At 35.0% G+C, this 57,671-nt stretch carries 52 protein-coding genes and 2 pseudogenes (2 of these 54 running past the window's edge); 14 read left to right on the plus strand and 40 right to left on the minus strand.

The window, feature by feature from the left end; all coding sequences use genetic code 11:
- From NLJ82_RS15195 to NLJ82_RS15225, 7 genes and pseudogenes are all read right to left on the minus strand, one after another.
- Positions 1-90, minus strand: the 5' portion of a protein-coding gene (locus NLJ82_RS15195; protein WP_000442360.1) for a hypothetical protein. 72 nt of this gene lie to the left of the window's left edge; 90 of the gene's 162 nt are visible here — the first part of the coding sequence; its start codon is at positions 88-90; its stop codon lies off the left edge, out of view.
- Positions 91-636: 546 nt separating this feature from the next.
- Positions 637-1,896, minus strand: coding sequence for an ATP-grasp domain-containing protein (locus NLJ82_RS15200; protein ID WP_000549728.1), 1,260 nt, complete (start codon positions 1,894-1,896; stop codon positions 637-639).
- A 14-nt stretch (positions 1,897-1,910) separates the two neighbouring features.
- Positions 1,911-3,155, minus strand: coding sequence for an MFS transporter (locus tag NLJ82_RS15205; RefSeq protein WP_000678759.1), 1,245 nt, complete (start codon positions 3,153-3,155; stop codon positions 1,911-1,913).
- 604 nt (positions 3,156-3,759) lie between these two features.
- Positions 3,760-4,062: pseudogene (locus tag NLJ82_RS15210) on the minus strand (LysE family translocator); the annotation flags it as partial.
- A 109-nt stretch (positions 4,063-4,171) separates the two neighbouring features.
- On the minus strand, positions 4,172-4,387 hold the full coding sequence (locus NLJ82_RS15215) for a hypothetical protein (RefSeq protein WP_001104100.1): 216 nt from the start codon (positions 4,385-4,387) through the stop codon (positions 4,172-4,174).
- Between the two features lie 371 nt (positions 4,388-4,758).
- Positions 4,759-6,204, minus strand: a complete 1,446-nt coding sequence (locus tag NLJ82_RS15220) for a L,D-transpeptidase family protein (RefSeq protein ID WP_001064106.1) — start codon at positions 6,202-6,204, stop codon at positions 4,759-4,761.
- A gap of 938 nt (positions 6,205-7,142) precedes the next feature.
- Positions 7,143-7,565, minus strand: a complete 423-nt coding sequence (locus NLJ82_RS15225) for a hypothetical protein (protein WP_000868334.1) — start codon at positions 7,563-7,565, stop codon at positions 7,143-7,145.
- Between the two features lie 102 nt (positions 7,566-7,667).
- Between NLJ82_RS15225 and NLJ82_RS15230 the strand changes: the two genes are divergently transcribed.
- A complete protein-coding gene (locus NLJ82_RS15230; protein ID WP_001176308.1) occupies positions 7,668-7,958 on the plus strand; it encodes a hypothetical protein in 291 nt (96 codons plus the stop codon).
- A gap of 169 nt (positions 7,959-8,127) precedes the next feature.
- Here the strand turns inward: NLJ82_RS15230 and cuyA are convergent, their stop codons facing one another.
- The 6 genes and pseudogenes from cuyA to NLJ82_RS15260 form a co-directional block, all read right to left on the minus strand.
- Positions 8,128-9,123, minus strand: coding sequence for a D-cysteate sulfo-lyase (gene cuyA, locus NLJ82_RS15235; RefSeq protein WP_001046588.1), 996 nt, complete (start codon positions 9,121-9,123; stop codon positions 8,128-8,130).
- A gap of 351 nt (positions 9,124-9,474) precedes the next feature.
- Positions 9,475-10,707: a DUF4073 domain-containing protein gene (locus NLJ82_RS15240; protein WP_000754320.1), complete on the minus strand. Its 1,233-nt coding sequence runs from the start codon at positions 10,705-10,707 to the stop codon at positions 9,475-9,477.
- A gap of 149 nt (positions 10,708-10,856) precedes the next feature.
- Positions 10,857-11,969 (minus strand): annotated as a pseudogene (locus NLJ82_RS15245) (aminopeptidase).
- 377 nt (positions 11,970-12,346) lie between these two features.
- Positions 12,347-13,171 (minus strand): CPBP family intramembrane glutamic endopeptidase, encoded by an 825-nt coding sequence (locus NLJ82_RS15250; RefSeq protein ID WP_000823426.1) that lies wholly within the window; start codon positions 13,169-13,171, stop codon positions 12,347-12,349.
- 109 nt (positions 13,172-13,280) lie between these two features.
- A complete protein-coding gene (locus NLJ82_RS15255; RefSeq protein WP_000288021.1) occupies positions 13,281-14,075 on the minus strand; it encodes a MerR family transcriptional regulator in 795 nt (264 codons plus the stop codon).
- Between the two features lie 147 nt (positions 14,076-14,222).
- Positions 14,223-15,143 carry a class I SAM-dependent methyltransferase gene (locus NLJ82_RS15260; protein WP_012644480.1) on the minus strand — a complete coding sequence of 307 codons (921 nt, stop codon included), beginning with the start codon at positions 15,141-15,143 and terminating at the stop codon, positions 14,223-14,225.
- Between the two features lie 214 nt (positions 15,144-15,357).
- Between NLJ82_RS15260 and NLJ82_RS15265 the strand changes: the two genes are divergently transcribed.
- Positions 15,358-15,939 carry an ATP-binding protein gene (locus NLJ82_RS15265; RefSeq protein ID WP_000826969.1) on the plus strand — a complete coding sequence of 194 codons (582 nt, stop codon included), beginning with the start codon at positions 15,358-15,360 and terminating at the stop codon, positions 15,937-15,939.
- Between the two features lie 150 nt (positions 15,940-16,089).
- The gene (locus NLJ82_RS15270) at positions 16,090-17,208 is read left to right on the plus strand and encodes an LPXTG cell wall anchor domain-containing protein (RefSeq protein WP_000851022.1); all 1,119 of its coding nucleotides are present in this window, start codon (positions 16,090-16,092) and stop codon (positions 17,206-17,208) included.
- A 65-nt stretch (positions 17,209-17,273) separates the two neighbouring features.
- Here NLJ82_RS15270 and NLJ82_RS15275 read toward each other — a convergent pair whose 3' ends face one another.
- Entirely contained in the window at positions 17,274-17,945 is a 672-nt protein-coding gene (locus NLJ82_RS15275; protein WP_000202587.1) for an ABC transporter ATP-binding protein, read from the minus strand.
- On the minus strand, positions 17,945-19,009 hold the full coding sequence (locus tag NLJ82_RS15280) for an ABC transporter permease (RefSeq protein ID WP_000477759.1): 1,065 nt from the start codon (positions 19,007-19,009) through the stop codon (positions 17,945-17,947). The genes NLJ82_RS15275 and NLJ82_RS15280 overlap by 1 nt, the downstream gene beginning before the upstream one ends.
- Before the next feature lie 185 nt (positions 19,010-19,194).
- Here NLJ82_RS15280 and NLJ82_RS15285 point away from each other — a divergent pair, with 185 nt between their 5' ends.
- Both NLJ82_RS15285 and NLJ82_RS15290 read left to right on the plus strand, forming a co-directional pair.
- Positions 19,195-19,818 (plus strand): ArsR/SmtB family transcription factor, encoded by a 624-nt coding sequence (locus NLJ82_RS15285; protein WP_000803746.1) that lies wholly within the window; start codon positions 19,195-19,197, stop codon positions 19,816-19,818.
- A gap of 220 nt (positions 19,819-20,038) precedes the next feature.
- Positions 20,039-21,298, plus strand: coding sequence for an MFS transporter (locus NLJ82_RS15290; RefSeq protein ID WP_000353352.1), 1,260 nt, complete (start codon positions 20,039-20,041; stop codon positions 21,296-21,298).
- 144 nt (positions 21,299-21,442) lie between these two features.
- On the opposite strand, the gene NLJ82_RS15295 is transcribed toward NLJ82_RS15290, so the two are convergent.
- The 4 genes from NLJ82_RS15295 to NLJ82_RS15310 all read right to left on the minus strand — a co-directional run bounded on the left by NLJ82_RS15295 (position 21,443) and on the right by NLJ82_RS15310 (position 24,915).
- On the minus strand, positions 21,443-21,913 hold the full coding sequence (locus NLJ82_RS15295; protein WP_000821002.1) for a DinB family protein: 471 nt from the start codon (positions 21,911-21,913) through the stop codon (positions 21,443-21,445).
- A 200-nt stretch (positions 21,914-22,113) separates the two neighbouring features.
- Entirely contained in the window at positions 22,114-23,490 is a 1,377-nt protein-coding gene (locus tag NLJ82_RS15300; RefSeq protein ID WP_000839496.1) for a sensor histidine kinase, read from the minus strand.
- A gap of 1 nt (position 23,491) precedes the next feature.
- Complete coding sequence (locus NLJ82_RS15305) at positions 23,492-24,169, minus strand: response regulator transcription factor (RefSeq protein WP_000781974.1); 678 nt, start codon at positions 24,167-24,169, stop codon at positions 23,492-23,494.
- 80 nt (positions 24,170-24,249) lie between these two features.
- Entirely contained in the window at positions 24,250-24,915 is a 666-nt protein-coding gene (locus NLJ82_RS15310; protein ID WP_000873870.1) for a YczE/YyaS/YitT family protein, read from the minus strand.
- Positions 24,916-25,029: 114 nt separating this feature from the next.
- Here NLJ82_RS15310 and NLJ82_RS15315 point away from each other — a divergent pair, with 114 nt between their 5' ends.
- The 3 genes from NLJ82_RS15315 to paiB are packed head-to-tail and all read left to right on the plus strand — an operon-like array spanning position 25,030 to position 26,672.
- Entirely contained in the window at positions 25,030-25,482 is a 453-nt protein-coding gene (locus NLJ82_RS15315) for a MarR family winged helix-turn-helix transcriptional regulator (RefSeq protein WP_000658984.1), read from the plus strand.
- 25 nt (positions 25,483-25,507) lie between these two features.
- Positions 25,508-26,026: a spermidine/spermine N(1)-acetyltransferase gene (gene paiA, locus NLJ82_RS15320; RefSeq protein WP_000207065.1), complete on the plus strand. Its 519-nt coding sequence runs from the start codon at positions 25,508-25,510 to the stop codon at positions 26,024-26,026.
- Between the two features lie 22 nt (positions 26,027-26,048).
- Complete coding sequence (gene paiB, locus NLJ82_RS15325; protein WP_000275830.1) at positions 26,049-26,672, plus strand: protease synthase/sporulation negative transcriptional regulator PaiB; 624 nt, start codon at positions 26,049-26,051, stop codon at positions 26,670-26,672.
- 196 nt (positions 26,673-26,868) lie between these two features.
- Here the strand turns inward: paiB and NLJ82_RS15330 are convergent, their stop codons facing one another.
- From NLJ82_RS15330 to NLJ82_RS15350, 5 genes are all read right to left on the minus strand, one after another.
- Positions 26,869-27,708, minus strand: a complete 840-nt coding sequence (locus tag NLJ82_RS15330) for a YitT family protein (RefSeq protein ID WP_000747496.1) — start codon at positions 27,706-27,708, stop codon at positions 26,869-26,871.
- A 487-nt stretch (positions 27,709-28,195) separates the two neighbouring features.
- Positions 28,196-29,548 (minus strand): MFS transporter, encoded by a 1,353-nt coding sequence (locus tag NLJ82_RS15335; protein ID WP_000790820.1) that lies wholly within the window; start codon positions 29,546-29,548, stop codon positions 28,196-28,198.
- A 40-nt stretch (positions 29,549-29,588) separates the two neighbouring features.
- Complete coding sequence (locus NLJ82_RS15340) at positions 29,589-30,281, minus strand: LutC/YkgG family protein (protein WP_001090797.1); 693 nt, start codon at positions 30,279-30,281, stop codon at positions 29,589-29,591.
- A gap of 1 nt (position 30,282) precedes the next feature.
- Positions 30,283-31,695: a LutB/LldF family L-lactate oxidation iron-sulfur protein gene (locus NLJ82_RS15345; RefSeq protein WP_000109345.1), complete on the minus strand. Its 1,413-nt coding sequence runs from the start codon at positions 31,693-31,695 to the stop codon at positions 30,283-30,285.
- Positions 31,692-32,420 (minus strand): (Fe-S)-binding protein, encoded by a 729-nt coding sequence (locus NLJ82_RS15350; protein ID WP_000868784.1) that lies wholly within the window; start codon positions 32,418-32,420, stop codon positions 31,692-31,694. The genes NLJ82_RS15345 and NLJ82_RS15350 overlap by 4 nt, the downstream gene beginning before the upstream one ends.
- Positions 32,421-32,603: 183 nt before the next feature.
- On the opposite strand from NLJ82_RS15350, the gene NLJ82_RS15355 reads away from it, so the two are divergent.
- On the plus strand, positions 32,604-33,476 hold the full coding sequence (locus tag NLJ82_RS15355; protein WP_001992586.1) for a LysR family transcriptional regulator: 873 nt from the start codon (positions 32,604-32,606) through the stop codon (positions 33,474-33,476).
- A 332-nt stretch (positions 33,477-33,808) separates the two neighbouring features.
- Here NLJ82_RS15355 and NLJ82_RS15360 read toward each other — a convergent pair whose 3' ends face one another.
- Together NLJ82_RS15360 and NLJ82_RS15365 are read right to left on the minus strand one after the other, a co-directional pair.
- Complete coding sequence (locus NLJ82_RS15360) at positions 33,809-34,078, minus strand: 2TM domain-containing protein (RefSeq protein WP_000438991.1); 270 nt, start codon at positions 34,076-34,078, stop codon at positions 33,809-33,811.
- Between the two features lie 178 nt (positions 34,079-34,256).
- On the minus strand, positions 34,257-34,898 hold the full coding sequence (locus tag NLJ82_RS15365) for a F0F1 ATP synthase subunit alpha (protein WP_000525495.1): 642 nt from the start codon (positions 34,896-34,898) through the stop codon (positions 34,257-34,259).
- Positions 34,899-35,184: 286 nt separating this feature from the next.
- Here NLJ82_RS15365 and NLJ82_RS15370 point away from each other — a divergent pair, with 286 nt between their 5' ends.
- Together NLJ82_RS15370 and NLJ82_RS15375 are read left to right on the plus strand one after the other, a co-directional pair.
- Positions 35,185-36,216, plus strand: coding sequence for a S66 family peptidase (locus NLJ82_RS15370; protein WP_000905853.1), 1,032 nt, complete (start codon positions 35,185-35,187; stop codon positions 36,214-36,216).
- A 75-nt stretch (positions 36,217-36,291) separates the two neighbouring features.
- Entirely contained in the window at positions 36,292-36,702 is a 411-nt protein-coding gene (locus tag NLJ82_RS15375; protein ID WP_000454088.1) for a DUF3224 domain-containing protein, read from the plus strand.
- A 110-nt stretch (positions 36,703-36,812) separates the two neighbouring features.
- On the opposite strand, the gene NLJ82_RS15380 is transcribed toward NLJ82_RS15375, so the two are convergent.
- The 12 genes from NLJ82_RS15380 to NLJ82_RS15435 form a co-directional block, all read right to left on the minus strand.
- Complete coding sequence (locus NLJ82_RS15380; protein WP_001063065.1) at positions 36,813-38,060, minus strand: DUF1015 domain-containing protein; 1,248 nt, start codon at positions 38,058-38,060, stop codon at positions 36,813-36,815.
- 13 nt (positions 38,061-38,073) lie between these two features.
- Positions 38,074-39,246 (minus strand): 3-phosphoglycerate dehydrogenase family protein, encoded by a 1,173-nt coding sequence (locus NLJ82_RS15385; protein ID WP_000490255.1) that lies wholly within the window; start codon positions 39,244-39,246, stop codon positions 38,074-38,076.
- A 12-nt stretch (positions 39,247-39,258) separates the two neighbouring features.
- Entirely contained in the window at positions 39,259-40,341 is a 1,083-nt protein-coding gene (gene serC, locus NLJ82_RS15390) for a 3-phosphoserine/phosphohydroxythreonine transaminase (RefSeq protein ID WP_000442933.1), read from the minus strand.
- Between the two features lie 208 nt (positions 40,342-40,549).
- Positions 40,550-40,741, minus strand: a complete 192-nt coding sequence (locus NLJ82_RS15395) for a DUF378 domain-containing protein (protein WP_000670803.1) — start codon at positions 40,739-40,741, stop codon at positions 40,550-40,552.
- An 89-nt stretch (positions 40,742-40,830) separates the two neighbouring features.
- Positions 40,831-41,898: a glycoside hydrolase family 113 gene (locus NLJ82_RS15400; RefSeq protein WP_000739757.1), complete on the minus strand. Its 1,068-nt coding sequence runs from the start codon at positions 41,896-41,898 to the stop codon at positions 40,831-40,833.
- Between the two features lie 201 nt (positions 41,899-42,099).
- Complete coding sequence (locus NLJ82_RS15405) at positions 42,100-42,339, minus strand: cupin domain-containing protein (RefSeq protein ID WP_000997182.1); 240 nt, start codon at positions 42,337-42,339, stop codon at positions 42,100-42,102.
- 293 nt (positions 42,340-42,632) lie between these two features.
- Entirely contained in the window at positions 42,633-43,460 is an 828-nt protein-coding gene (locus NLJ82_RS15410; protein WP_000762809.1) for a helix-turn-helix transcriptional regulator, read from the minus strand.
- Positions 43,461-44,013: 553 nt separating this feature from the next.
- Complete coding sequence (locus tag NLJ82_RS15415; RefSeq protein ID WP_000454343.1) at positions 44,014-46,404, minus strand: penicillin acylase family protein; 2,391 nt, start codon at positions 46,402-46,404, stop codon at positions 44,014-44,016.
- A 99-nt stretch (positions 46,405-46,503) separates the two neighbouring features.
- Entirely contained in the window at positions 46,504-49,923 is a 3,420-nt protein-coding gene (locus NLJ82_RS15420) for a DUF4132 domain-containing protein (RefSeq protein WP_000210767.1), read from the minus strand.
- 109 nt (positions 49,924-50,032) lie between these two features.
- Complete coding sequence (locus tag NLJ82_RS15425) at positions 50,033-50,785, minus strand: DnaD domain-containing protein (protein WP_000312124.1); 753 nt, start codon at positions 50,783-50,785, stop codon at positions 50,033-50,035.
- 313 nt (positions 50,786-51,098) lie between these two features.
- On the minus strand, positions 51,099-52,874 hold the full coding sequence (locus tag NLJ82_RS15430) for an S-layer homology domain-containing protein (RefSeq protein WP_001022197.1): 1,776 nt from the start codon (positions 52,872-52,874) through the stop codon (positions 51,099-51,101).
- Positions 52,875-53,400: 526 nt separating this feature from the next.
- A complete protein-coding gene (locus NLJ82_RS15435; protein WP_000978302.1) occupies positions 53,401-53,859 on the minus strand; it encodes a hypothetical protein in 459 nt (152 codons plus the stop codon).
- 304 nt (positions 53,860-54,163) lie between these two features.
- On the opposite strand from NLJ82_RS15435, the gene NLJ82_RS15440 reads away from it, so the two are divergent.
- Positions 54,164-54,871, plus strand: a complete 708-nt coding sequence (locus tag NLJ82_RS15440; RefSeq protein ID WP_000346345.1) for a DNA alkylation repair protein — start codon at positions 54,164-54,166, stop codon at positions 54,869-54,871.
- A gap of 99 nt (positions 54,872-54,970) precedes the next feature.
- On the opposite strand, the gene NLJ82_RS15445 is transcribed toward NLJ82_RS15440, so the two are convergent.
- Positions 54,971-55,303: a DUF3895 domain-containing protein gene (locus NLJ82_RS15445; RefSeq protein WP_001071913.1), complete on the minus strand. Its 333-nt coding sequence runs from the start codon at positions 55,301-55,303 to the stop codon at positions 54,971-54,973.
- Between the two features lie 380 nt (positions 55,304-55,683).
- On the opposite strand from NLJ82_RS15445, the gene NLJ82_RS15450 reads away from it, so the two are divergent.
- Positions 55,684-56,766, plus strand: a complete 1,083-nt coding sequence (locus NLJ82_RS15450; RefSeq protein ID WP_000516912.1) for an S-layer homology domain-containing protein — start codon at positions 55,684-55,686, stop codon at positions 56,764-56,766.
- A gap of 117 nt (positions 56,767-56,883) precedes the next feature.
- On the opposite strand, the gene NLJ82_RS15455 is transcribed toward NLJ82_RS15450, so the two are convergent.
- Positions 56,884-57,342: a VOC family protein gene (locus NLJ82_RS15455; protein WP_001992609.1), complete on the minus strand. Its 459-nt coding sequence runs from the start codon at positions 57,340-57,342 to the stop codon at positions 56,884-56,886.
- Positions 57,343-57,611: 269 nt separating this feature from the next.
- Here NLJ82_RS15455 and NLJ82_RS15460 point away from each other — a divergent pair, with 269 nt between their 5' ends.
- Positions 57,612-57,671, plus strand: partial view of a DUF4279 domain-containing protein gene (locus NLJ82_RS15460; RefSeq protein WP_000323206.1) — the 5' end (the start) only. It continues 351 nt past the right edge of the window; 60 of the gene's 411 nt are visible here — the first part of the coding sequence; the start codon lies at positions 57,612-57,614; its stop codon lies beyond the right edge, outside the window.

A 57,671-nucleotide genomic window follows, 5' to 3' on the forward strand; every position in this document is an offset into this window, starting at 1 on the left:
AGTATCACCTAATATAGATCCCACTCCTCCGCCAAGAAACATGCATCCAACGAATACTAATCCTCCAATTCCCCAATTCGACCGTTCCATAGTTCATTCACATCCTTTCAGTAAAATATATGCTATTAGCTACCTTAACTTTCTTGCATAGGATGGTTATTTATTTTGCGTAGTTTTAGTACTTTCAGGGAATTCATAAGATGTAGAGAATGGGACATTTAAATAAATGGCAGAAGGATGATTTGATTATTTATATTACAAGCTATGGAACAAATTCTTCAACTAATCAACTAATAGAAGCCTGGAGATTTTCCACAATCAGTAGCTCGTCGCTATCAAACTAAAATTTCATTTGAGGGAAGAATGTATTTCTTTACATAATAGCAATGGGATTCCTCCAGTATTTCGAACAAAAACCACACTAAGCACATTTTCATACAAAAAAGCCGATTTTTGTCCCACTAAGGATAAACCGGCTCACTGTAATTGACCTTGAAGGACTCGTTATATAAATTCGTCATTTTCATCAAAAAACATAGCTCTAGCTAATACACTTTTATCCGGTTTTTGGTTAATAGACACATGTGATTTAAATTATCCTTTATTATATAGACCAGTCATCTGCCACATTTCTTTTTACATATATTTTTTAAAAGAAGGTTTCCATTCTGATAAATCCTTATAAACAAACGTTATGTTGTTACATATTTCCTCTGCAACTTCGTACATATGTTTTATATCATTAGCCGTAAATAATATAGACCCTTTGCGTTGCGTGCTATCTACAATAGTTGGTATGGTGTCGCCCTCTTTTACTACTAGATCAATTAATACTACCTCGGATATGTTAGTTAATCCTTTATACTTGATTTCTTTTAAGCAACCTGGTTTTGGAATCAAGCTTAAAGACATAGCTTGACATTTTGAAGGTAGACATCTAAATTCATCTATAGTCTCAGTAGCTAGCGTATCATAATAGTATCCAAATTGAGATATGCCAGTTGTTAGTTCCACCATCTTCCAGATGTTGCCACCACCTATTCTAACTTGAGACTCTATAATTATTGGTTTATTGTGTTTGTCTATCTTTATTTCTGTATGAGTAATGCCATTTTCCATTTGCATATCGTCCAAAAATAACATTACTTTCTCCATAATGAATTGTTTTTGAGATTCATCTATAGGTGCCGGCATAATCGTATAGTTTATTATAAATGTATCTTCTTTACATACTTCAGCTGATATAGCAAGTATAGAATGTTTTTTGTTATAAGAAACGGTTTCAACCGTATAAACTATATCACCTGCAATATACTCTTCCACTAAAACAGGTAGTTGAATACCATTTTCTTCAATAAATACCCCTACGTCATCTCCCGAGTTTAGCTTACATACTCCTTTACCCCCTGCCCCAATCGGCGGCTTTATTATAACACTATCTTTTTTATTCAAAAATTCATTAATGTCTTTAGTATTATTACAAACTGTCGAATCTATCGAAAAGTCTTTACCTGCTAGAATTTCACGCATCATGTCTTTATTACGAGTTATCATATTAGCATTGTAAGAGGGTCCTTTAACATTAAAAATCTTTGCAATTATACAAGCCGTATCTAATGCTGTTTCGTTGAAAGATACAACCACATCAAAAGGTTTCTCTTTAAATAATTCTTCAGCATAGTATATAGACAAGGGTATGTTTGTTGTGTCTATTTCTTTTTTATAGAAACATTTTTCTAAGATAACTCCATCAAAATATATGTGTCTAGCGTAAGACCCTATATAGGAAACAGTGTACCCACTGTCTAATGCATCTTGTATAGGTTTTGTCCATCCCCCTATAAATAAAATGTGTGGTTTATTTTCTATGTCAGTTCCTTTTAATACCTTATGCATCATAATCATCCCCTCTAAAATGAACTCGTATATTCAATGTCAGTTCCTTTTGATACGCCTCGTCTTAACAACGCCACTAAACACAATGTTGTTCCGAAACCTCCTATAAATAACGTAGTTTGAAGCCCGAATATAGAAATTAAAAATGCACTAGCAAAACTTCCCAATGCCCAAGCTCCCCAATTAAGCGTGCGCTGTACAGCATTTACTCGGCCAAGCATGTGATTTGGTGAGGCAAGTTGTCGTATAGTTGCGGCGTAAGGGCCAAATACACCTTCTCCCATACCATGTATGATACTTGCGGCTACTATACCGTAAACTGTTCCCATATATCCCATTATCGGTATAAAAGCCAAACCGGTAACTGATACAGTAGCGCTATAAATAAGCATTTTTGTATTATTAATTCGTTGACTCTTTTTCATGAGAACCGTATTACCTATTAAAAACCCTACCGCTGCTGAACCTACAACAAATCCTATTTCAATTTCAGATAGCCCCATTACCTTATAAAGGAATATTACTAAAATGCTATTTAGTATGTATTTAAAAAAACCGTAAACAGCACCACATGTCACAATTGGCTCTAATACAGGGTGTTTTTTGAAATATATCAAACCCTCATATATGTTTTCGTATATGGATTTTAAATTTACGTCTTTTAAAGAACCCTCTGTATGCGGTTTAAACTTTGAAATAAATAATACAAACATAAAACAAACAAAATACGTTACTGCGTCAACAGTAAACGATCCTGTTAATCCGACTAGAGTAATGACGATTCCAGCTAGCATAGGACCAATTACTATAGAAAGAGACTCCGAAAGTGCTAGTTGAGCATTTCCTTTTTTTAAGTTGTCTTTATCTGTTACGATTTCCGGTAAGAAAGAAGGAATGGCAATGTTGTAAAACGTGGTGAATATTCCATTTAAAAACATGATAAACACCAATAAAGGGAACGTTATTATATTTGTTACAGTAAGTATGAATACTGATAAAAACAATATGCCTTGACATATACTACAAATTAGCAAAACATTTTTCCTATGAAAAATGTCTATTAAAGCACCGGCTACTAACCCAAAAATTAGGTAAGGGACGAATATAACCCCACGAAGCATAGCAGCATTTGCTTCACTTGTTTGTAACACCTCTAATGCAAAAAGTGGCAAAGCTACTATTGTAAACTGAGTACCTAACAAACTTATAGACTGTCCTAGCCAAAGCTTGTGAAAATTAAAATGTTTGCTACCTTTCATAATATCCCCCCCGTTAAATCCATCTTTATAAATTATCAAGTTTACGATATAAGTCAGAGTAGGCAAAAACTATCTTTCAACTAATGTCTGTACCACATAAAAATTCGAAACCTGCTATACAAGCGAGTTTAGTTTCAAAATGAAAACTTGATGTTTAAAAATTACCTGGCTAATGAAAAGCTCACCTTCCCAAAGATACTTCCGCATTCATTTATAAATCAATTGATATACGGATTGAATTTGCTTGTAAGAATCAGTTTATTAATTAGTTTGTTTCGAATTCATTTTCCGATTGTATGTCACTTTGAATCACCTCCAGCATCAGTATAACCTTGCAGGCACGCTGTTGTACGCATTTTGGAATGTAATAGCAAGATAACGAAGCTACGATGACGAACTGAATGGATTTAACCTTGTTATTGGAGGACACATATATACATGACAATTGATTAAAATACATCAAGCCCTATGGGATAAATTTTTAGATAAACCAAAATAACATGCAAAAAGCCCCTTCAAAATTTGAAGTGGCTTTTTAATATATAGAAATTAGCTTAAAGCAAAGATAACAACTCTTGAAGAGGGCATTTTTTATTATTCATGTTTATTGAGGAGCCTTTGTTTGAAGCAACTTTAACCCCATCCCAATAAAAATCAGTCCTGTTACTTTGTTTAGAATCATTCCTACCTTTTGATTTCCTCTTAATTTTTTGGTGACATAGGAAGAGAAATAAGCAACAAATAAACACCACAATAGTCCAGTTACTGTAAAAGTAATTCCTAAAATGATAAAAGGTATAGAACCTGAAGCCTTTGTGTCTATAAACTGCGGCAGAAACGCAATAAAGAATAAAGAGACTTTTGGATTCGTAAGACTTGTTAAGATTCCTTGTAAATATATCTTTCTTTTGATTTACAACCGATAAAACTGATGGGGTGTACCATTCGTATCACGGAGCCAAAACTCACTATTGAATAAATAAAACCCCAGAAATCCAAAGGTCTCTGGGGCTTCCTTATATATTTAGCTCTTTTTGCTTTTTGTTTTGTTTATGTCTATACAGTAATTTTCGACTTATGAGAGAAATCAGTAATAAGATCAATATTAGTACGAAAAGTTGCATAAATGACAAATCAAAATATTTAGCACCTGTAACGATTAAAAGTGTAGAAATTGTGCCTTTTACAACGAAAAAAATAATAACCCATAATCCGCCTTTTTTCCAGTTCATTTTATATTATCCTTTCCTACGTTTAAGTTCTTAAAAGATTTAGTAATAGTTCTTGAATGTGATACCTTAATAGAAATCTATTATATGAATATAAGAAATAGACTTTTTCATAAAATTCATGTCCAATTACATACGACGATTCCATCATAAATGAAAATGATATTCAGTGTCAATTTTATTGACTATTTGAAAACCTGTTTCTTCATCTTAATCTCTTTCTACTTTGTTTCTTATACGCAATAAACTCTTGTATTCAAACAAAAACACCTCCATTGCATTTGCACACTTTGTATGCGAATGCAAGAGGTGTTTTTTCATGTACCATCAGGTGCTTTATTTATTCGTTTAAGTTCTTAATACGTAGCTATTTTCTAGTACACGATAACTGGATCATACGTATTCAAACTATCATACACAGTTTTTGCAACATTAGGAAGAAGGTTCACACAACCGCCTGATCCTCCTGTTAAATAAGCATTACTTCCCCAGTCTTTTCGCCAGCCGGCATCGTGGAATCCTTGACCGCTATTTGTGAATGGAACCCAGTAATCTACTTTCACTGCATAATCAGCTTTCCCTACTGCGCTGCCTCTTAGCGTATATGGTGTACGTTTGTATAGAACATACCACACACCTGGTGATGTATCTTCACCCGTGCTATGTTTACCCGTTACTACATTTGTTGTAACGACTAGTTTGCCATCTTTATAAATCCAAATTTGTTGGTCTGCAATGGATACTTCTGCATATGTGTCTCCTATGCCATTATTCGATGTTGTTTTATAACCGATCCCTTCTTTCTCCCAACCATTCCCGTGAATGTTAGAAGCAGAAAGTGATTTTTCGCCTTTTTCAAAGGCTTGCCCAACTTGTTTTGTCTCTTTTTCCACATCTAGTGCCCAGCCATATCCTTGTCCTTTTACTGATATAACCGAACCAGAATGTGTTTTAAAAGCGAAGTCTTTATGTAATGTAGATTTAGCCTTATTAATTTCAGCAACCTTATTCTTAATTTCGCTCGCATCGATTGTCACTTTCATATCCTTTGACATAGTGGCATTTTGAATTAAATCTTTCGCTTTTAATGAATACACTTCATCCTGCACTTTATAATCAACAGACTGCGTAAGAAGATTCTGTAATGCTTTCTCTTCTTTTTTAATAATTGGATCGTCTTCTTTAATAGGTTGTATGTATGCAGACTTTAGATGAATTTCGCTTTTATGCTTCTGTTTATCGTAATCTTTTAGTAAACTCGCAACGTCATATTGTTTTCCATCAACGCTCTTCGAAATAACAATTTTTCCTTGTTCAAGCTTTGCCATAGCATCTTGAGGTGCCTTTAATTTTTCATTTATAGACACGAGCTTTTCTTCTACAAGTTTTTTCATCGTTTCACTACGATACTGCTCTGCCTTTTTTGGTAGCAATGAATAATCTTTTTCCTTTGAAGAAGGGAAAAATGTCCACTGGCTTTTTAATAGTTTCTTAACTTGCGGCAAATCTTTTTCCGTCAGTTCCGTTTTTGTCTCTTTTTCATCTAAAATTTGTTGTTGATCAATATAAACTTTGTTTGCTAGTCCAGATGTTTTTAATTTCTGTATTGCCTCATCAGCGCTCATACCACCGACTTTTGTATCATTAATCGTAACATTAGAATTGAAGTGAGTTGCCTGATAATAACTCATTCCCCCAAGGAGAAGTGCAAGTACACCGCCACCTGCTGCGATAAGCTTCCAATTTGTAAAACGTTTTTTGGATCTTACCCGTTTTTTCTCAACTTCTTCAACAGATTCATTTACTGTATTGTTGTTCATCAATCTTTCCCCCGTATACATTAACGTCAATTGATTTTAAACCAAAACCATTGAATAGTGTACCTTATTTTTCCTTAAATTTCATTGTTTTTAACTAGGTTTTATCTCATTTAATCGTTAAAAGTTAGATTTTTTATAGAAAGATATATAAATATGGTAGATAAAGTGAAAAAGGAACCACATCAATCGAGCTATTATGGGCCCTAGCATTCCTTGAATTTTGAAGAGTGGTACTCTCCATGAACTTTAACTTAGTGAAATAAATGTTAGAAGGTTCAAGTTAGAGAACAGCACCTTAGAATGTCTTCTACTTATGAAAAATATCCATAAAAAAGGGACTACATGTAGACTCTTTTTTGTGAACATTTTAATATCGTATTTTTATAAACATAGCATTCCCCTATGCTTTTCGCTTTTCACTAAGGTTCACAACATCTACTATCAGGCTAACTCATTTCACCTTATGGCCTTTTATCATCAATAATTTAAAAATTATTTAAACTATTATATATGTTTGTACCACGCTTTATTGATACGTTCAACCTTTACAGGTGTTGAAGTTTTTGACTCATTCTTTGTTATAACCCTATTATTAGAACATCCTGCAATAGTAAGGCAGCATGTAACCAATAAAACCAATAATATAAATTTATTCAAATAGCCACTCCTATATAAGTAAAATATTATATTGAGAAAATTAAACATACCATCGAATCTTTGTAAAAACAATATATTTACTAGTTTTATTTTCATTAGCGGATTAATGGACGCTTTAAGATGCTTTTTTTGCATTTATAAGGGTAAAACTTCACGTTCATCAAGTCAAGGTTCGATTTCTGTTTAATTCGCTCTCAGAGTTTATTCCCATATAAAAGATGGCTATTTTTCTTGAAAACTAAGTATCTTCCAAAACAAAAACTGGTAGACTCCATATACATTTATTCAACTAACTTCTCCCCTGTAACAATCTGAAACAAAGTGGCTGCATTTTTCCCTTCTAATTGAACGTACTGGCTATTCCCCGCTATGATTTCTATTTTATCCTTATTAGGAATTACCCAAATTTGATACAACACAGCTTTCGCCTCTATTTTCGGATTTTTAAATTGAAAAATAAAATGATAATCAGCTGGACGAGACATTTGCACTTTTTTATTTTCAAAAGTAGTATCCTTTAATATTTTCTTTACTTGCATCACTTCATTATTATCTGTCACTACCTTAAAATCTTCATATTCATTATCACCAATATCTTTTTGCACTTCAATTCTTTGCTCTTCATTTTCTAGTCCAGTTGAACAGCCGGTTATTATGAATATACAGATACTGATCATAACTAGAGGCCAATTTCTAACTTTCATATTAATACCCTCTTTTCAATACAAAATATTTTAATTTGTAAAATAAAGGTAATTAATTTAGACTTAAAAATATAAATAATAAAGAGAAAGGAGTATCGTTCCATGCAGTTAAAAACATACACTTGGAAAAGCTATACGTTTCTCTTTGCAAGTATATTCGTTACTATTAATCTCTTTCTTTTCACACCTATTTTAGACAGGGTTGGAGTAGAATATGTTGTGCCTTTCGCTTACTTCATATTAGCTTCCGCTGTTATAGCAATCCTATTAGCGGTAATATCTTTTTGTAGTCGAAATGAAAGGAAAATTTTAGCGATTATCGGTTTATGTTTTACTCTATTTAATACAGCAATTATTTTATTCTTCCTTTGGTTCGGTTACCATTTCACTTAAGTGAAATATAAATAAACTCCATAAGCTACAAATAAAATTAATAAAATAAAAATACCGAGTATCGTGTATATCATCCATTTTAAGTTTGAACTCATATACTCCCCCTTCTGGCCTCCTAATAATTCCAGTATATAACAAAAAGCATTGGATACCCAATGCTTTTTCATACTTACGCGAATAAAGATGTATTCGCATATAAAGCTGGTGAACCACCTGAATGTACGAATAAAATGTTGTCCTCTTTATTAAATGTACCTTTTCTAATTAAGTCGATTAATCCCGCTACTGCTTTACCTGTGTATACTGGATCCAGTAAAATACCTTCAGTTTTTGCTAACAGCTGCACTGCTTCCACCATTTCTGGCGTTGGTAACGCGTAACCTGGTCCTACATATTCATCAAAGCATGTAACAGCTTCGCGCGGGATAAAGTTTGGAATACCAACGTGAGCTGAAGTTTCATCTACAAGTTTTGCTACTTTCTCTTCTTGCTCTGCTTTTCCTCTACTTACGTTAATTCCGATTACTGGGATGTTACTTTGTGTTCCAGCAAAACCTGTAATTAAACCAGCGTGCATGCCGCCGCTACCGCTTACGCAAATGACTGAACTGAAATCAATTCCTTGGTCAAATGATTGCGCCATAATTTCTTGCGCACAAGCAACGTATCCCATTGCGCCAGTAGGATTTGATCCACCAACTGGAATGACATATGGTGTGTTCCCTTTTTCACTTACTTCTTTCGCAACCTTATGCATCTCTTCCATAAGATCTGCTCCGTTTTGTACAACAATGACATTTTCAGCACCTAGTAAATGATATAAGAAATAGTTTCCATTAAAGTCTGGCTTCTCTTCTGGCTCAAGCCCTTCTTCTAATACAAGTATACATTTCATTTTCTCTTTCACCGCAGCTGCCAGTGTCAGACGGCAATGATTGGACTGAATACCACCAGCTGTAATTAACGTATCTGCACCCTTTGCCTGTGCATCCGCAACTAGAAACTCTAACTTTCTCGTCTTATTACCACCAGCTGTTAAACCAAGTAAATCATCTCGTTTAAAATAAATAGTCGGTCCACCAAGTGCTTCAGAAAAATTGTTTAATTTTTCAATTGGTGTATATGACTCTGTATATTTTTTTCTCGGGAATTTAGCTAAATTCATGAATAACGCTCCTTTGTACTTCTTTCACAATGTATGTAACGATACTATTATTACATGTAAAAATGATGAAGTCATCTTTCTGGGGTAAAAATGTGTTGGAATTCGGTTTTGGCGAATGGAATTGTATTAAAGGTTTTATCTTCAATACGGTACATGAAATTATAACAATGATTTTAACCATATTACGGTGCATGAAATTTATATCGACGATTTTTAAAATATATCGTTCATAACTTGAAATATATCAACGATTTTTTCAATATATCGACGATTCGACATGAGATATCGACTTATCGACAAAAACTGACAACGAAAAAGAACCCACTCGATAAAAAGTAGGCCCTCTTCCAATCATTTATTTGCAGAAAAACGAAGTAGCTGTGTTAATCCTGGTCCTAAATTCATTTCGCCTTTATGGCGTACGTATACGATTTTGTCCCCGTCAAATTTGGGTGGGTTTCCTGGATTATAAGTATGCCACTCGTCCGTTCCTTCTATAGAGTACTCCATGTATTCTGTTGCACCGACGATTACGTTTTTACTATCATCTGCCGTTACATTTGGTGCCATTTGTGCAATTTTCGAATCACTAATTAATAATTTCTTTATTTCCTTATCACGTTTGTAATCGTAAGCTGTCACCATTACATCGCTACCATATGCTTTCACTTGCAACCCTTGTTTAAATGAATAACCATCAGGAGCAGTCTTCTCTCCTCCATTTGGTCCAGCCGACATCCAGCCCGTTTCAATACCACCTGTATTTACAACTGTAAATCCTTTTTTATCTCCGCCTGCAATTTTCTTTTTACCAGCCCAGTCTGGCAAGTTTAAATCCCAGTGCGTGTGACTCGTAAAGAAAACGACCTGCGGATAGTCTTTTAATATATCGTACAATTTATCAACGTTTAAATAGTCTTGTAAATATGGTGATTGTCTTGATCCAGACACCGTATCAGGTAAAACGTGATGAGAAAAAATGAAAATCGGCTTGTTTTTATCTTTTTGGCTGTACTCTTCTAAATTTTGTTTTAACCAACCTAATTGTTCATCACTCATATATACTTCATCCCACATTTTTGAATCGTGGTATTTCATATATTTTTCCGTTCCTAAAAATAGAAGCGGATAACCGTCTAATTCTTTTTTATGATATACCTTTTCTTGTCCGCTAAATTTCAGATAGCGGTTAAATAAAGTTTCCTCAGTTACACCATTTGGCCATGTACTTTGAGATAACTTCCCATCAGCTGTCCATTTACCAGCATAAAACTCATGATTCCCAATAGCCGACCATACATTCTCGGGATGCTTATTTTTGTTTAACACACGCTTCACATCATCATATTGTGACTGTTGTCCAGTTGGCGTTATATCCCCATTCATAATAAGCGCTCTAGAAAGTGGCGTCACTTTGTTCATATCTTTTAACACGTGATCAAAGTCTCCTAAATCCCCTTGAATATCACTAATAACATTAAAAGTTGTAGCTGATTTTCGAACTTGCTCTTTCCCTTCCGCGTGTGCTGAAAATGTCGGTAATAATGCCGTCATAACCACTAACGAAGCAACTGTCTTTTTCATACAAATTCTCCCCCTAATAATAGAATGTACAAACTGACATGTTCTGCTTTCTCTTAGGTGCTTGTCCAATTCACATTATAGGGATGCATTGTAAAGATAGATGGAGTTAAAAGTTAAGTGTTTTTTAAGAGGATTTGTTGGTTTTCAGTTTATCTCTTTAACTTTTCTTCATTTAATCCAAATAACTCTGGCAAAACAAAATCCCCATCTTTCCTAATCAATACATCATCAAACCAAATTTCACCCCCGCCATACTCTGGTCTTTGAATGTTTACTAAGTCCCAATGTATCGCTGAATTATTTCCGTTATCTGCACCTTGCAATGAATCTCCAATCGCTAGATGAAAACTACCATTTATTTTTTCATCAAATAACGTATTATTCATCGGATGTAGTATGTAGGGGTTAAAAGCTAGCGCGAACTCTCCAATATATCTTGCTCCCTCATCCGTATCAAGAATTCGGTTCATTCGCTCTGTATCATTTGCATATGCCTCTATTATTTTCCCCTGTTTAACATGTAACTTTATATTTTGAAACGCATAACCTTGTTGAACGGAAACTGTATTAAATGTTATTACTCCATTTACAGAATCTTTGACAGGTGCTGTATATATTTCGCCATCCGGGATATTATCCGTACCATCCCCCTTTAAAACGCCTATTTCTTCAATGGAAAACTCCAAATCCGTTCCTTCTCCAATAATCCTCACTCGTTTTGTCTTTTCCATTAATTCTTTTAATGGCTCCATTGCTTTCGACATGTTGTTATAATCTAGCGTACATACATCATAGTAGAATTTTTCATAAGCCTCCGTGCTCATATTTGCTTCTTGTGCAGAAGCCGCATTCGGAATACGAGTTGTCACCCATCTCGTTTTATACACTGCTTCACCATGAGCTTTTCCAAATATTGTTTGATATAACTTCATTTTTTCTGCCGGTACATCCGCTAATTCATATGCATTTCTAGGACTACGAAGATTAATATACACTTGCATCTTACTTAATCGGTAACATTCCCAATCTGCTAATAACTTAAATTGTTCTTCAGATCCTGACAAAATTAATTACCTCGTAACAGACACGTCGCGCATTGATACATGCGCATATCCACTTGCTTTTTCCACTGACTTAATAATTTCACGAACGACTGCGGGGGCTATCTCTGTAACACTTTGGATCAACACTTGATCACCAGGTCGCACTTTCGTAGAATGGTTGACTAATACATCTGCTAATTTCAATAACCTTTGCTTCACTACACCCCTCACCCTTTCAAAAAAATAATAAAAAAAGAACTACTCTTTTAAATATTTCTTTCTTTCATCCAAACGATAGATAGAAAATAAATCATTAAAAATAGAATATATCAATTCCATAACTAGGGTATTACAGCAACACTCAAATAAAGAGTTCCTGGTAACATCCATATGAAGCAAACGATCATAAAAGTCTTTTTCCTTGCAACAGCCGCAATTACTGCTAGAAAAGATGGAAGTAGGAATATAAAAAATACAGTGATATATACTTCCTTGTCGAGCATTTGATTGCTGTAAGGATTGAAATAAAAATGCTTATAGCTGCTACTACCCCTATATAACTTTTCATAATTCCCCACCTTCCAATAGCAGTGTACTTAATACTTTTCATTCTTACTATTTATATCTCCCGTTCCATACAGAACTCTCTTTGGATTTATAACAATCATTAAAACTGCTACTACTAAATAAAACATCGCGTTATACATAATTAAATCGATTAAATTTCCGTTTAAGATACCAATAAAGAAATTAAAAAATTGATGGATAATGATTGGAATAATTAAATTCTGATTTAAGTTGTAAAATGCAGTCATGACGATTTTTATACATATGATAGAGATCATAAAAAACAGAATATATTTCATTAGGTCCATGCCAAAAAATCCTGTAGTAAACCAAATAGGTAGATGCCACATCCCCCACCAAAATCCAATGATTATTGAAGCTTTTAATGGTGAATACTTCTTTTGAAGCTCAATTTGTGCAAAACCTCTCCATCCTAGTTCTTCTCCCAATGGCCCCGCAAGAAAGTTTTTAACAAAGAAATAGATTAGCATTCCCCATGAAGAGACAGTAAAGATAGAGTCTACTTCACTATTTTTAGACACGACAAATAAAATCATTAAAAATATGAAAGTTTGAATCGCACTCACAATAAGAAGGACAGAAACTTTAAGTTTGTTCTTGAACTTGTCTTTTACAAATTGTATAAAACTCTGTCCTGGATAGATTTTTTTAAATAGTATGGCAAAAGCAAAAGTTGAAGACCAAGACGATATACAAAACATTACATCAAAAACCCATGCTGGAAATCCTAGCATACTTATAGCTCCTACAAGCAAAAAAAGTGGCAGAAAAATGATATTGGTTAGTACAATAAAACTCGCTACTGGTTTTTTAAGTTTCTTTTTCCTTTTCATGCGTAATCCCCATTTCAAACTAAGTATTTCGTAAACATAATAGTATTTATATTTACAGATACTCTCAGCTTAAACCTGGGGGTTACTCACAGGTCAATACATGTCTGCATTATTTTACAGGTGCATAAATTTCTAAAAATATACGCTCAAGTTCATCTTCATACGTGGTAAGTAATATGTTTATATACACTAGCCCCAAAAGCTCATGCCCTTGTTCTATTGCTGCTTTTCTTAAACTGGATTCCACGATATGATCAATACTATTCCCACCAGTTGACCACCTGCCATCTTCAATAACTGTATACATACATTTTGGATACGATAGAATTTCTCCTTCTAATTCTTTATCAAAGTCCTCTACTTTTCTTACAATTATAAATTTATCTTCTATAATACCTTCTTCATTAAAACTTATAACTCTTCGTAAAGATGTTAAAGTAACTGCTTTTTTTAAGCTATCCGGATTCTTTTTCAAAGATTCATATTCATCATACGCATTAAAATGCTCTATCTCTCCATTTACTTCTAAAGGCTTCATTTCTTTTACTACGCATTTCCCTAAGAATTTCTTTATTTTTTCGCAATCTTCTTTTGCAATTTGAAGTTTTTTTAAAAGAAGTTTTTTATATTCTATCTCCTCTAAAACTTCTTGTTCTTTCTCTTCTAGTAATAATTTTATTCCCTCTATACTCTTACTTTTTCTTAATTCCTGAATTTTTTTTATTTCGATATCCATTTCCCTATAGAAATTGACCGTTGTTATATCATATATATCAAAATGATTATATTTTCTATACTTATTCTCAATATTTTGCTTTGGCTTGACCAAACCTTTTTCCTCATAAAACTTCAAAGTATCCCTAGATACACTTAAAAATTTAGCGACTTGTCCAATTGTGTACATTATGTTCTCCTTTAGCATCACTACTTAATTTGTTACATTCATACTTCATATTCTTTACATTATCGAAATTCCCTTCCTAGTTAATATTTCCCACTTGTTCTCCTACAAAAAAAGACACAGAGATTCCTCCCCATGTCTACTAATTCCTTACTTCTTCACCGCATGCACATAATGCACCGTCTCGAAAGCTTTTAAATAATCGTTTCGTCCTTCAAAATAGAATGCATTTATATCTTCTGGTGATAAATGCTCATAAATGAGTAAGCCCGCCTTCTCTAACAGTGCTTCCATTTCGGCGTAAGAATAACATGATTTCATCGGTTCTCCGCCTACTGCAGCCATTTTTACCATGTTTTCAACTCGATTAGACAGTCCCTTTTCTGTAAATAAGTTTTCATCTGGATAATCAAAAACGATAGAGCTCCCTTCCGAAACCATCTCGAACAAACATTCTATTAAACTAGAAAGCTCCTCTTTTGTTAAATAATACGACACACCTAAAAGGCTAAAGAACGTTTTTTTATGTTCAAATCCTTCATTCCGTAACTGTTCATAGGAAAATCCTTTCGTGAAATCCATCGAAATAAAATGAAGATTATTTGGAACTTCAAGTTCTGCTTCTTTTATTCTCTCCTTCTTAAACCCTTGTGTAGAAGGATGATCCACTTCAAATATTTCTATATTACTCTCTAATTCTCGATGTCTAAAACTAAATGTATCTAATCCCGCACCGAGTATAACGTATTGTTTCGTTCCCAGCGTAATCTCGTGTAGTAATACTCTTTCACAATATGCCGCACGTGCTAAAGGTGTTGGTGATAATTGCACTTGTGTAATCCATTTTAATATTTCTTGTGGATTATCTTGAAACTGCTTTGCAATGTCTGTATTGAAAAAATGTATTTCTTGAACCATGTTCATTTCAATGTCGTTACGTTCTTTTTGAGAAATGAACTCTTTAGCTACATAATCATCAAAGATTTTAGGATTATCAAATTCACTATGATATGCCCTGCTGAAAGCTGATACTAACGATGTTACACTTGATTCACCTTTTTTCACGCACATACACTCCTTCATTTTCACAATAAAAATAGGGTCCCCCTGGCCAGGAGAACCCTATTATACACTTTATTTTTATATTGGTAAATTATAGCATAAATAAGTTTTTTTGTCAAGTTTCCAACCTACTATCACTTCGGCACTTTGTATATTCTCTGGCAGGAAAATATTCAATCTACATTGAATATTCCAGACTATAACAACACACATGGAGGCCAATATGAAACGACTCGTCATTATTACGGTAGGAAAAACACACAGCGGTAAAACTACATTTGCAAAAGCTTTAGAAAAAGAGTTACCCCACTCTTTCGTTATGGATCAAGATAACCAAGCTGAATTTATTAACACACATTACGAAAAATTACAGCCGGCTGAAGGCCCTAATACATTTAAGCACGGTCTTTCGAAATTCATTGTTGATTATGCAAAAGAACATACAAATTTACACCTTATTATTAGTAACTCCAATCGCAGTAAAAACGGAAGGTTATATTTACTAAACGAATTATTTCCACAAAATGAATATGTACGTATACTCGTTCATTTTGATATTCCAGATGATGTACTTTACGAAAGAGTGGCTCGAAGCACGCGAAATACGAATATTTTTAGAGGTGGATATGCTAGTTTCAAAGAAGTACTTGATCGACAACAAACTGAATCACTACATGAAGATGTGGTGGATCCTATAGAAAACGAAGCTGACTATTTGTTTGTAATTCGTAATAGCAAAGATGTAAACTCTACTATAGAAGAAATTGTTCATCTAGCTAAAGTATTGTCCCCTACCCCAAAATAAGATAATTTTAAAATTACATAATCATAGATTATTATGCAAATACTTCCTCTGGGCGCCGCACATGGTATATAATAATAAAATAATCTACTTATATATGCTCAATTTTACACAAAACAGTTCATACATATGAAAGAAAAGAGGTACAAAAATATGAAAACAAAACAAACAATCGCTGCGTCTACACTAGCTTTAGCAATGATTGCTGGCGCAAACTCTGCTCATGCGGAAGTAACTGATGCTACTCCTCAGCAAAGTACGGGAGATCGATTAGCTGAAATTAAGCAACATAAACAAGAGTTAGATGCGAAATTGCAGCAACACAAAGAAAACGTGGATCAAACATTGAATGAACTTAACAAAGTTAAGGAAAATGTTGATACGAAGGTGAATGAACTACACGAGCGTAAACAAGTTGCCGATGAAAAAATTAACGAAATTAAGCAACGTAAAGAAGAGTTCGATGCAAAACTTCAGCAAGATAAACAAATCGCCGAAGATAAAATCGCTGAAATAAAAGAGCATAAAAAACAAGTAGAAGATAAAGTTGCTGAAGTAAAAGAGCATAAGCAAAATATCGATAACAAAGTAAATGAGATTAAAGAACATAAACAAACTGTCGATGAAAAAGTGAATGAAATGAAGCAGCATAAAGAGAACATCGATCAAAAGGTTAATGAACTTAAGGAAGTTAAAAAACAAGTCGATGAAAAGTTAGCTGAGTTAAAGAAAGCGAAACAAACTGCTGAGGACAAACTTGCTGAGCTAAAAGAAAACAAACCGCATACTGGGAACACGTTAGAGGAACTTAAGAAAATTAAAGGCAATTTAGATAGCCTTTCCGCTAACTTAGAACTAGCTAAACAAGATGTGAAAAACAAACTAGCTGCATTACAAGAAGCTAGACAAGATTTAATCAATAAAATTAACGAGATTAAGCAATCGAAACAAACTGTTTCAGACGATTTATCAAAGAAAAAACAAGACTTAGATATTAAAATCAACGACTTTAAACATACTGAGAAAAAAATTGAGGACAAATTAGCTGAGTTACATACAACGAAGCAAAATGTAGATAACAAGATCAATGAAGTATCTCAATCGAAACAAACAGAAACAAAGACTGGTACTACAAATGCAAACAATAATGCTAGAGAACTTCCTAATGCTGGTAGTGAGCAATCAAACAATATGGCTTTAGGTATGTTATCTGTATTAGGCGGCGTTTTATTAATTGCGCGCAATAAAATTAAAACGTTATTCTCAAAATAAAGCCATTATACTTATTAGAAATAATTATACAAAGGCCAACCGCATGTACGGTTGGCCCTTTTTCTTTATATTAATTGTCCATCTCTTAGCGTCAATATACGATCACATACATCAAGCATTCTTTCATCATGTGTAATCATAATTGCTGCTTTTTGGCTTTCCTTCACTTCACGTTTCATCATTTCAACAACTTCACGTGCGCGTTTTGAGTCTAAGCTTGCCGTTGGCTCATCCGCTAATATTAAATCTGGGTTGTTCATGAACGCACGAGCAATTGCGACCCTTTGTTTTTCCCCACCAGATAGTTGATTTGGATAATGATTTTTTCTTTCTCCTAATCCAAATGCCGCTAATAAATGATCCGCACGCTTTTCTGATTCTTGTTTACTTTCTTTTTTCAGCTTAGCAATGTAAAGTAACTGTTCCTTCACATTTAAATATGGAACAAGGTTTGCAAACTGGAAGATGAAACCGATTTTTTTCAAACGAATGTCTGTCATTTCTTTTTCTGATAGCTTTGTTATATTTTGTTCACGAATGTAAATATCCCCTTTTGATGGTGATAATAATGCACCCGCGATTGATAATAACGTACTTTTCCCTGATCCAGAAGGACCGACGATTCCGATAAATTCTCCAGCTTTTACATCAAGCGATATCGGATGAAGGGCAGTTACTTCCGTATTCCCTTCCCCGTACACTTTACTTACTTTGTCTAATTTTAATAATGAAGTCATTACATCCCGCCTCCAATTGCTTCTAGCGCATCAACTTTTAATACTTGGTATAACGAAATAAGTGTTCCTAAAATACTAATGACGATAAAGATTGCTGCATATTGTACAATCATCGGTGTTGTTAATAAGAACGGCATACCCGCTGGTAAAATTTGTTCTAACCCTTGTACAAGAACGATGCTAATTATCATCGCAACGACTGATAAGAATAACGCCTGCACGACTAAGCTATTTGCTAAATATGAGTTCTTTGTACCAATTGCTTTTAATACGCCTAATTGCTGTGTTTTTTGCAGCGTAATGACGTAGAAGAATACACCGATTAATAGCGCAGCGATAACAAGTAAGAACGCAATAATCATCGTTAATGTTCCTTGCTCTTCTTTAAACCCTGGAATACTTTGCAGTACTTCTTTTTTATCAATAACGTGAGCATTTTTAATTTCTTTATCTGTATTAAGCGCAATTGCACTATAATCTTTTTGGTTTGGTTGTGTAATAGCACCCCAAACGTCTTCATTTACATATACAACTGGTGTATGGCTAAACATTTGATCTTTCGTAAATCCAACGATTGTAAATTCTTTCTTTGAAACAGGATCAATAATTGTATCCCCAATATCAATTCCTTTTTCTTTAATTGATTCATCAGCAACCATTTCATTGTTTGCTGTACCTAATTTCTTACCTTTTACAATGTTCGGTTCTAAAAATGTATCGCGTTCACTTGAGAAAATAGCGATATCCACTTTTTTCGAACTATCTTTCTTTTCATACGTTGAAACTTTCACGCGAAACGGAACGGCCTCTTTCTCGCCTACTTGATTGACTACGTTATCTACATCGTCTTTCTTAATTTGTGAACGAAGTAATTTATTTTCCGCATCATCCGCTAAAACGAACTTATTTGCCTCCATATTTTGAATCGATGAAGCATTATCATATGATAATCCATTTGCTAATCCTGAAATCACAAGGACTAAAAATGATAATAACACCATAATAAGTCCGATTAATCCGTATCTTAATTTTGATTGTTTCAATTCACGCAGAGCTAAAAACATTTCGCTCGCTCCTTCCTCTTTCTTTCTATGCACTTATCATAAAAAAGAAATATGAACGGAATATGAACAGAAGATTACAGTGTAAAAAAATAAATTTTCTGAAAGTATTGAAAATAAATAGAATCCTTGATACAATTCAGTCAAATAATATTGACCGAGTAATTTTATTCAAGGAGTTGATCATTTTGAAGCCTATGTTCACACTAACTACTTATAGCCAACTAAAAGCAATGAGCGATCCACTACGAGTCGAAATGATGATGCGTCTATGCGAACGTCCTTATACAGGACAACTACTATCTGAGAAATTCGGCATTCCAAGGGCGAAAATTCATTATCATTTAAAAGAATTAGAGAAAAATGGTTTTATAGAAATCGTATATACAGAAGAAAAAAATGGCATCGTTCAAAAGTTTTATCAATCTGTCGCTAGAGGCTTTACCCCTGCTGCAGAACTATTACCTCATCTAGAAATATTAAGTGAATCAGGTCGCCAAATCTTTTTACAAATGGCAGAAACAACGAAAAACCATATTCTCGCTGCTCCTGAAGAAGCTTTTATATTAAGAAAAGAAAGCGAAGACCCGGCTGAGTGGAATTACGTTTCATCCTGCTGGGAGTTTGATGCTACGCCAGAACAATTTCAAGTGTGGGTGAAAAAGTTTTATGAATTGATGGGTGAATTAAACGAGATCACAAAAGACGGGGATAAAAATCCAAATAGTAAATCTTATTACATTTCTACTACTGCACTACAAATAGACGAACGAGCGATGCAGCGCTTTGTGAAAAAAGAAGAAAAATCGTAATACGATTTTTTTTACATAAAGTGAAACTTTAATCAGTGGGGTTTTGTTCATCCTCCACTGATTATTAGTTGAACCAATCGGGATTTTACGGGCAGTTGATCCACCACCTAATTTCTTTGCTTCCGCTGAATTTTGAGATGGAGGTCTTACTGCCCGTTAATGCGGGATAAACGGTCAAATTTATTTTACCGAATAAATTTATTATAAAGGAGTAGATAAAGTGGACATATTGAAAAACCGGAATTTCCTCTTATTATTTTTAGGAAGAATTTTCACCAACATAGGAGATAGCTTATATTACGTAGCAGCAATGTGGCTCGTATATAAGCTAAGTGGTAATCCTTTTTATTCTGGATTAGCAGGTTTCCTTACGTTACTACCTTCTGCATTACAATTTCTTACCGGTCCATTCGTTGATAGATGGCCAATTAAAAACACCCTCGTCATCACACAAGTTTTGCAATGCATTCTTATATTAATTATTCCTATTACACACTACTTCGACCTATTAACAGTCCAACTACTACTCATCATCATGCCCATCGTAGCCTTTATCGAACAATTCGCCTATCCTGCACAGTCAAAAGCTTTACCACTTCTACTGCATAAAACACAATTATTAAAAGGAAACTCACTCTTTTCATTTGCGTATCAAGGCATTGATTTAATTTGTACGACTCTTTCTGGAATATTAGTAGCACTACTTGGCGCAATCTCTTTATATGTAATTGACTCTTTCACATTCGCGATTACTGCCCTTTTGTTCTTTTCATTGAAAATGCCACAGCAAACTGCAGCAAACACATCACTTTCAACTAAACAATATTTCTCTGATTTAAAAGAAGGTTTTTCAATCGTCTTTCGTTCATTAATGAGCGTCTTCTTAATCGGTTCAGTTGTTGCCAATTTTTCTATCGGTATGACGATGGCCATACTCCCTTCTTTCGCTGATTCTTTAGGAGGCGTGAAATCATATGGCTTCTTCTTAGCTGCTATATCAGCAGGTAGTCTGATTGGTGCCTTATTCAGTTCATGGGTTGGCAAACGTAACGTTGGCCGCGCATCTATTATTAGCTTTGCGACTGGTGCTATCTTTTGGTTTCTCTCTACGGTTGTACCGTTTCAATGGCTATCTATTCTCTTATTCGGCCTATCTTGGATTCCAATTGGTGCAACCAACATATTATTTGCGACAATTAGCCAAATTGTAATTCCAAACCAATATATTGGCCGCATCAATTCAGTTATGCGAAGTATGGGCACAATTGCTATGCCGTTCGGTTCTTTAATTGGCGGATATGCTGCAAATGTATTTAGTAGCCAACTCATTTTCGCACTCGCTAGCATCGGGATTTTATTTATTTCTCTCGTATGGCTACTCCATCCGAAATTACGAGCATTGCCGAAAGCTGATGAAATTACAGCGGATACTTTTGGGGTTCGGTTTAAGGAAGAGCGCGGGAAAGGTGCGGCTTTATAGCAGGAACAAATATAACCCCGTTCTAAATTGAGGACGGGGTTAAAAATATAATTATTTCATTTTGGATGTAAAATACTTCACTAAAAATAAAGTCGTTTGAATATCTAAATTTTATTCAACAATAGCACCAACTAAAACGTTCAGTTAACGCTTTGATGGCCAAGACCCTTGCATTTTCCTTAATTGAATAATTTGTCCTGTATGATAAGCATCATGAAGCAAGATGTCCAGTAATTTTCCTTCTAGTGAATTTTGCTCAAGCTCTCTTTCGGAAATTGCACTTAATACTTGTCTTAAATTATGTTGAGCATCTTCAGAACGTTCAACGACTTTCTTCCATTCCATATCATCATTAGATTGCTTAGTAAGATAAAAGGTGTCATTACCGTCAAGATTATTTGTCCATTCCCGGCCTTCCAAATTTGCAGCAAGCCTCTCTTTATAGTAAATAAGATGATTAACGTTCTCCCAAATGGTATTCGTTTCCTCACTAGGTGGTTTCCACATAGCCTGTTCGGCTGTAAGTCCTTCTATAGCATGTTTAAACGGTGCATACCAACTCTCTTTATCGAATGTTGAATCTAATACGTTTAATAACAAGTCAATTCGTTTCAAAGTAATTTCCTCCCTACACAGTTCAAGTTTTAATACACTCTCTATAACTCTGTAGAGATTCTACATTTTCAAATAAATTCCCTCCTAGTCTCACTCCACAAACTCGTCCGATTATGTAATTAAAATGACTCACATTTTTTCATTTTACATGTACACTAGCAACAAAAAAGAAGAGGCCGTTCCCAAACAGCCTCTTCCCTCTATTTTGGAAGCTCCACCCGTACAGTAGTTCCTTCCCCTTTTGTACTATACACTGAAACGTTTCCGTTATGCAGTTCAACAATCTTCTGCACAATCGACAACCCTAAACCGCTACCTTCTACGTTTCTTGCCCTTGCTGTATCCACCTTATAAAAACGATCAAAAATACGATCCATTTCTTCTTGCTCCATACCAATTCCGTTATCGGATATAGAGATTATAACGCTAGACTCTAACTCTTCGACAAAAAACTCGATGGTCCCACCGTCGTTTGAAAATTTAATGCTATTCGTAAAGATATTACTCCATACTTGATGGAGTAAGTTTTCATCACCTTTTATAGTGATATCTGGCACATCAAATTCAACGGCGATATCTTTCTCACGCCATTTCCATTCGAGCATAAAAATGACGTCTTTAATTTGCTTCTGCAAATTGAATTCTTTTATTTGTAAAACTTTCTCTTCTTTATCTAATGACGCTAGCGTAAGTAACTGTTTACATAAACTAGACATTCGCTTACTTTCGCCCTCAATAATTTGTAAGTAATGGTTTCTTTCTTCCACGCTCATCTTTTCTGTTTGTAATGTCTTCGAAAATCCTTGTATGGAAGAAAGCGGTGACTGGAATTCATGTGAAACGTTCGAAACGAATTCTTGTCTCATTTCATCGAGTTCTTTAATACTTTTCGTCATCTTTTGGAAGCTTGTAGATAACGTTCCTATTTCATCTTTTCGTTTTACATCTAATTCAATTTCATATTCCCCACTCGCAATTTTTTGCGTAGCATTCGTAAATTTACGAATCGGACGAACGATGTAACCTGCTGCAATCGCTATAAAGATAATACTTAATAGTACGATAAACCCAAGTAATACCGCTAAGAAAATTCGCATCTCGCCAAATTGGTTTTGAATGTCAGGACGAATAAATAACGCGTACTGTTTATCACCGTGCTTTAGCGGTACACCGACACTATTTATTAATTCATTATCGAAAAAACCGGTAATAAATAGGCGAGTCGGATATGTAGAAACACCATTAAACGTTTCGCCCTGCAATACTTTATGAACGGTATCATCACTAATAGACGTCTTACGAAACGCATTGCCGATACGCTTTCCATTCTTTTGATCATCTACAATATAAATTTCATACCCTAACTTCGCAATAGATTGTAAGTACGCCTCTTGATTTTCTTCGCTTTGCTTTTCATATAATGACTTAACTTCTTCCGCATACTTTAAAATCTTCTCACTGTTATACGGTTTTAACTTCACTTGATAATATACGTTCGTTAATAAAAAGCCGATAATACTACTAAGTAGCATAATACCGACCGTCATAAAAACAAATCTAGAGTATAATGATTTCATTTTATTTCAGCTCCAACTTATAACCGAGTCCGCGCACCGTTGTAATTTGAAAATCATCCGTTCGTTTTGAGAAACGATCTCGGAGCCTTTTCACATGAACGTCAACCGTTCGTTCATCCCCTTCAAAATCCATTCCCCATACTAGCTCAATTAACTCTTCTCTTGAAAATGTTCTCCCAGGATAACTAGCTAATTGTGATAATAATTCAAATTCCTTCAGCGGTAGTAAAATCGTCTGCCCGTTACACTTCACTTCAACACCTTTACGATCAATTGTCGTCCCGTGAAGTGTAATTATGTCCGCACTTAGCATTTGATAACGGCGTAATAAAGCTTTCATACGGAAAATGACTTCAGCTGGTTCAAATGGTTTTACGATATAATCGTCTGTACCAGAAATAAATCCTTTTTCTTTATCGACTAACTGATCCTTTGCTGTTAATAAAATAACAGGAATATCATGATACTTACGAATTTCTTCACATAACGTATAGCCATCAACGAACGGCATCATAATGTCTACGATCGCAAGATGAATATTTTCCTTCTCTAATACTTCTTGCGCTACCTTTCCATCTTCTGCTTCAAAAACTGTAAACCCCTCTTTTTGTAAATGATAATGTAACAACTCTCTAATATGCTTATCATCATCAGCTAATAAAATATGTATCATCTTCATTAAACCCTCTCTTATTCATCCTTCTACATCACTACATTAAGAAACAATTGGATTTTTTGCAAGAAAAAGAAAAGGATTCCTTAGAAGATACTCTTGTTATCATTGTGGTCAGCTGCTTTATTACTCTTATAACTTGGTGATGTACTCTGGTGTACGAATAAGTGATCTAATACTTTTTTAGTAAGTGGCATAAAGAAATTCAGTAATAGCCCACCTAAACAAACGGTTAATATAGTTCCAATACCAATTGGTCCATGTAAAATCGTTGCCATTATTAAGAATATAAGGTAAATACATGTTCGTGATATAAAGATATTCGTTCTCGTTAATTCTTGTATGATTAAAGTTAATCGGTCAATTGGAATGGGAGCAAAATTTGTTTGTAAATATATCGCAGTTCCTAATCCTGTAATAACTAAGCCAATTCCAAAATAAATCATTTTACTGTACCATATTTCTGGTGTAATTAAATTGCGTAATAAAAATAGCCACACATCAATACCAATACCCGTGATGAATGCTGTTAACAACCCTATTATCTCTGGTCTATGTCTTTTTAAAATTGAGTTACAACATATTAATAATAAAGCTATTATTATTTCCCAGCTTCCCACAGTAAGTCCCACATTTAAAGAAAGTCCTACTAAAAGCGCATCAAAAGGTGACGTTCCAAGATCTGATTGTATTGTAAAAGAAATACCAAGGGTTAATATTAAAATTCCTAATACATAAAAAATATACTTCATTTTAATCAACCTCTTCATCGTTATTTTTGTTGCATTTACAATAAAAATACTTTATATTAAATGTAACTTCTAATTGTTGCATTTGCAACAAAAATAAAAGATAAGGAGTTCATTATGAAAGAAATTCTTCGTGAAATTGGCATGATTGCAAGGGCGTTAGATTCTATTAGTAATATAGAATTTAAAGAATATGAGCTTACAAAAGGTCAGTATTTGTATCTTGTACGAATATGTGAAAACCCAGGAATCATTCAAGAAAAGCTATCTGAGATGATAAAAGTAGATCGTACAACTGCAGCCCGGGCTATCAAAAAGCTTGAAATCAATGGATTTATCGAAAAGAAAGAAGATGAATCTAACAAAAAAATTAAAAAACTTTTCCCGACAGAAAAAGGAAAAAATGTTTATCCTTTCATTAAGAGAGAAAATGATTATTCCAATACTGTTGCATTAGAGGGATTTTCGGAAACAGAAGCGGAAACTATTTCTAACCTTCTTCAAAGAGTAAGAAAAAATATAGAAAAAGATTGGGAATTTGTAAAAAAGGGAAATAAGAGAGATTATTGATTATATAAAGGAGCGAACTATTAATATGACTACACATATAGAAAAGTGCACCCTTAAAGATATACACAAACTTCAAGAAATTAGTTATGAAACATTTAATGAAACTTTTAAACATCAAAATTCACCCGAAAATATGCATCATTATTTGGAAAAGGCATTTAACTTAAAGCAATTAGAAAAAGAATTATCCAATAACTCTTCTCAATTCTTTTTTGTCTACTTCAACGATAAAATTGCTGGGTATCTGAAGATCAATACTGATGATGCTCAGTCTGAAGAAATGGGCGATGAATCACTTGAAGTCGAGAGAATTTATATAAAGAGCTCCTTTCAAAAACATGGTCTTGGAAAATATCTACTAAATAACGCTATCGAAATTGCAATAGCAAATAATAAAAAGAATATTTGGCTAGGCGTATGGGAGAAAAATGAAAATGCTATTGCTTTTTATAAAAAATTAGGCTTTGTACAAGCTGGCTCTCACTCCTTTTATATGGGAGATGATGAACAAGTTGACCTTATCATGATTAAAACACTCATATAAATTTTTGGAGAGGTGGGCTATTATGTATATTCCAAAGTATTTTAAAGTCACAAATGTTGATGAAATTTGGGATTTTGTTCAAAAAAACTCTTTTGGAACAATCGTCACAACAAAAAAAGAGAAACCAATCGTAACTCATTTGCCCTTTGGATTAACTAAAAAAGGTGATGACTATTTTATTACCGGACATATGGCTTATGGGAACCCCCAGTGGAGAACATTTGAAACCTGTGAGAATGTTCTTGTAATGTTTCAGGGACCGCACTCTTATATCTCTTCTTCTTGGTATGAAAATGAAGAAGTTCCAACATGGAATTATCAAGCCGTCCATATATATGGTAAAGCAAGTATTTTAGATAAAGAGGAATTAATAGATGAATTAACCACAATGCTGAAAAAATATGAAGAGCATCGTGAAAATCCAGTATTATGGGATAAACTTTCCCCCACTCTCTTAGAAAATGAACTGAAGGGCATAGTTGGGTTTAAAATTAAAGTAGGAGACATTCAGACTGCATATAAATTAAGTCAAAATCGAAATGAGACGGATTATATTAATATTATTGAAAAATTGTACGATGAAGAAAATCCAGATGCAAAACAAATGGCGGAACTCATGGGGAGTAGATTAAACAATCACATATAATCCATTGTAATTCAACTCTCACATTTCAAAATTAAAAAACAGACTGGAGCGCTTTATCGGCCGTTTCCATTAGAACGCAAAAGATTGAACTAAAAGTGAATGGCGTTTAATTAAAAAAGAATCTATTTTGAAAAAAGATTATTCAAAATAGATTCTCACGTTTTAGTATTAAGATTATTTTAAACAAAAATAATTTCTAAGCTTTCGAAATATCAACAAATCCTTCTCCGAACACATCACGAACATCGTGTATAGCAATGAACGCAGCCGGATCTGTAGTTTGAACAATCCTCTTTAGCTTCACTACTTCTTGCTTATTAATAACAACGTAAAGAATGTCCTTCGGCGTTTTCGTGTAATAGCCATGACCTGAATACACGGTAACCCCTCTGCCCATTAAGGTTGTCACCTTCCCGGCAATTTCATCCGGCTTATCGGAAATAATCGTAATGGCCTTTTTCGGATTTAACCCTTCAATTACAAATTCCATTACTTTCGTTCCTACATATAACATAATAATTGTCAGCATCAGTTTTTCTGCACCAATGATGAAATAAGATGAAAACGCAACGATTAAATCGAAGAACAGTAGACCATAGCTAATGCTCCATCCTAAATATTTATGCGTCATCCGTGCTAAGATGGTAGTACCTGCTGTCGTTCCACCAACGCGAATGATGAGACCAATCCCGCACCCGATAAATATTCCACCGAAAATGGCATTTACGAGCATTTCATCAGAAGCAATCGTCCATCCTTCTGTTAGATGAAGAAATAGCGAGTTCGTAACTACAGCGATAATCGTATAAATCGTTGTGATTTTATTTAAAAATTTATAACCGACTATTAACAAAATCGCATTTAAAATTAAATTCACTAAACCTGGTGACCACTCAAATAAGTAGTACGTAATAATCGTAATACCTGTTACCCCGCCTTCACCGAACTCATTCGGGATTACAAACAAATTCACACCTAACGCAAAAAGGAATGCACCAATAATAATAAAAATAATGTCTGTCGTTCTTTTTTTCATACAGTACCTCACTTCTTATGTAAATATTTATTCTGTCATAAACTCTCACCATTATATCGTGGAATATTCAAATCGAACAGTGGTTTATTTTTATTTTCATATAGGATGATAAATCAACTTTATTCTATATCCACATGTAATTTTAAAAGGGTAACAACTGTATTTATTATGTACTACAAATAAAGTTTTGATTTCACATGCTATTCATGCTAAAAACCGAATAGGAACACGTACTCGCATGAACTTCGAGTACAAAACAAATAGGCGAAGCTATAGAATAGGCTTCGCATTAAGCATTTCATTACAGAGATTTATATACAATTTTATACTTTCACATGTTATTGATCCTTCATTCTTTTTCTTCCGGGTAATGAAAAAAACTCCATTAAATTTGCATACTTAGTATGCGAATTCAGGAGTTTTTTCATATACTACCATTCGGTTTCATTTCTAATTCATTCAACTCACTTTTTACATCTTACTTGGCTCATTCAAAATTAGCACGAGGTTCCTCTAACCGCTTCTTACCTCTCCAGTTAAATAAGCTTTCCGTCTTCGTCTGCTGCCCTGGTTTCACAAACAACATTGCTCCCATTGCAATAGCGGCCGAAATGGCAGCTACGATAAACATAGAAGGATAGCCATAACTTACAACTAAGTATCCAGTTAAAGTCGGGGCTAAGATTGTCGCGATATTAGCGATGAAATGCATAATTCCACTATATGTTCCTGAGTAAGTAGGAGCGGTATCGACAATAATTGCCCAAAATAATGAACTTGGTAAAAAAGCAAACGCATTTCCAAGCGACATAAGTGCTAATACAGCTACATAATTATTCATCGCTGGAATGAAGCTAAAACAAATTGCTGTCAGTAATAAAGCAATAATCGGTAACCCAGTTCGAGCTAAACGAAGGTTTCCTGTTTTACGTAAAATACGATCAGATAGCTTCGCCCCTAGTGGCAATGTGATGCAAGCTCCGAGCCAAGGAATCATCCCAAGATACCAAAGGGAAGATAATTGAAAATGGAATACATCTTGCAAGTATTTTGGTGTCCAAGTTAATATTAAAAAATTGATATATTGGAAGCAAAAATATGCTATCGTAACCATAACGAATGTCGGAACTTTAAAAAAGGAGTACCATGGCTCTTTTGGAATTTCTTTCTCTACTTTTACTGATTGAAGCACACCTTCCGTACTTCGTATTTCAGCTAGTTCTTCTTTTGTCACTCGTGGATGATCCTCAGGCATATTCGTAAAAGTAAAATACCAAATAATCGCCCATACAATCCCTATTGTACCCAGGATAAAAAACATGATTTTCCAACTAGTGAAAGATAGCAACAGAACCGCTACAGGTGCTGTTAATACTGCCCCTAACGGAACGCCAACAAAACCAAGGGATGTTAGAAAAGCCCTTTCTTTTGGAGCTGCCCAGTTTGCTGCTGTCTTATTCGAAACCGCAAAAGATGGACCTTCTGTTAATCCAAATAAGACGCGGAAAATAGCAAATCCTATTAAAGCAGACCCTCCAAAAACAGCAATCCCTATTTCTCCAGCAAAAGCAGTCGCAATTTCAAAAATAGACCAAGCCGTCGCTGCTACGATCCATACAAATTTCGGTCCTTTTTTATCTGAAAAAATACCTCCTAATAAAGAACCGATCATGTAACCGTAACCAAAATACCCTAATATAGCTCCCCACTCCTTCGGGTCAAAGCCATATTCCTTTATAATGAAAGACTGCGCATAAGCGATGGCCCCTCGATCAATATAATTTACCATCGTAATAAACGTGAGCATTGTAAAGACATAATAACGAAATTTATTCTTCATCAAAATTCCCACTCCCCCTCGCATTCTTTTGTTTTTCTTTCTAATTCTTTAATAGAATGACATGGACTTTACCGGGGCCATGAACTCCAAAAGCTAATTCCATCTCAATATCACCTGTCCGGCTAGGCCCAGTGATAAAATTAATACAGGCAGGTAATCCATTCGAAACCTGTTCATGAATTCTAGTTACTCCTTCTGTTAAGCGTCTATAAATTGTATGTTCTGAGAGAATTGCTACATAAACTGCTGGCAAAACGCTAACTAAACGCCCCCGTCCACCACCATTCCATAAAACAACTGTTCCCGTCTCAGCGAGTCCCATTTCAGCATATGTAATTCCCATATCAACTTGAGCTGCATAATCCCGTAGTTCTCTCTCCCCTTCTTTCCTTTGCCAAATTCGATGAGAAACGAAATTTCCTGTTAAATGCTTTCCTATTTCAAGTTGATGTAATCTATCATCATCCCAATACACCGCAGATTGAACATTAAATTTATGTACAACATACTGAAGTGCACTCCCTATTTCTGAACGGTGTATATGACTTACTTCTGTATGTAACGTATGCAAGTTTGCAATAAACTGCTCTATTAAACTTTTGTGATCTATCTCATTAGAAAAGTGGCTAAGTGGATTGTTTTTCCACCTGGGAGGAGTAACTCCCGAGCGACGTTCTCGATTTAATTTACGTGCGATATTGTTTAAAAAAGACTCTTGTACATCCGTATTCATATTATGAATCCCTCGTTTCTTTTTTCCACCAATCACGGAATGATTGTTTCGCAGGTTTTGGAAAATCTCTACTTTCTGTCCATCCTTTTAATGGACCTGGACCATTCGCAATATAACCATCTTTTGCAAATATCGATAACCCTGTATGTGCCATTTTAATTGCTTTCTCATAAACGAATGGATGACTCACCATAAACGTGAAACCTTTAAAGGCAAGTTGCTCAAATTTCGTTATAAACCCTTGTTCCACGACATCTTTACGATGTTCAATGAGAAGGTCATGTAATGGAATTTTCACAGGGCAAACATCTGTACATGCTCCGCACAAACTTGATGCAAAAGGTAATTCTTTTAACTCTTCATATCCTTCTAATAAAGGCGCAAGTACTGCTCCAATTGGCCCGCTATATACACTGCCATAAGCATGGCCTCCAATATTGCGATACACAGGACAAACATTTACACAAGCTCCGCACCTTATACACTTTAATACTTCTTCATAAGCAGTTCCTAACATATCAGAGCGGCCATTATCTAAAATAATTAAATGAAATTCTTCAGGTCCATCCATATCTTCATGTAAACGCGCCCCATTAATTCCAGTTACATAAGATGTAATCTTTTGGCCTGTAGCACTTCTTGTTAACATCGAAACGACTACATCAAGATCTTTCCATGTCGGAACAAGGCGTTCCATCCCCATAATCGCAATATGAACCTTTGGCAATGTCGTAGTAAGGCGAGCATTTCCTTCATTACTTATAAGAACAACTGATCCAGATTCCGCTACCGCAAAGTTACAACCGGAAATACCAATATCAGCTTCTAAAAACTCTTTACGCAATTGCTCCCTTGCAAATTGTAGTAATTGATCCGTATCAACTGGGATCTTTCTTCCTGCTTCCTTAGAAAAAAGCTCTGCTACTTGTTCCTTCGTCTTATGAATGGCCGGGGCGATTAAATGGGATGGCGTTTCTCCAGCTAATTGAATAATATACTCCCCAAGATCAGACTCTACTACTTTTACCCCCATCTCTTCTAAGTTTTTATTAAGATGTATTTCTTCTGAAACCATGGACTTTGACTTAATTACTGATCTCGCTCCTTTTTTTCTTACGATTTCAGAAACATATGATACAGCATCTTCTGCTTTGAAAGCGAAATGCACATGCCCGCCATTTTTCCGAACATTAGTAGCTAATTGTTCCAAATAACTATCTAAATTTTCGATTGTGTGCATCCGAATTTCAGATGCTGCCTCGCGCCATTCTCCCATATTCCCTAATTCATGTGTAGCCTGTTCCCGTCCCATCCGAAGCCGATCTTGTGTAAACGGAACCGCGCTTCTCATCTGCGGATCATGCAACGCTTTATCTACTCTTTTCAAAAAATCTAGTTCCCCCGCCACACTCATTTACTCAGCCCCTTCGCCAGTACTTCTGCTACATGTAACACTTGAATATTTTTATTTTTCCTACGCAATCTTCCCCCAATATTCATAAGACATCCCATATCTGCTCCAATTAAGAGATTTGCTTCTGTCGCCTCAATATGTTTTATTTTTTCATCAACCATCGTTTCAGAAATCGAGCTCATTTTCACTGCAAAAGTACCACCAAACCCGCAGCAATCTTGGCAATATGGTAACTCTTTTATGTCTAGACCTTCTACTTGCGATAATAACTTCAGTGGTTCCTCTTTGATCCCGAGCGCCCGACTCATATGACAAGATTGATGGAAAACAGCTTTCTCAACCAACTTAGATTTCCAATTATTTTTCCCAAGTACATTCACTAAAAAGTCCGTCAACTCATACGTTCTATCCGCTAAATGAACTGCTTTTTCATACCATTCACTATCACCTTTAAACATCTCTTTATAATAATGATGAACCATGCTAGCGCAAGAACCTGAAGGGGTCACAATATATTCACTATGTTCAAATGCTTTAATCATTTGCTTTGCTGCTAGTTTTGCATCTTCTTGATATCCACTATTGTAAGCTGGTTGTCCGCAACAAGTCTGTCCTTCAGGGAAATCTAGTTCCACTCCACATTGATTCATAATTTCTACGACACTTTTACCTACTTCAGGAAAAAACACATCTGATAAACAAGTAATAAATAACGAGACTTTCATCAAAATCCCCCCTCAAAACGATATGATCTATTTTCAAGTTATTACTTTCCCGAAAATTATTTTAAATTTTTAGAATTTTCTATTTTTAAAACTTTTTGTTTATGATATCATGTGGGAGATTATATGAAAACTATCTATAAGGTTGTTTTCCCATACAAAAATGGTATAGAAAGGGACTTTGACATGGATATAAGAAAACTTCGTTACTTTATTGTAATCGCTGAAGAAAAACAGCTTACCCGTGCTGCCCAACGACTTCATATGGCACAGCCACCTCTAAGTAGACAACTATCGCTACTAGAACAAGAATTATCAGTAAACCTCTTTGAAAGAAACGGCCGAAATATGTATTTGACTGAAGAAGGAAACATTTTATATACGAAAGCCAAAAACATTATTCTTCAATTAGAAGAAACTATTACGGAGATTAAAGATACTGGTGAAGGCCTAAGGGGCAAGCTATCTATTGGAGCATTTCATTCTTGCATTCCTTTTCTCTCTGAAAAAATACGCTATTTTCAAGATAACTATCCAAATGTGAACTTAAAAATATGGGAAGGTGGCCCTTCATACTTAATAGAGAAATTAGAAAATCGGCATATCGAACTTGCTATTTTGCGTACACCTTTTAATAAAGATGTTTTTTCTAGTATTTGTTTATCAAAAGAACCTTTCGTATTAGTCATGCCTGCTAAATGGGAACTATATCATTCTCACCTCCCAATCCCTCTAACCGAATTAAGCCATATTCCCCTTTTACTTTTACATAAAGATAAAGAAAATAGCTATCATCAGCTTGTCATCGATGAATGCAAGCACCTTGGTATAACATTAAATATAGCATGTGAATGTCCTGACTCAGCATTTATTCTTATGCTTATCATGACTGGCATCGGTGCCTCTATCTTACCGAAAAGTGCTGTATCTCATATCCCGCAAGAATTTATAAAAATAGTAGATTTAATAGATTTCCCTTATGAGTCTGAATCATCAATTATATGGCTGAAAGGTCGGAAGCTTTCTAAAAGAGCGCAACGATTTATAGAATGTACATAAATAAAACTTAGAAGTGTAGCGATAAATCTATTCGCTTCTCCATCGCTATTACCTCGTTTATAAAATTATTTCTTCTATTGTTATTGGACATGTTATATTAGTCGCTTATGTGAATAGCTTATTAATCCTTCTAAACAAAAAACAAAGACGCGAAGTCATAGAAGAGACTTCGCATCTTTGTTTTTTAAAGAGATTTATATGAATGGAAATCCTCCGTAAGGTCTTTACCACGAGCGTCACACCTTACTGCTTTATATCCCATTTTTCTAAACAGACGTAGAACAATACCCCATCCTCAGTATTATTTTGAAAATCGAATGATTAAAATAAATTTACTTATCTTTCTCCATATATTCTTTAATCTTTCGTTCTTCCCACTCTTTTCCGAATATCCCGAATGGAAAAGTTGTCAAACCATGTATAACGATACCAATCCCCCAGCCTGCAAGTGGATATAAAAACCATAATTTACTTGAATCAGAGCTTATATTTATAAAAAAAAGCATTAAGTTAACTAGTATATATAATGCTAAATGAATATAAAACGCTTTTAAATTCTCTACTCTTTTTTTAGCTCGTAAATAATTCTCATCTCGCTCCATATATAAACACCTCTTTCATTATTGTATTTTTTAAATTTACTCCGATTTAAACATCATATTCTAGTCGGATATTCCTTATTCTCAAAAAATACAAAGCAAAAAAGTATCCAGCAAATGGTTATACACATCAACATTTGCTGGATACTACATGATACTTTTGTTATTTACAGGTTTTTAATTAAGACCAAATCCAAACATCATCATTATTTTCAACGTTACTCTTTACCTCATGAACTTTTTCAATATGGTCAACTGTGTTCCAGTTAATAGAACTTCCGCCCCAGCCTACATACTTCATATCAATTTTCACTTTCTCACCCGTATGAAATACTTGTCCCTTTGTTAAGAAAACATCAATAATCACTTTCTTCCCGTTTAGCGATGGATACTCCACTACTGCATATTTAGTAGCACCGTCTCCCTCATCTTCCATCGTTCCTACTTTTGCTACTTCTCCAATTACATAATCAGGTGAGCCGTCTTCTTTCATATGCATACCTAACTTGTTTGTTGTATTTTCAATTGCAGTTGCAACCATATATTCTGTAAAATTACGCATCATAGATCCAGTAGCTTTTACTTCATCTCCTACTTTCACATTTGAAAGTGAATCTATATATACGCTAACAGGTTCTTCGTATTGCTTAGATTTTACAACAATTACACCGTTATCTACTTCTACTACTCGTCCTTCTAACGTCGAGAAATTCGATTCCATAGAAGCTGCACTCGCTTTTGTTAGTTCTAATCCTGGTACATTTGTTCCTGATAATGCTGCGATTCCTAAAGCACCTGCTAAAATTATTTTTTTCATACCCATTATGAAACATCTCCATTCATGATGATTTTTTTTGATTGGATACGACCAACCTGTAACTATTATAGTTACAGGTTATAAAAAATAGCAACCCTCTTTCTCATGCAATGATGCATACTGTGCTTTTTAAATATAAAGCGTTTTTCCCTATATTCAATACTACTGCTAAATTCTTGCACACCAGCAGGTAAACGAATTGATGATGAAGAAACTAATGTCATGCATCATATTTTTCAATACTACAGTTTGATAATCATAGTCCATTACATTATGTAGGAGCGGAGTTAACATGTTAATAAAACCAAAGAGATTACAGGCAGGAGATATTGTGGCAACAGTAAGTCCTTCATGGGGAGGAGCAGGTGATCCTGAAATAAGATGGCGATATGAGCAAGGGGTAAAGAGGTTAGAAGAAGTTTTCGGTCTTACGGTTGTTCCCATGCCAAATAGTTTAAAAGGTAGCGAATTCATTTATAACAACCCACAAGCTCGTGCGGAAGATTTAATGACAGCATTTCAAGATACGCGCGTGAAAGCAATTATTGCGAATATTGGCGGTGAAGATAGCATTCGCTTACTTCCTCATATAGATTTTAATGTAATACGTGAAAATCCGAAAATTTTTATGGGATACTCTGACGTTACTATTTCACATTTATTTTGTCATAAAGCAGGCCTTTCCTCTTTATACGGTCCGGCAATTTTGACCGACTTTGCCGAAAATGTAGAAATGGATCCATATACAATTGAAATGGTAAATCGAACTCTCTTTTCCAATGAAACGATTGGCGAAATTCAACCAGCTCATGAATGGACGAGTGAGCGTTTAGAATGGATAGAGATAAATAAGGATACAAGACGTACGATGCAACAAAACAATGGATATGAGTTACTTCAAGGCTCTACCACTGTACAAGGTCGTTTAATTGGTGGTTGTATAGAAGTACTGGAATTTGCAAAAGGAACGGAACTTTGGCCTGAGAAAAAATATTGGGAGGATAGCATTCTCTTCTTTGAAACTTCTGAAGATCATCCAGAACCAAGTTATATAAAGTATTGGTTGCGAAATTATGCAGCGCAAGGCATTCTGCAAAAAGCAAAAGGTATCATTTTTGGTAAACCGAAAGATGAACAATATTATGAAGAATATAAACATCAAATACTGCAGGTTATGAAGGAACATCATTTAGAGGATTTGCCGATCCTTTATAATTTAAATTTCGGCCATACTGAACCGAAGTTTATTTTACCTTACGGTGCGATGGCGGAAATTGATTGTGAAAATGTATCTTTTTCTATTTTAGAGAGTGGCGTGGAATGAATAAAAACACTCCTATGAGATATGTCTGTGAATTGGTACTTTTTAAAAGTATATAATTGGAGGGAGATTACGTGTATGGAAGTAACATTTACAGTAAGTAAATGGGATGAAAAACCAATCGATGATAATAAAAAAGATTTCCCTATTAATATTGCTCATGTTGAATATGATATTGATGGGGAATTAAAAGGAAAGGCTTTTGTTGAATACTTATTATATTATTTAGACTCAAATATAAATGATGGTCACTTGGCTACTGCTAAAATTTCTGGATTTTTACACTTTGAAGGGATTTATAAGGGGCAACAAGGGACATTTACAGCTATAGAGCAAGGAATATTTGATAAAGGAAATTTAGATTCTCCAGGAACAATTATTAAAGCTACCGGTAACTTAGAAAACCTGAGAGGATCCTATCATTATCAGTTTGCAGGTCAAACTAGTAAACTAATTTTAGAGTTTGAATTTCAGCAAAATACCCTATAATTTAGTGGAAAGGACATTTCTTGTAATACTAGGAATGTCCTTAACTCTTTTAAAATAAGAAAAACCGAAACTAAAATCATTTCGGTTTTTCAAACTAATGAAGTCTATCATTATTTTAAAGAATGTACAAATAACCCACTACGCAGTTTCGGTTCAAACCACGTTGATTTTGGCGGCATAACTTCTCCAGCGTCTGCGATTGCTAATAAAGATTCCATTGATGTCGGATATAGCGAGAACGCCGCTTTATATTCACCGCTATTTACAAGGCGTTCTAGTTCTTCTAATCCGCGGATTCCTCCGACAAAGTCGATACGTGAATCAGATCGCGGATCATGTATTTCAAGTACTTGGCTTAATAAGTGATCTTGCAGAATAGATACATCTAAACCTTTCACAAGATCATTCGCATCAAACGTTTCCTCTTTCACTGTGAGCTTATACCACTTCTCGTTCACATACATGCCAAATGTTTTTGGTTCATTTGGTTTATACGGAGAAACAGATGCTTCTTCTACATAAAAGTACTGCGTAATTTGATTTAAAAACTGCTCCTCTGACAAGCCATTTAAATCTTTCACAACTCGGTTATAGTCCCAAATTGATAATTCATCGTGAGGGAATAAAACTGATAGGAAGAAATTAAACTCTTCTTCTCCTGTGTAATTCGGATATTGTTCTCTTCGCATAAGCCCTACTTTCGCAGCTGATGCGGAGCGGTGATGTCCATCTGCAATGTAAAGATTAGGAATGTCTTCAAATACGTTTACTAGGCCTGCAATTACTTCTTCATCTGTTATTTTCCAAGCAACATGCCTAACCCCGTCTTCCGCTGTAAATGTATAGATTGGCGTATGTTCTGCTTTCCAGTTTGCGATGAAACGTTTCACTTCTTCTTTTGTACGATACGTTAAAAAGATAGGACCTGTATTTGCGTCACACACATCTACGTGGCGAATACGATCAAGTTCTTTTTCATGGCGCGTTCTTTCATGTTTTTTAATTGTATCGTCTTCATACTCATCAATAGATGTACAAACGACAAGACCGGACTGCGTTCTTCCTTGCATCGTCAGTTCATAAATATATAGTGCTGGCTCTTCGTCTTGAATGAACACTTCTTCTCGTATCAATCGATTTAAATTTTCACCCGCTTTTTCATATACGCGATCATCGTACGGTGAAAGCGCTGGGTCTAAATCAATTTCTGCTTTATCAACGTGTAAGAAAGAATACGGATTCCCTTTTACAACCTCTCTTGCTTCTTCACTATTTAATACGTCATATGGTAAAGCTGCAACTTGTGCTGCTTTTTCTTCTACTGGACGAATGGCCCGAAACGGTCGGATTTTTGCCACATTCCTCTCTCCTTTACACAATCATTCGAACGGCTACAACACCTGTAATTTTGCTTATATTTTCCACAATGTTCTCTTTTATTATATCATCAATTCCGTTATCAATATCAATCATCGTGTACGCCCAAGAATGTTTACTACGATTAATCATATCCGCAATATTTATATGATGTTCTGCTAAACATCCTGTAATTTGTCCTACCATGTTCGGAACGTTTTGATGCATGATTGTAATACGTTTCTTTCCGATATACGGCAATTCTACGTTTGGATAGTTGACTGAGTTACGAATATTTCCTGTCTCTAAATATTCACGTAATTGACGCGCTGCCATGACTGCACAATTTTCTTCTGATTCAGACGTAGATGCACCAAGGTGAGGCGTCGCAGTTACATTTTTCATCTTTATCACATTTTCATTTGGGAAGTCCGTTACGTAATGTGCAATAACCTCTTCTTCTAACGCTTTTTGAAGAACCTTTTCATCTACAAGTTCACCTCTAGAAAAATTGAATAGACGCATCCCTTTTTTCATCTTCTCTACAGCGTGTTCACCAATAATCCCCTTCGTTTGATTCGTAAGAGGAATATGCAGTGTAATATAATCACACGTTGCAAAAATTTCATCTAAACTAAATGCTCTTTGCACATGTGTAGAAAGGCGCCAAGCTGTTTCAACTGAAATGTAAGGGTCATATCCGACAACGTCCATCCCTAAAGCTAACGCATCGTTCGCAACTAAAGCACCTATTGCACCAAGCCCGATAACTCCTAGACGTTTTCCCGCAATTTCAGATCCAACAAATTGTTTTTTTCCTGATTCAACAAGCTGCGGTACTTCTTCACCTTCTAAATTTTTCGTCCAGCTTACTCCGTTAATAATGTTACGTGAAGACATAATAAGACTGGCGATAATAAGTTCCTTTACTGCATTAGCATTTGCCCCTGGCGTATTAAATACTACAATCCCTTTTTCTGTACATCGCTCGACAGGAATATTATTTACACCAGCACCAGCTCTGGCAATCGCCTTTAAATCTTTTGAAAACTCTTCTTGATGTAAAGAATAGCTGCGAAGTAAAATACCGTCTGGGTGATCCATTCTCTCCCCTACTTCATAGTGCTCTCCGCTAAGCACTTGCAAACCTTTTTCTGCAATTTGATTTAACGTTTGAACACGAAACATATCCCCATCTCCCTATCTATTCTCAAGCTCAAATTCCTTCATATAATTTACTAATTGCTGTACGCCGTGTGCTGGCATCGCATTGTAAATACTAGCGCGCATACCACCGACTGATCGATGTCCTTTTAGTGTAACAAGTCCTCGTTCTTTCGCTTTTTGTAGAAACTCACTGTTCAGCTCTTCTGACGGTGTTGTAAACGGAATGTTCATAAGTGATCGATACGTACGATCAACTGGTGAAGTAAACAATTTTGATTCATCTAAGAAATTATAAAGTAGTGAAGATTTCATTCTATTTTGTTCTTCAATCGCAGATACCCCACCTTGCTCTTTCAGCCACTCTAGTACAAGTTTCGTTACGTAAATACTAAAGGACGGCGGTGTATTATATAAGGAGTTATTTTTGCTGTAAGTTTCATAGTTTAACATTGTAGGACAAGAGCGATCTGCTCCCCCAATTAAATCTCTTTTTATAATTGCAATCGTTAAGCCCGCTGGCCCTAGATTCTTTTGCGCTCCCGCATATATAAGACCAAACTTTGAAACATCATATCGTTCTGATAAAATATTTGAGGACATATCCGCAACGAGTGGTACTTTATCTACATGTGGAATGTCCACATATTTCGTACCCTCAATTGTATTGTTCGTTGTTATATGTACATAATCTAGTTTTTCATCGCCTAGTAAACCATCCAGTTTAGGAATTGTCGTAAACTTCTCATTTTCAGAAGAAGCAATCACTTGTACTTCTCCAACTTTTTCAGCTTCTTGCAGTGCCTTTTTAGACCATGAACCAGTCAATACGTACCCTGCTTTTTTATACGTATTCATTAAATTTAACGGTATCATAGAGAATTGTAATGAAGCACCACCTTGTAAAAACAATACTTCATACTCATCAGGAATGTTCATTAATTCACGAAGTAAGCTACCCGCTTCATCTATAATACTTTGAAAATAAGAAGATCTATGACTCATTTCCATAATAGACATGCCTGTCCCGTTATAATTTACAAGCTCCTTTTGCACTTTCTCTAAAACTGGCAAAGGGAGTATTGATGGTCCTGCTGAAAAATTATACACTCTTTCCATCACCCGGATGACCTCCCTATTTCTCATTTTAATATTTTTTAAACTTTCTGAATTATAACCCACAATACAAGACACGGTCAATTTCTTTTCTAGTATTACGGCGCAAGAAGCAATGGAATCGCTTGCATGTGTAAACTTTTTTATAAACATATAAAAAAGTGTTAAGTACATAATCGTACTTAACACTCTAGTAATAAAAGAATAATAGCTAATTATCCGTAAAGAACCGATCAAAAATTTGATAAATTGCAGAAAGACCAATGAGCCAATAAATAGTGTCCACAAGCGCCGGCATAGAACCAAACCATTTCTCAACTACATTGTAATCTAACGCTACAAATAACCAATTCAAACCGCCAAGAATCACCAAAATTACTGTAAGGTAAGACAAAAATTTCATTATGATTGCCCCCTAGGTGATAAGATGGTGAAAGGCCTTTCACTAGAAATATATGTGGTAAACTTTAAAACTTACCTATTTTATAAAAATTATTTTCGGTACCAGCCGTTAATAACTGCCGCCGTTTCTTGACTATGTATTTGATACGCATGCGTACTATTATTTGATCCAATAAACCAAATTGAAAAGCCTTTAAAATATGGCTTCGGTTCTAATACGTCACGGTAAGCGCGCCATCCGTTTAATTGTACGTCTTTTGAAAACACATTAGAAACATCTGGATTCCACGGATTTTGTAAGCCTAGTTCACGCGCTGGAACGTTAAATCCACCAAAATAAACCGGTTTTCCTGTTGCTTTATGTAATTGTTCTAGTTGTTGAACAACATTTTGTCCACGGTTATACACTGTCGTCGCAAATAAACTTTGCTTCACTTCTTCGTATGATGGATTTCTTTTTTCCGAAACTTCAAACCAACTATCGATACTAACAATGTCTACCTTCTTTAAATACGGACGATTTATTTTCTCAACAAACTTCGCTTCATATGAAGGATCCCAGCTTGCTGTTAACCACCAATTCATTTGATACAAAACATTTCCTTTATACTGCTGGCGAACAAAATCAATCGTATCGCTCCAATATCCTTCTGCATATTCCATATTCACGAAATTAGAAGCAATCTTGAGCCCGTACACATTGTATTTACTTGTAATCGAGTTAAAGATGTCTTGCAAAATAACCGTTTTCCAATTCCAGAAGAAATCATTAATATTACTTGGATTCCATTCCGTTTCTCCAACATTTCCTTGCTGAATATATGGGAACGGTTCTACTATAACTTGAATATTACGCTTTAATAATTCTTGAATTAAAATAATAGCCTGTTGCTTTTGCGCTTGATTAATTACCATGTTCGTAGAAGTCACATTCGGAATATCTACCTGAATCGGTACATTTACTGTATTTAAATTTAAGCGCTCTACATCAGCTAACACTTTCGCTATATTTCCAACTTCCCATACCGTTACATTTCCTGATTTAATTTTTCCAGATTGAACAGTATTTACATCTGCCTGTACATTTCCTTGAAAACAAAAAGAAAACAGCATAATAAACACTCCTAAAAAACTTATTAAACTCTTATTTTTCTTCACAACTTTCCCCCTATAATTTTTGGCTTTCTTGATTATTTTATACAACGTTTCATATATATTCCACAAAAAATCCAATAAATTTTTATTGATAAAAATGCTATTCATCCCTTATTCACATTTTATTCACACTAAGTTTCCAAAAATAGTAAGATAAATAAAAAAGGAACGGATTTCCGCTCCTTTTTTATCTTTTTACGATTATCAATCCATTTCCCTTTTAGGCTCTACCAACATAATGTGGGATTCCTTTTCAGTGAACGGTTTATGCTCAACGCCCCTCGGGACAATAAACATCTCGCCTTTAGAAATTTTCACCTGTCCATCACGAAAATCGATGAACATCTCCCCTTCAAGCACAATAAATAGCTTATCTGTATTAGGATGCTCATGCCATATAAAATCTCCATTAGCTTTAAAAAGCTGAATTTGATCGTCATTCATTTCACTAATCACTTGTGGATACCAATAATCGTTAATTTTAGATAACTCGTCATTTAGTTTAATAGGTTGGTAATGGATAATGATCCCTCCTCATTTTCAACTTCCGCTATATTACAGTAATCTAAGTAAAAAAGTCGTTATTATGCTTAAAAAGAAAATGCTCAGGCCAGAACTTTTCATTCAGATAGTACAAAGGAGTGATTTCAATGAAAGTACTTTCAATCTAATGTTTCCTTTAACTCTCCATAAGTATAGAACAGTGATTTTCAAATAAGAATGGACCTCTGTTGACATTAGTATGGATTATTGATGAACTTCTCGCGATATTTAGTAGGCGAAATGCCAACCCGCTTCTTGAAAACTCTACTAAAATAAAAAGGGTCTGCGATTCCAACAGCCTGCGCAATTTGTTGTACAGGCACACCACTTGTACATAACATTTTTTGAGCCATCTTTATACGATAGTTCAATAAATATTCTGCTGGCCCCATACCTGCATGCTTTCTAAACACGTAAGAAAGACGATTTCGATTAACATTATTTTGTTCTGTAAGCGTATTTATTGTAATATCTTTATAATAGTATTTATGAACGTAACTAGATATTCGTTCGAATAAAGTATGCGATTCATAGTTGTTTTCTCTATTGACAACACTTAATAAAGCTTCATTCAACGCTTCGCGAAACAGCATTTCAGTCTGAAACATCGAAATGCCTCCTCGCTGATTATACACATCCCAAAGACGCATAAGTAATTCGACAAGACGAGGAGATTGCCCTGTTAACAATTCAAAATGCTGATGAGTAAAGCCAGAGTCTTCTCGTTCTGAATTGCTTATCCGATATAAAACAAGAATATATTCCCAGTTTATTTCACCAAGCATTTTATGGGCTAATGTCATTTTTGCACCCCCATGTATAACTTTTCCTGGGGAAAGGATATACGGCGTACCATTAAATTGAAATTGCGTCTTCCCTGTAAGTGGAAATACAAATCCTGGGAAAGAATCTGTAGACTCAGCACAAGGCACACCTGGATTTTTAGCATAACGATATACTCCTTCTACTCGGAAAGGAGTATTGGCAAGATACTCTGCTAACTCATTCACGTCCAACTTCACAATGCAAGCCTCATTTCAATTATAGTTTTCTTGTAATTCGTGAGATTAATTGGTGTACATTCTGGGCAACGCTAAACTAAAAATAGTACATACGACTTAACAACATCTAGTTATTAACCTATAAATATATTGTTTTTCATTTATTTACAAAAATATCCTCCCTCTATTATTGATAATGATTTTCATTGTAGTTTGATAAAAAAACATTTGTCAAGTTGGATGGCCTAGAAAAATGATGAAACAAGGGGTACAGAGGAACAGTTCTGTTGCAAATAATATCTGGTCTTTGTTAACTAATTCCCCTTAAAACTGGAATGATCATGTTAATAGTTGTAATGGCTTTATTAGTTACAGCACTTGCAGCATGTAGAAATAATCGTAATCCTGAAGAAGTTGCTACAGCGTATTTCGAAGATGGAAACAGCCTACTATCCAATTAAATGATAGTAGGCTGGCTGTTAAAATGATTTAAGAACTGGGTTATGTTCTAAATGATAAGATTTCATTATCAAAAAGATTATTACTAGTCCTCTCCATAAACAAAAACACTCTATCACTTCGGCTCCAAATTTAACACCTTCCCTTCTATCCCCTCCGTATTCAATGTAGTCGTATGATACGTGCCATTTACCCAATCATCTATTTGATCATGATACCAATCACTTCTAAAATGTCCTGATTGTCCTGGTCCTACAATATGATAACCGTTTGACATATCTTTCGTATCAATAACGAATCGCCAAGAAGCTCCGTGATTGACAATACCGTTATCTCCGTAACTCGCCGCTTGAACGGTAACTTGACTTCCGCCAATTGGAACTGGTTTCTCACGATTAAATGCAAGTAGTGCTAACATACTAGATGATTTTGAAATTGGATGTGTAAAAGCAAGTTGATGGTAATCGCCCCACTTCCACTCTGTAACATCGGGTCCATATTCCTTCTGTAATTTCTTCATTACATTCTCGTACGATGTATGCACAACTTTTGTGAAGCCCCCGTATTTCTTAAACCAAGCGCTATTTTCTCCTGCTACTTCTTTTCGAATCAATTCATCCACAACTTGTGACTTCCCTTCAAATAACTCCATCACATCTTTCGGTATTTCTTTTGAAAATAACGTATTTGAAATCTCTTTCATTAACAAATGGAATAGTAACGGTGCCGCCTCATCTTTACTATCGTAAAAATTCCACTTCGTTAATTGTTTTACACCTTCTTTCTCTACTTCATTTAAAGATACTTTATTTAACTCTTTTAAAAATATAGGAGTAAATTCTTTCCCGTATAAATTTTTTTGATCCATCTGTAATTTTTCTAAATCTTTCACTGTATATTTTTCCTTCTCTTGTAAAAACTCTTGAATACGCATTTGCCTATATGGCTGCGCCCACGTATTACTAATATGGTACGGATAATTATCATCTACAATTTTATTATTCGCAGTTGAAATAAACCCTTGTTTTGGATTGATTACTTTTGGAAGTTGATCATACGGGATATACCCTTCCCATTCATATTCATCTGTCCATCCTGGCACAGGCAGACTACCATCACCTTTTTTACGCACTGGTATATTTCCATTTGCTTTATAAGCAATTGTGCCGTCGTTTGATGCAAATACAAAATTTTGAGTTGGTGTATGAAAATCTTGCAGTGCCGTTTCAAACTCATTCCAGTCTTTCGCCTTATTCATATTTAATACAGCCTTTAATTCAGCGGAAGGCTCCAAAGCAGTCCATTTCAAAGCGAATACTGTTTTCGTTTTCTTCTTCCCCTTATCCGCAAACTCTGAAATAACTGGACCATGCCTCGTAACGGTAACGTTATACGGTATTGTCTTTCCGCCTTTTACTTTAATAGATTCATCCACAACGGTAGCTTTTTCCCACTTATCGTTATACAGAAATTCATTTTCATTATTAGGATTTCTCTTCTCAATATATAAATCTTGTACATCAGGACCTGTATTCGTAACGCCCCATGCTATTTTGTCATTGTGTCCTAATATAACCCCGGGTACGCCAGCGAAAATAACGCCACTCACATGTAAATCTTTCATCTCAAGTTTCGATTGATACCAAATAGAAGGTGTCGCAAGAGATAAATGAGGATCATCCGCTAAAATCGGCTTACCAGATGCACTCTTCTCACCGCTTATAACCCAGTTGTTACTACCATTAAACTCTGGTGGAATGATTGCTTTTGCAAAACTTTGTACAACATTCACATTTGTATTCTCGAGTTCAGCTAGCAATCTAGGCGCATCTTTCGGATATGTAGGAAATAACTCATTTGCTTGCTCTTTCGGCAAATTTTTCAGCGCCCAATATCGAAATGCCTGTCCATGCCAATGTCCGCCTAAATCAAACGCCATATACTTTCCAATTGTTAACGTATCAACAATAGACCATTCAGCAGGTTCATAGCCTAATATAGTAAACTCGACCGGCAATTTCTTTTCCTCTTTTGCCTCGCGTATAAAAGCGTTCACCCCATCTGCAAATGACTGCAGAGCATCTTTCGCCTCCCCATCATATTGACTAACAGACGCTTCGGCTGCTCGCCGTAAACCGAGCGTTCGAAACAACTTATCTCGATCAACAGCTGCTTCCCCCACCACTTCACTTAACATCCCAGAAGCCTGCCTTCTACTTAAATCCATTTGAAATAATCGATCTTGCGCTTGTACATACCCTTGCGAAAAATATAAATCATGTGCATTTTCCGCTTTAATATGTGGTACTCCTTTACTATCTCGCTTTACCGTAACAGCACGTTGTAAATCCTCTAGTTTTATCGTTCCATCTATCTTTGGCACAGATTTCAGCGTATATATGTTTAAAAAAATCGCTGTACAAATAACTAATAAAAGAACGATACTACTAGACCAAATGAAAATTTTCTTACCCCTAGTTCGTTTCTTCTTTATAACAACTTCCATATAACCCCTCCTTTCTCAAACTATTCGCTTCTATTTTGAAAGAACCTTTTTGAAAAGTTGAAAACCCCCTTCATTTTCCTACAAATGAAGGGGGAATTTTTATCGTTTATTACGCCAGCTTTCATTATGACCAAGATTTGAATCGGTCGCTAATTGTACATCATATAATATTTCACTAAAGAAATACTTATCTACTTCTTTTGGCACAATGCGTCTTTCATCATCAATTTCATCGTATTCATATGAACCACGATTCACTGTACCTGCTTTATAAAATTCAATATCATACACACATATATCTTCTTCATTTTCATAGCCAATCGGCGCTCCGCTAAATGACAGTTGTGCCCCTAATCCAGTACGAGTATCTTCTTTATAAAACGTATAATACACACCGCCATCTTGAACTGATCCGCGAATCCATCCAAGTTTCGTCATCTTACCGAATAACGAGCGACCATTTAATAAAATACCACCAAACCTCTCAACAGTAACCTTATCATTTTCCTCTACTACAAACACTGGACGTTCCATTTGTAAGAACGGCTGGACAATCTTAGAATGTTCCAGTTGCTCTTTCCACAATTCCTTTTCCGTTTCGGATAATTCTAACGGATGAATGAAACCAATCACGGTTCCAGACGAAAATTCATGATTCTCTCCTATCACCGAATAAAACGTACCATCCTCCGCATAACGGAACATTTCCAGTAACTTTCCTTCCGTATATTCACCCCAAATAAGTGAAGTTGCAAATTGCTTCATAATTGGATTCTCCAGAAATAGCGCCTTCCACGAATCGTATGACCAATAGCGCTTTCTTGATAGAGCAGCTTCCAAACGTTGTTTCTGCATGGAAAGAGCACTTCGAAGCTCTTTCTTTAAAGTGGATACCTCTCTCTTAGCTAATTCAGCTTTTTCTATATCATCTTTTGCATTCGGCTTTGGAAGTGACTTCATACGTTTCCCTTCTTCTGTCTCTAATTCAATTTTTGACTCTGCAGTTAATATGGCCGTAAAACACCTATTCCCAAAATCAATCTCCTTCTCACCACGTATATTGAAACCAAGATTTGGTACCAGTTGATCTTCCAGCTCCTCTTCCGTTATACTACGTGTTTTTGCAGCGAGACTTAGTGCTTCTTTTGCCGCATTACGCACTTGTTTATGTTTATATTTAAAGGCCATTGCATGAATAGACATAAGTGCAAGCTTAGATGAGGACAAGCCTAAAGCCCGAACAGCATCAGCTGCAATTTTCCCTCGCATATCGAGCACCCATTCATCGATTTGCTTTTTCAGTATGCCGACCATTTTGTCATCACTATATATTCCATATAACGAAAGAATACCGCGTTTCTTCACATCTGCATCTTGAGAAATCCATGTTTGATATATTTCTTGCACACATTCTTTCAAGTCCTGTTCATTTAAAGTACTCCCAATCGCTTCAGCTTCTTCTTTCTTCTCGATAACAGAATCTGAAATGTACTGCTGCAAATAAGCTAATGGAATTGTAGCATCGGCAATTTCATTAGAATGACGAAGACGGATTTGTGGTTCATCCCCAATCAATTGCAGAAGTGAATTTCTTTTTTGTTCCGTTACGATACGGCCACAAAGTTCTTCTATATTTTCTGCGCTTCTCTCCGTTTCAAGTAACGGAGCAAACTTCTCGGCCAAAGAGGCATTCTTCTTATCTTGCAAAGCTTCTTGTACAAGTTCTGTATATTTTTCGATCTTATACTCTATAAGCAGTTTCATCACATTTTCACGAACAATTTTCTTTTTATTATTCAGTTCAACCGCTACATATTCTGCCGCTTCTATGTCTTTTGAAAGCAGCTCAACTATAGACTTACGTAATTTTTTAGATGAATCACCTAAGTTTTTAATTAAAACTGGACGTATTTCAACCTTGTTATCTCTTGCTAATTCATTCAAAATATACGCTTTTGCCTCAGCAGAATACGTATCAAATCGTTCCATTATGTATGCCTGTTCTTTTACAATGATTGTAACGAGCGCTTCCTTCGCTTTATTTCTCTCTTCTACATAATGTGAGACTTGTTCAACTGAATAATCGATCAGCTTTTCCTTACTTAGCCCGTAAGAAAGTAGATCTTCTATTATTTGTTCTGGTTCTATTCCTCTAATTGAACACTCATACAGAAGTTCATATAAATTAACACTATATACATCTCCAAATTGCAAGGTAAGTGCCGCTTCTCTTTTTGCTACATCATCTATATCCCAAAGAAGTACAACTTCTAAAACTGGCATATCCCAATACATATTTCTATATTTCGGGTTTGTAAGTATTTGCTTCATTTCATCAAATGACAATTTCCCGAGTAAATAATCACGATACGTATCCCGCACCGTAGACAACTTAAGTTGCAAAGCAGCGATAAAAAATTCTTCTCGCATTCTCCCTCTATTTAACTCATGTCCTTTTTCAGCTAACATTCGTGCGATTATGAGGTAATTACTTTTACTTACATACTGCAAAGTACGTTGAACAAATTCAGGATTTTCTTCCGCCACGGAGCATAACATTTCATATTCATACGCTTTACAAAATTCTTCATTATTTAAATCATGTTGCCTCAGGCGGTGCGCAAAGAATCTTTCCTCAGAAATCCAAAACTGTTTACAAAAACTTTGAATTTCATTATAGGTTTTCTTATTTACACTCCCTGTTCGTTTATAATTTTGAGGCTGATTGAGAGTTTGACACACGTAACACGTAGCATGATTTATAAACCCCCACACGTTTTTCTTTGCTAATATTTCCACATATCGCCTCGCAACGTTTGAATACTTATGGACATGAAATAACAGTCGCCAAATATAGTCCGGTAAATTTCCACCTAAAAATAATTCCCTATCACTTTCATCTTTTATATATCTTTCAGTTGCTTCAATCTTTTCCTTTTCCCCATTCAAATTCAAAATAAATTCAGCATGTTCTTTTAATCTCTCTTCCAATAAAGAGCTATACGTATGGAACCTCTCATAATCTACTTCAAACATTACGAGAAGTAGTGATAGTTGTTGCTTATTTAGTAAAGTATGTAATTGTCTCTCTATATAGTTCGGATTCTCTTTTGTTAACTCTTTCAGAAAACTATACGCCTCATTCACATAACTAGAGATATTAGTTAAATATTTACATGCAATGACTACAAGTTGATCCAATGGAAGTGCACTTTTTTCTAAATAAACCTTCATATTAGAAAAATCTACATATTTAAACCTTATTATAAGAACATTTAACAACTGCTCCCCTAACAAGTAATAGAATAATCGTAAGAAAGCTGGATCTTGCTTATGCACTTTCCTAAAATCATTTATAAACCGCTCAGCAAAATCGCCTCTTCTTTGATCTCGAATTGTCGTTAATTGAATATCTTTCAAAATCTCTTCTTCTTTTGTTTGTAAATATAGCAGTGATAATTGTTCCTGTTTTTCTGTCATATGAATATATTGAAATAACCGAGTTGTATTTGTAGTCAAACTTTGTTCCCCCGCATCTTTTATCCATTATAAAAACATCCTTATTTAATGGTAGTATAGCATAAAATCTACCGAAACGAACATACATTCTATATTAAATTAATGTAAATTAAAACACACTACTCAAAACACTTCTCCTTCTCTCTAAACTACCCATTACACACTTCTCTCCACCATATTCGATACACCAATTCCTCAAAATCCCCTTCACATAAGCGAGCGTTCTCTTATTCTGTTCAAACGCAATTTTAAGCGCCTCTAATACTCTCTCTCCTGAAACTTTTCGTATCCATTCTTCCAATTCCTTCACGATATATGGGGATAGACTACTTATATGTTGCTCGTAAAACTTATAAACTTCACTATGTAGAGTGTCCTCTTCCACTTCCACATCTTTTATTTCTTCAACAACTTCTTGTAAACTACTAGTATCCTCTTCCTCTGGCATACCAAAATACTGCAATAACAATGGAATCTTCCATTTTCCTTCCAGACACGTACGTAAAAACATATGTATGAATTCTTTATTTTTTACAGTCTTTAACTCACGTAACACACATTTTTCTACATTCGTATTTAAAATAGGATTATAGTGTAGCCAATTTATTATATATAACTCTTTCGTTTCCGCATCATATAAAATCTTGCCGTATTCCACAAATCTACTTAACAATTTCTCAACAGTTTCCATACTGTAACCTGTTTCCAGCTCTGCCACTCGCTTCGGTAATACGTAAATTCCACATTGCTTCGTTTTCGTACCAGTTAACAAATATATGTAAAAATAACGCTCCTCTGGCGTTAAATCTAATATGAATTCATCTTGCCAAAAGTTCACTTGCACATTACGGTACACCGCCATATGTTTACCTCCCCCTCGCACTTATAAAAAGGCAGATTTCAATCCTTCAATATACATATAGGAGTGAGGGCTTGGTTTTTGCAGTTGAATTCCAAATTTTTTTAACTACTACAACGACGGTTTTATTTTTTCGCGCTTTTTTGTTCTTGTAGTTGTTTTTGTTTTGTTTTTTCTTAGTGATTTATTACTTGGTAGGTGCTTATAAGGGGCTTGGAAGGGGCTTGGAAGGGGCTTGGAAGGGGCTTTAATAAGGGCTTACATAAAAAGGAGCTGTTCCAAATTCTCATTTTGGATAGCTCCTTTATCATTCTTTCTATTTTTGACTTGCATCTAACATCTTTACTAAAAAGGCAGCTGCTTCACCACGAGTTGTCGTGCCTTTCGGATTAAACACATTATTTCCAACACCTGTAACTACCTTTAAACTATATAATCGTTGAACAGGCTGTTTATATGTGATCAAATGTTTATCCCTAAATGACAATGCAACTAATTCACCTGTAACACCTTTATACTGTAATGCGTTGTCAATCATGATCGATGCTTCTTCACGTGTGATAGATGCGTTAGGATCAAAAATCCCGCCGCCACGACCGTTAATAATTCCTGCACTTGCACTACGTTTAATACCGCTATGAAGTGATGGATGCGCTTTGTTAATGTCTACAAATGACTTATCTCCTTCCGGTAGCTTGAGAGCATTTGAAATTAATGCAGCAAACTCAGCTCTCGTTACATTACGATAAGGCGCAAATACACCATTTCCTTCACCGTGCATAATTCCAAGGCTGTTCAGCTTACGAATGTTCCCTTCAAACCATCCACCTGTAATATCATCTTTTGGTTTTTGTACTTCTTTATGTGGCATATTATAGTTTATTTTAATCCAACTTGGGTTATAGAAAATCCACTCATCGTTACCTACTTTATACCAACCATTTTTAACTGCTAACACTTTGTAACGATCTCCGTTTGAAGCTTTACGAACGATATGATGTTCAAGTCCCGAACCACTACGTACGTTTATACCATCACCATTCACTACAAGCTCCATATTAGGTTCAGCTGGATTATATTCATTGGAATCAAATAGCTCATTTCTTTCTTGTAAAGGCGAATCAATTTGTGCGTTAACATTTGCATACCATTGAATACCTTGTACGAAGCCAGTCCAATTCCCACGAGAAATTAAAATATCAGGACAGTTTTTCCCGCTCCATTGTTGATGCCTATAAATGTGGTCCGCACTAATACCTTCTTTGTTCATTAAATAACCTGCAAGTCTCTTTGCATTCTCTAACGCTTTATTGTAATCTCCATCTTGGTTAACTGAAATTTCAATCCCGATAGATTCTCTATTTCCTGATCCATCCCCATCTCCTGCATGCCAACCGTTTTCATTTGTTGGTAAGTGCTGATAAATTTGTTTATCGTCTACAGTAAAATGCCATGAAGCTGTTCGGAACGTACCTTCCGTTGCTTGTTTATATAAATACTTCGCATGGTTTTCAGCATTTGCACCGCGGGCAGTGTTTGCAGTTTCGTGAATTGTAATATAACGTGCTTTCATCGGATTAGCGGGGCGAATATCAGGGTTTCCTGCTGGAACAATCCACTCTACAAACGGGACACCTGCAAGTGTTCCATATTTCTTCGTAGTCATCGATGCGCTATACTGAATAGCTCTTCGCTTTTCAACCGGCTTCATTTCGCGAGTAGAACCATCATTTCGACCGTCTACATGTTCAAATGCCTTTTCAATATTTGAAATGGCTTCATCTTCTGCTACTTCACCTTTTTTCGCTTCTTTCATTTTATGTAACTCTTCTGTTTCATCATGTTTATGTTTATATTCTTCTAGAAGAATTTCCTCGTTCTCTGATACTTCTGCTTCATTAATTTGCATGTGATCTGGAGTTTCTAGATTGAAATTAGAATAACGTAATACGTTCGTTCCACGCTCCCCTTGTGCAATACGAAGCTGGTCATTATGAGATTTATTTATCTCTTCTGCTGATATTGATAAAGGTGCACTCCCTAAAATTACTAGACTTGTTGATAGTGCGATTACTCGTTTTTTAATATTCATTGCTGTAATCGATATCTACACTGTTCGTGTAAATATCTCAACCTCCCTTTATTTTCTCATTCGTGAAAGACTATGAATCTACTATGTATAAAAATATGGTTATTCCGCCTTTTCATTTTATCCCCAGCAGGCGAATGATAGTTTCTAAAAAATCCCTTAACAGACATTATTTTATAACCAATTGCTATTGCCGTCAAAAGAACTTGTCCCCTTTTGCACACTACTACTTCTCAAAAAATAGATTAGGATACCTTTTACTGTTTTGCTTCAACAAGAAGGATGTTTATAATTTTTCATAACTATCAAGTCTCTATTAAATAAATGCTGTTTCCTTATACTTTTCTCTTTGAAAATATTAACATTTTTACATTCTTGCGATAATATAGATGTAACCTTTTACATTGAAATGAGTTTTATTTGGAAAGACAACTTACAAAAAAGATAATTAATAAAGTCGATTTCTTATCTCCATAAGGAATCGACTTTATTAATAGTAAATTTAAATATTTTTTCATTTTAGCTTCTATTACAAATTCCCTTTAACATTTTCGACAATCTCGTTTATCGTATTTCGATCAAACTTATCACTAATTTCGTATGGCTCACGATCTCCTACTAATTGTACGCCTACAATATCATTGCGATCCTTACCATATTGCACTTCAATAATCGATCCACGCTCTATTTGTTTCCAAACAAGACCTGCTTTATCCTTATTATCTAACACAATACAGTCCTCAATATTTTCGTCAATCCCAATTAACTTGTTATCATCCATATATCCAACCTCGTATTGTTGACGTTCTTTCGCTTTTCCGCTTACTACTATACCTTTGCTTCCATATGAGTAATCCGTATAATCCTTTTTCTCCGATTGTATCGCTTTCGGCTCTTTTGCTTCAGTTTTTTCAGTATTTTCACAACCCATACTCATACTAATTGGCATCACTGCAGTTAATACTATTCTCGTAAATGTCTTCATCATTTATAACCAACCTCACATGTTTAACTTTACATTCCATTTATCCCCTTACCAAATAATAACATGATAATACCGAGAAAGAGTCAAAGTTAAAGTGAAATTTTAATCATTAGTTTTTTTATGCTAAAACTCTATGTAAAAAGCTAAAATTTCAAAATCACTAACTGAATTATCAACAAATGATAGAAAGTAGACATCCTACTCACATAAGATTTAAAATTAGAAAGTATGGAAAACATGATAAAAAATATTGGCTAGTTGTTCGCAATTAAAATGGTCTTTACATAAAGAAAGGAAGTGCACAGCTTTGGATTTTAAAACAGTTATGCAAGAGCTTGAAGCTCTAGGCAAGGAACGAACGAAAAAAATATACATATCTAACGGTGCGCAGGAACCAGTTTTCGGCGTAGCTACAGGTGCTATGAAACCAATCGCAAAAAAAATAAAAATAAACCAAAAGTTAGCAGAAGAACTTTATGCCACAGGCAACTACGATGCTATGTATTTTGCAGGCATTATTGCGGACCCGAAAGCTATGAGGGAGTCTGATTTTGATCGATGGATAGACGGAGCGTATTTTTATATGTTGTCTGATTATGTGGTGGCAGTTACTTTATCCGAATCAAATATCGCTCAAGAAGTTGCTGATAAATGGATTGCAAGTGGTGAAGAGCTTAAAATGTCTGCAGGCTGGAGTTGCTACTGCTGGCTTTTAGGAAATCGCAAAGACGATGAGTTTTCTGAAAGCAAACTTTCCGATATGCTTGAAATGGTGAAAAAGACAATCCATGATTCGCCAGAACGAACTAAATCCGCTATGAATAATTTTCTAAACACTGTAGCAATTTCATATGTGCCACTACACGAAAAGGCAGTCGAGATTGCAAAAGAAGTTGGTATAGTTGAAGTAAAACGTGCTAATAAAAAAAGCAGTTTGCTAAATGCTGCAGAGAGTATTCAGAAAGAACTTGATAGAGGCAGACTTGGGTTCAAACGTAAATATGTAAGATGTTAAAAAAGAAAAAGGTGGTAGCAATCTTTCGTGATTGCTACCACTTTTTTCTTTGACTACTGAACTCTCTTCTTAGAAAACATTCGTTTGCCTCTGGACAACTTATATGTTAGAAGCTTCTTCATTCCATTTATAAACCCTATCTCTTTTCTCATCACTTTTGACAAAAATAAGCTTTCCTTCTTTAACAAATCCTTCTAATAGTAAGCATACTTCTCCATATGCTTTCGGCTTATTCGTTGTGAATCTTTCATCTGATATTTTTCCAGCTCGTATTAATTGTTCACACAGCTCAAGTGCACTTATTTCTTCAGAATCCATTAATTCCAATATATCTCTTTGCAATGGTGATAAAGGTACTGGTATTTCAGCTACCTCCACCTTTTCTTTCGCGTTTTCTTCTTCAAATAAATCTTCAAATGAAATTTGATTCATTACTTCTTTTCCTTTCTAACGATTGATTTGTATAAAGCGTAGTTATTGTTATGTAGTACGTACCTTAATACATACATGTCAAACTCATGTACATCGTTTCATATAGTATATTTCGATTATACCAAATATACGTTCTGTTTTCTATCGTAGAATGGAAAACAGAACATTTTACTGTATGTATCATCATTAAATAACGCTGAATATCAATTATCCACATTTTTGGTTATATTATCAAAATTCCATCCACATTACGGAAATAAATGACAAATAATTATAACTTACATGTTACAATTACGATGCATGCATTTAGTTGTATTAAATGCATGCATCGTAATGAGTATATTTAATAAAGCTAAATGAAACCGGGGAGGCTTGCGCAAATGGGGAAGAAAACAAGCAAAGCTAAAAATTTTTTCGGATTCGTAATTACTGCAGCACTAGTAACTACAACGATGGTAGGCACAGCTAATGCACAAACAACTACGAATAGCTATAATGTAGCTAGTAATACGAACACTGTATTTACAGATGTACCAAAGGACCACTGGTCAAAAGATGCTATTGATTACTTAGCAGCAGCAGGGATTTATAAGGGGTATGGAAATGGGAAATTTGGTTTTGGCGACAATGTTACTAGAGGACAGGTAGCTTCTTTAGTCAATCGACATTTAGGTTTAAAAGTAGACGATAAACAAGGAAATATGTTTAGTGATATTGCAAATCATATGTTTGAAAAAGATATTAAAGCCATTGCGCAAGCTGGAATTATGACAGGTGATGGAACAGGTACATTCCGTCCAGATGATGTATTAACTCGATATGAGATGGCAGTAATATTACAAAAAGCATTTCATTTAGAATCAAAAGAACAAGGAAAATTTAAAGACGTACCAAAAGGTCATTGGGCTTATGAAGCTGTAAATACACTGCGTAGTAACCGTATAGCACAAGGTGACGAGTCCGGTAATTTTAACGGAAACACATTTGTGAAGCGTGAGCAGTATGCACAATTTTTCTATAATGCAATAGCAAAAAACAGAAATTATAATTTCAACATCAATTCAAAAGAAGAACTGAAACAAATGTTAACAACCGCTTTACAGAATGGAACGTTTGGTCCATTTACATTAAATTCATTGCGTAAAGATATATCTGAAGTAAAAAAAGAATATGGAGTGCCTGATGTTTTGAAAAAAGCACCATGTACAGAATGTGATGCACCTAATATAGCGGTATACGGCGATTATAATATTGATATGTACCCTTGGGACGCTAGATATATATGGGTGAAAATGGATATTTCTATCAATGAATTAAAAGAGTGGTTTGGTGAGCCCGATTTAATCGGAGAGGATATGACTAGCGAAGGCTTTATATATAATCGAGGAAGCTATTCTCTTTATTTCAGCTTCTCTGATGGTTATATTCAACGCGCTGAAATATCTAAACGTAAAGATCGTTAATAAGTTACAAACAATAAAAAAATCCTTCAAGAACATGCCTTTTCTTGAAGGATTTTTTGTCTCTATCTATTTAACATAATACAAAGCTATAAAACCCCTACTGATTAAAGTTTCACTTTATTCTTCTTGGTGCTCCGCTTCCCATTCACTTAAATACGTTGCATATTCTAATTCATCTGGATCATCATATAACATAGAAATAAACTCTAATTTATTTCCATCACAATCTAGAAAATATACGCTTGCAGCTGGCATCCATCTTTGAACAATTGGTTCTTCATTCCCTTTCCCCTGACTCCCTACTACCTCTATTCCACGATTCTCTAACCATAATTTAGAAATCTTTAAAAACTCTACATCTACACGAAAAGCGAAGTGTTTCATCTCAAAATCTTCATTACTATGTACTTCCCATAATCCAAGCATTTGCTCTTTACGTTCTCCTACCCAAAAGAATGCAACTCGTCTTTTCAATAGTTTTTTTGCTACTGTTAATCCTAACTTATTTTGATAGAAATCTATCGCTTTTTCTAAATTTCTTACATGTAAATGAGTTTCATATATGCTTTGTATCATTATATATTGCTCCCTCCCCTACATTCTGATTTTTTAAATTATATTTTGTTTTTATCATACAAATTAATATATTTTTAAGCATCCTACTTTTGTATAATTGTTCTTTCCTACAAAGGTATGTATATCTAGCTTTATCATTCATGTCCCAACGCCGAAATTCAATAAAAAAAACATTTACATTCTAGTAAATACATTTGTAAGTTTTTATAATGTAATATAAATAACATCTTAATAATAGAGGAGGAACCATTCTGGATAAAACCAAAGTTATGGCTTATTTTAGTGCAACGGGTGATATATTCCCCCTTGAAGCAATTACTGAAGCCCTA

Source organism: Bacillus paranthracis (genome assembly GCF_024296885.1).
GTDB lineage: Bacteria > Bacillota > Bacilli > Bacillales > Bacillaceae_G > Bacillus_A > Bacillus_A paranthracis.

Excerpts from the sequence above, each read along its gene's own strand:
- NLJ82_RS15200 (WP_000549728.1), bottom strand. The coding sequence starts at position 1,896 with ATGCATAAGGTATTAAAAGGAACTGACATAGAAAATAAACCACACATT.
- NLJ82_RS15205 (WP_000678759.1), bottom strand. The coding sequence starts at position 3,155 with ATGAAAGGTAGCAAACATTTTAATTTTCACAAGCTTTGGCTAGGACAG.
- NLJ82_RS15215 (WP_001104100.1), bottom strand. The coding sequence starts at position 4,387 with ATGAACTGGAAAAAAGGCGGATTATGGGTTATTATTTTTTTCGTTGTA.
- NLJ82_RS15220 (WP_001064106.1), bottom strand. The coding sequence starts at position 6,204 with ATGAACAACAATACAGTAAATGAATCTGTTGAAGAAGTTGAGAAAAAA.
- NLJ82_RS15225 (WP_000868334.1), bottom strand. The coding sequence starts at position 7,565 with ATGAAAGTTAGAAATTGGCCTCTAGTTATGATCAGTATCTGTATATTC.
- NLJ82_RS15230 (WP_001176308.1), top strand. The coding sequence starts at position 7,668 with ATGCAGTTAAAAACATACACTTGGAAAAGCTATACGTTTCTCTTTGCA.
- cuyA (WP_001046588.1), bottom strand. The coding sequence starts at position 9,123 with ATGAATTTAGCTAAATTCCCGAGAAAAAAATATACAGAGTCATATACA.
- NLJ82_RS15240 (WP_000754320.1), bottom strand. The coding sequence starts at position 10,707 with ATGAAAAAGACAGTTGCTTCGTTAGTGGTTATGACGGCATTATTACCG.
- NLJ82_RS15250 (WP_000823426.1), bottom strand. The coding sequence starts at position 13,171 with ATGAAAAGGAAAAAGAAACTTAAAAAACCAGTAGCGAGTTTTATTGTA.
- NLJ82_RS15255 (WP_000288021.1), bottom strand. The coding sequence starts at position 14,075 with ATGTACACAATTGGACAAGTCGCTAAATTTTTAAGTGTATCTAGGGAT.
- NLJ82_RS15260 (WP_012644480.1), bottom strand. The coding sequence starts at position 15,143 with ATGTGCGTGAAAAAAGGTGAATCAAGTGTAACATCGTTAGTATCAGCT.
- NLJ82_RS15265 (WP_000826969.1), top strand. The coding sequence starts at position 15,358 with ATGAAACGACTCGTCATTATTACGGTAGGAAAAACACACAGCGGTAAA.
- NLJ82_RS15270 (WP_000851022.1), top strand. The coding sequence starts at position 16,090 with ATGAAAACAAAACAAACAATCGCTGCGTCTACACTAGCTTTAGCAATG.
- NLJ82_RS15275 (WP_000202587.1), bottom strand. The coding sequence starts at position 17,945 with ATGACTTCATTATTAAAATTAGACAAAGTAAGTAAAGTGTACGGGGAA.
- NLJ82_RS15280 (WP_000477759.1), bottom strand. The coding sequence starts at position 19,009 with ATGTTTTTAGCTCTGCGTGAATTGAAACAATCAAAATTAAGATACGGA.
- NLJ82_RS15300 (WP_000839496.1), bottom strand. The coding sequence starts at position 23,490 with ATGAAATCATTATACTCTAGATTTGTTTTTATGACGGTCGGTATTATG.
- NLJ82_RS15305 (WP_000781974.1), bottom strand. The coding sequence starts at position 24,169 with ATGAAGATGATACATATTTTATTAGCTGATGATGATAAGCATATTAGA.
- NLJ82_RS15310 (WP_000873870.1), bottom strand. The coding sequence starts at position 24,915 with ATGAAGTATATTTTTTATGTATTAGGAATTTTAATATTAACCCTTGGT.
- NLJ82_RS15315 (WP_000658984.1), top strand. The coding sequence starts at position 25,030 with ATGAAAGAAATTCTTCGTGAAATTGGCATGATTGCAAGGGCGTTAGAT.
- paiA (WP_000207065.1), top strand. The coding sequence starts at position 25,508 with ATGACTACACATATAGAAAAGTGCACCCTTAAAGATATACACAAACTT.
- paiB (WP_000275830.1), top strand. The coding sequence starts at position 26,049 with ATGTATATTCCAAAGTATTTTAAAGTCACAAATGTTGATGAAATTTGG.
- NLJ82_RS15330 (WP_000747496.1), bottom strand. The coding sequence starts at position 27,708 with ATGAAAAAAAGAACGACAGACATTATTTTTATTATTATTGGTGCATTC.
- NLJ82_RS15335 (WP_000790820.1), bottom strand. The coding sequence starts at position 29,548 with ATGAAGAATAAATTTCGTTATTATGTCTTTACAATGCTCACGTTTATT.
- NLJ82_RS15340 (WP_001090797.1), bottom strand. The coding sequence starts at position 30,281 with ATGAATACGGATGTACAAGAGTCTTTTTTAAACAATATCGCACGTAAA.
- NLJ82_RS15345 (WP_000109345.1), bottom strand. The coding sequence starts at position 31,695 with ATGAGTGTGGCGGGGGAACTAGATTTTTTGAAAAGAGTAGATAAAGCG.
- NLJ82_RS15350 (WP_000868784.1), bottom strand. The coding sequence starts at position 32,420 with ATGAAAGTCTCGTTATTTATTACTTGTTTATCAGATGTGTTTTTTCCT.
- NLJ82_RS15355 (WP_001992586.1), top strand. The coding sequence starts at position 32,604 with ATGGATATAAGAAAACTTCGTTACTTTATTGTAATCGCTGAAGAAAAA.
- NLJ82_RS15360 (WP_000438991.1), bottom strand. The coding sequence starts at position 34,078 with ATGGAGCGAGATGAGAATTATTTACGAGCTAAAAAAAGAGTAGAGAAT.
- NLJ82_RS15365 (WP_000525495.1), bottom strand. The coding sequence starts at position 34,898 with ATGGGTATGAAAAAAATAATTTTAGCAGGTGCTTTAGGAATCGCAGCA.
- NLJ82_RS15370 (WP_000905853.1), top strand. The coding sequence starts at position 35,185 with ATGTTAATAAAACCAAAGAGATTACAGGCAGGAGATATTGTGGCAACA.
- NLJ82_RS15375 (WP_000454088.1), top strand. The coding sequence starts at position 36,292 with ATGGAAGTAACATTTACAGTAAGTAAATGGGATGAAAAACCAATCGAT.
- NLJ82_RS15385 (WP_000490255.1), bottom strand. The coding sequence starts at position 39,246 with ATGTTTCGTGTTCAAACGTTAAATCAAATTGCAGAAAAAGGTTTGCAA.
- serC (WP_000442933.1), bottom strand. The coding sequence starts at position 40,341 with ATGGAAAGAGTGTATAATTTTTCAGCAGGACCATCAATACTCCCTTTG.
- NLJ82_RS15395 (WP_000670803.1), bottom strand. The coding sequence starts at position 40,741 with ATGAAATTTTTGTCTTACCTTACAGTAATTTTGGTGATTCTTGGCGGT.
- NLJ82_RS15405 (WP_000997182.1), bottom strand. The coding sequence starts at position 42,339 with ATGAATGACGATCAAATTCAGCTTTTTAAAGCTAATGGAGATTTTATA.
- NLJ82_RS15415 (WP_000454343.1), bottom strand. The coding sequence starts at position 46,404 with ATGGAAGTTGTTATAAAGAAGAAACGAACTAGGGGTAAGAAAATTTTC.
- NLJ82_RS15425 (WP_000312124.1), bottom strand. The coding sequence starts at position 50,785 with ATGGCGGTGTACCGTAATGTGCAAGTGAACTTTTGGCAAGATGAATTC.
- NLJ82_RS15430 (WP_001022197.1), bottom strand. The coding sequence starts at position 52,874 with ATGAATATTAAAAAACGAGTAATCGCACTATCAACAAGTCTAGTAATT.
- NLJ82_RS15435 (WP_000978302.1), bottom strand. The coding sequence starts at position 53,859 with ATGATGAAGACATTTACGAGAATAGTATTAACTGCAGTGATGCCAATT.
- NLJ82_RS15445 (WP_001071913.1), bottom strand. The coding sequence starts at position 55,303 with ATGAATCAAATTTCATTTGAAGATTTATTTGAAGAAGAAAACGCGAAA.
- NLJ82_RS15450 (WP_000516912.1), top strand. The coding sequence starts at position 55,684 with ATGGGGAAGAAAACAAGCAAAGCTAAAAATTTTTTCGGATTCGTAATT.
- NLJ82_RS15455 (WP_001992609.1), bottom strand. The coding sequence starts at position 57,342 with ATGATACAAAGCATATATGAAACTCATTTACATGTAAGAAATTTAGAA.